This is a genomic window from Paenibacillus xylanilyticus (genome assembly GCF_013359935.1).
Lineage (GTDB): Bacteria > Bacillota > Bacilli > Paenibacillales > Paenibacillaceae > Paenibacillus > Paenibacillus xylanilyticus.
Genome location: NZ_JABMCB010000191.1, coordinates 1 through 57,671, shown reverse-complemented (window position 1 = coordinate 57,671; position 57,671 = coordinate 1). Strand labels below are relative to the sequence as shown.

The following is a 57,671-nucleotide window of genomic DNA, read 5'->3' as shown; positions in this document are numbered from 1 at the left end:
CCTGTCTGCAAGACTTGGCATCATGATGGTATTGAGCTCGATATCAAGCTTCCAATGCGGATTCAATGGCTCTTCACCCAGGATGAATACACCAATCTGCCTATCGAGACAGGTCTGAATGAATGAGATTAGCTCTTCGTCATTTAGGCGGCTATCGATATGATTCATTTCCACGTTGCGTACCTTGGAGAGCGGTATTTTATGCAAATGGCCAGCAGGTACCTGGGACAGATCCATTTGCAGCAATAGTCCACCACCCGAGTACATTTGATGAATATGTTTTACGAGAAATGATTTGCCTGAATCGGCATGGCCAAGCAGATAAATGGGTTCGTGATTTTCATATAGTGCCCGGATATTCTTCAGCGTCACCTGCATGGCAGGTGATTCTGCGACGATAGGTTCTATGGAAATATCGGTGTAAGCGGTTATGCCAAATTGTGCAAACTGGTAAGGTTGTCCCTTTTCGAGTGTGTATACTTTATAACCCTTAGTATTGAGCGTCGTTTCATAGGCTGTCACTGTCAGCTGGTAGTCGTCAACCATAAACATATTCTGGACTTGGGACTGATGAAATTCCAGATTGGTGTTAATTAGATGAATGTGATTATCGGTCAGTGGGTTCTGCTCGAAATCCGTCAGATTTTCGAATACAATCTCGTTTCGTTCATCTAAAATAAGCAAATTCGGATGCTCCTGCGTGACCAAATTGTTGAGAATAACGGATATTGCACGATTTTTGCTCAAATACCGATATACCAACTGGGCATCTTCCAACGCTCGCAGAATGGCTTCCTTGCCGGATTGGATCAGCAATCCCTCGAGTCCATAGGTTCTGGCAGTATTTACGGTGATAACATCCCCGACAATTTGACGGTATCCGGACGCTTTTAGCTCCAGCAGCAGTCTGGCCACATCTTCGGAACTGCGTATGGTATATACCTTGAGAGGCAAATCCATCAGATCAATAATCGATTGTGCACCCGATGTAATATTGGAAAAGCCTACGATGGCCGTTTTGCCGTTAAACTGGCTTGCCAATGTCAGGGATCGAATCATGTCATATCCCGACAGCTGCACATCAATAACGGGAATGGTGACAGCTTCCTTGATCAGCTGAGCAGTACCCCCGCGGCTAATGATAATATCCGCCCCGTTTTTTTCAGCTTGGGAGGCCAGTTCGGCGCCCTTCATCAGGTCACCTACCTCGTACTGGATGGTGAGTTGGGGAAATCGTGGAACGCATTCTTGTATAATGGTAGTCATGGATTCGTAAGGAGCGATAATATGAACTCGTGTACGCATAATTTTCCTGCCTTTTATAGAAATCTCATTCGGATGGTTCCCTTATTATAGCCAACTTACGTGGGATTGGCATCTTTGGCTCCGGGCAGCTTGAATATAAGTAGAGAGAAAAGATGGCCGAACGACTGATCTGCATTCAAGAGAGTGTGACAATTATCACGGAAGTCAGAATTCCACTTTTTCAAAATGAATACATAAGCATCAACGATGGAAAGGAAAGAAAGGAGCGTCATGCGATGGCAGCAATTCGTGAAACGGTAGAACCGGATCACATTATCCAATGCGTTGTCAGTGAGTTTCCGTGCAGGGTATTGTGGAGTGAGGGGCGTCCATGCCTGGAGTATCAGCGGGAAGAGGATCTGAAGGTAATCACAGCGTACGTTGAGGTAAACTTTGGTGTTGATTTGCTGGATGTATTCTTTACTGCAGTAGAGAGTCTTCCCGCCTGATCCGGATAGCGGCTAGCGTCAGAAAATGAAAATAGCGTGAGAGAAACCATCAGCGATGTCTGGTGGTTTTTCTTTTGGTTCGATATTTGTTGCAGGAAGATGATTAGGGTCATGATAAGGTAAAGGATTTTTGAATGGGAAATGCCTGTCCAATCCAGGGAAATGAAACCCCGTTCCCGGAATTCATGTATTATAGGGTATATGTAAACTTTTCGGAGGAGGAACGTGATATGGGAATCTTATCGAGGTTTAGGGACGTGATGAAGGCCAATATGAACAGCTTGCTGGCTCGGGCGGAAGATCCGGAGAAGACCGTGAACGAATACATGCGGAGTCTGAGCAGCGATCTGGGTCAGGTAAAGGCGGAGACGGCAGCGGTGCTGTCAGAGGAGAGCAGGGCGAAGAGGGCTTTGGAGGAATGCAGTGCCGAGATCAAGAAGCTGCAGCGGTATGCAGAGAAGTCGGCAGAGTCAGGTGATGAAGATAAGGCGCGAAGTTTTCTGGAGAAGAAAGTGAAGCAAGCGGAGAAATTGAACGAGTTACAGGCAGCCTACGACCGGGCCTCCGCAAAAGCCAAAATGATGAAGCATATGCACGAGAAATTGGTGGTGGATATGGGGCAATTGGAAGCTCGGCATACAGAGCTCAAGGGCAAAATGGCAGATGCGAGAGCCCAGCAGCTTGCTAATGAACGAAATGCCTCTGCCGGAAGTGCGAATGCAGCATTTCAGGCGATGGAAGACAAGACCAATCAGGCATTGAATGAAGCGGAAGCACTTGCTGAACTCCGGGCAGGGAAGCAGGAGGATGATCTGGATGAACTTATTGCCCAGCTCGAGAAAGAAATGAACGCTGATGCGGGTAATAATGAAAATGCGACGCCAAGTGCGGAGGAGGAACTCGCAGCAATCCAGGAGAAGCTGAAGAATAAATAGGATGTATACGATTATATTTCGTTAGACATTGAGGTGAGCAGATGCCAGTTATTGAATACAAATGTCCCAACTGCGGCAGTGGCATGGTTTTTGACAGTACGACAGGAGCATTATCCTGCCCGAGCTGTGGGCGGCAGGACAACATTGAGCAACTCCCAGACCCGCTCAAGAAACAGGTGTTCACGGAAAATGAAGTGAAGCAGTACCACTGCAACAGCTGCGGCGCGGATATCGTCACGGAACCGGAGACGAGTGCGACCACGTGCAGCTTTTGCGGAGCGGCGGTTGTACTGAGTAATCGACTGACAGGTGATCTGGCACCGGTTAGGGTGATTCCCTTTTCCATCAGTAAGGAACAGGCGATGCAGGCATTCAAAAAGTGGTGCCGAAACGGTCTGCTGACGCCAAGCGGATTCATGAGTGCAGATCGGATTCAGAATATCACCGGGATGTATGTGCCTTTCTGGTTATATGAATTACATAACAAAATTGAAGTTCATGGCCGTGGTACCAAGGTGAGAACCTACACTCAAGGTGACTACCATTATACGGAAACACAGCATTTTGATATTTACCGCAAAATCCGGCTCAACTATGTGAATCTGCCGATTGATGCTTCGGAGAAAATGAAGGATGAGCTGATGGATAAGCTGGAGCCGTTTCCCTATAACCAGCTGAAAGAGTTCAAGACTCCGTATCTTGCGGGATACATTGCCGAAAAATACAGTTATACGGATGAAGAATTATATCCGCGGGCCAAGGAGAAAACCCGATCTTATATTGATTCTTACATTGCTTCAACGGTATCCGGCTATAACAGTGTGAGCTACACGGACAAACAAATCGATACAACCTTAAAAAATGCAGACTATGTGCTGCTTCCAGTGTGGATGGTCTATTATGACTTTAATCGTTCCCAGTATACCTTTGCCATGAATGGTCAAACGGGAAAAGTGGTCGGCAAACCTCCCATTAGTAAAGCCAAAGTGGCCGGATGGTTCGCCGGCGTTTCCGCCGTTTCCTTGTTGTCCTTGAAACTGGTCTCCTGGATGATGGGAGGTGGGTTCCTGTGAGAAAGGCCAAATATCTGGCGATGGTAGCTACACTGGTAATGTTGGTGATCGGTCTGGCATTTCCCGTGTTTACCGTTCAGACAGCATCGGCAGCAGAGGACAAAAATCTCATCTATGATGAGGCCAATCTGCTGAGCGAGCAGGAAGAAAGCGAATTGAACGCACTGGCGAATGAATATGGTGACGAGAGGCAGACGGATTTTATTATCCTGACAACGAACAATACGGAAAATCAGGATGTAGAGCTGCTGACCGAGGATTTCTATGATGAACAGGCACTAGGGTATGATAAAGCCCACGGTAATGCCGTCATTTTGACAATGGATATGAATTTTCGGGAAGTGTACCTGGCTGGATTTTATAAAGCAGAGGATTATTTGGATAATGGGCGGCTGCAAGCTATCCGCAGCAGAATTACCCCTGATTTATCCAATGGTGACTATAAGCTAGCTTTCGAAAAATATATCAGGCTCTCTTACGAGTACATGGGGTACAAACCGGGTGTGAATCCTAATAATATTTTATTCAACGGTTGGTTTCAACTTGCTGTATCAGTCGCAATCGGCGGAATCGTAGTTGGTGTGATGGCCTACCGATCTGGAGGACGGGTCACCGTCAATCGGGCGACATATGAGGATTCCAGTAATTCCAGTGTACTTGATCGTCAGGACCGATATATCCGTACAACGGTCACCAAACAAAAAATTGAACGAAACAATAACAACGGCGGAGGCGGCGGTGGTGGAGGTACCACCCGAGGCGGCCATTCACATAGCGGAAGCAGAGGTTCGTTTTAGTATCTGAGCTTTCGGGGCAGGTCCAAATAGAAGGGATGGGAACGATTATGGGATTTTTCAAAAATCAATTCTCGAATGTGGTGGAATGGGAAGAATTCAGGGATGACATGATCTTCTGGAAGTGGAGCAACCGGGAGATCAAGAAGGGCAGTAAGCTGATTATCCGGTCGGGCCAGGACGCGATCTTCTTGAATAACGGCAAAGTGGAAGGGATTTTTGAGGAGGAGGGCTCATTTAATATCGATTCCGAGATCATCCCGTTTCTATCTACATTAAAAGGATTCAAATTCGGATTCAACAGCGGCATGCGAGTCGAGGTGCTGTTTGTGAATACAAAGGAATTTACCGTTCGGTGGGGCACGCAGAGTCCGGTATTGATCCCGACACCGCAGCTTCCAGGCGGAATGCCGATTCGGGCTAATGGTACGTTCAACTTCAAGGTAAGTGACTACGTCACGCTGATTGATAAAATTGCGGGCATCAAGCAGAGCTATCTGGTCGAGGATGTCAAAATCCGCATGACTTCCGTTCTGGACCAGCTGCTGATGAAGTGGATCAGCCGTGAGGGCAAGGACATGTTCAACCTGCAGGCAAACGCATCGGATATTGCAAAAGGTATTCAGGAAGACCTGGATATGCAGATGATGGACATCGGGATCGGCATTACCGGCTTCCAGGTGATGAGTTTCAATTATCCGCAGGAAATTCAGGATATGATTACGAAGACTGCTTCGCACGAGATGATCGGTAATCTGCAGAAATACCAGCAGGTCAGCATGACGGATGGCATTGCATCCGGTAAGGTCAAGGGCGGTGGTGCTGCTTCCGATATGGCAGGCATGATGATGGGCATGAACATGGCGAATGAAATGATGAAGAACATGAATTCCAATAACCAGAATCAAGGCCAGAGCCAAAACAATAACAGCAGCAGCAACTCAGGTCAAAACCAGGATCAACCATCCGCTTCCACGGGAGGATCTTCTTCAGAAGGTGCGAAGAAGCCGAACTTCTGTCCGAACTGTGGTGCTAAAAATGAAGGAGCCAACTTCTGTCCAAACTGCGGGCAAAAGCTTGGCTAATGTAACCCAATATAAGAAGGGCCTGCATGAGAGTGAGTAATCGTTAGCAGGCCCTTTTTCAATTTCAATTTAAGTTTGATAAAAGTCTTGACAATATTTCCGAAATCATTTATCTTTAATTTAAGACATTTAATTCAAAAGTAAACGACACCAAAGAAAAAATATCTGAATCCAAATTACAAGGAGCGAGATCAAGATGATGATTCCAACATTGACCAGAATAAACGAACTTTCCAGAAAAGCAAAAGAGGCAGAATTGACAGAGATGGAGAAAGCGGAACAAATTCGTCTGCGTCAGGAATATCTGCAAGTCTTTCGCGGTTCGATCAATGATATTCTGCTGAATGTCACCATCTATGATCCGAACGGCGATGACGTTACTCCGGATAAATTGAAACAGGAACAAGCGAGCCAAAATAACAGCTAAATTCAACCGGTCATATATCTTAATTTAAAGATAATACAAATTACGATAAATATTAACTGGCTTAAACCACCATATCCCATTCGAAAATCCAAGGAGGAATTTTTTATGACATTTCAAACTGCAGGTATTCACCATATTACGGCTTTTGCGGGAGATCCACAGGCCAATGTCGACTTTTACGCCGGGGTTCTGGGACTTCGTCTCGTGAAAAAAACAATCAACTTCGATGCACCAGACGTGTACCATCTGTACTTTGGAGATGAGAAAGGCAGCCCGGGAACCATTATTACCTTCTTCCCATCTGCCGGATCACCTCGGGGTAAAATTGGCGGCGGTCAAGTAGGCATCACCTCGTATGTCATTCCTCCTGGGACTATTGGCTTCTGGCAGGATCGGTTGGAACGGTATAACATTGAAGTAACCAAAACAAGTCGCTTTAACGAAGAACTTCTCCAATTCGAAGACAGTGAAGGTCTGCGGCTTGAGCTTGTTGAACGGGAAGAAGGAGCTGCCAGCACATGGGAGCATGAAGGAATTCCGGCAGACAAAGCCATCAAAGGCTTTGGTGGTGCAGTATTGTTCAGTGTGAATCCACAAAGAACGATGGATGCGCTGGAGAATATTTTGGGATTCGTCAGAGTGGATGAAAATGAGGAATATGCTCGCTTCCGCTCCAGCGGCGATATCGGTAATGTCGTGGATGTTCCGGTCACCCGGATCCCTCTGGGAGTAGGCGGCTCAGGCACAGTACACCACATTGCGTGGCGTGCCAAAGATTTTGAAGAGCATGAAGCATGGAGAGGTGCCGTATATCAATACGGATATCAACCAACTCCGGTCCGGGATCGTCAATACTTTAACGCCATCTACTTCAGAGAAGCGGGTGGAATCCTGTTTGAAATTGCGACAGATCCACCGGGATTTGCGAAAGACGAACCTGCGGATGCACTCGGACAAAAACTGATGCTGCCAGAATGGTTCGAGCAATATCGTGATCAAATTGAGAGCAACCTGCAGCCGATTGTGGTAAGAACGTTGGAACCTGCGACAGCTGCTAAATAATATAGACCCTAGCGGTCAGAACGATGTTCTGGCCGCGAATGGATTCAATGTAACATAAAGCACATTACGACTTGAACCCAAAGGAGCATCGAAGGATGATGGAGAAAAAGGTTACCTGGCTGGAGCTGTTCTACGATCTGCTCTTCGTAGCAGCCGTGTCCAAAGCAGGTCATGTCCTGCTGCATGCCGAGCATGGCGTCATTACGTTTGAATATCTGTTGAAATTTGTATTAATCTTCATCCCTGTTTGGTGGGCATGGGTTGGGCAGACCTTATTCATTAACCGATACGGTCAGGATATCCTCAGCCACCGCGTCTTCCTCATCCTTCAGCTTCTGTCGGTTCTCGTCATGACAGCAAGCCTCTCGACTCATTTTGACCAATATTACCTGTCATTCTTCGTGGGGTATATCGGATCGAGGGCTTTTACGGCAATTCAGTATCTTACAGTACATAAGTCCAAAAGTGCACATCAACAACAGGCTGCCCGGTATCTGGGTATCTGCTTTATTATCGGTATCCTGATCTCCACGGGTTCTCTGTTCTTTGATTCCTGGCTGCGTTATGTCGTGCTGTATGCGGGGATCGCAGTAGATATCGTGCTTCCGCTGATTGGTCGCAAAAATCTGGTGAAGGTACCGATCCACACACATCATCTGCTCGAACGCTTTGCGCTCTTTACACTCATCCTGCTGGGTGAGTCGGTGATCAGTATTATCGCTGTGCTTCAAGCGGATCATTGGGATCTGAGATCCATCCTGTTTGCCGCCTTTACTTCCATATTTGTCATTGCGATGTGGTGGCAGTATTTCGATAATGTCGAGAAAAAGGTTAGCAAAGAAATTCAGACCGCCGGGCAAGCGATCATCTATGGGCATCTGTTCATCTACATTTCGATGAGTATGATTGCAGCTTCGATTCAGCTGCTCTATCTGAATGAGCTCAACTATGTGTTCATGCTGGGGTTTGGTTTTGGATCTGTGCTATTATACTTCCTCTCGACCTCGCTCGTGTTCCATCGTTATCGGCATGCACATCAAAGGCTGCGTCCACGTCATCTGGTAGCTATGGTGGGGGTATTGGTTGCATTTGTTATAGTGGATCTGATCTACCAGGTTCCGAACTACGTCATCGTAGGGGAAGATATGTTATTTTTCCTTCTGTATGCGAAGCTGACGACTTAAGTAGCGGATTGAAAATACATTAAAAGTCACGGACGAATTACGTTCGTGGCTTTTTTGATTAACCATTTTTCTAAAATGCATGTCGACAATGTGAAAAAGCGGTTTCGTGAGTTATTTTCTTCTATAGAATCTGTTAATATGGGACTAGGTACAAGTGAATTTACCAAATCACTGAATATCTAATTTATAAGATGGGCTTGATGTAACAAATACATGAGAACGGAGAGGGCAGAAATAACCTGGAGAAGCGAAGCTAAAAGCTTTCTGGAGGAAAGCTGCATCGGAAGCATACACTTCGCCTTTATCACCGGATTTCTCCCTTAGAAAAGGGAGTCAGGAAATCTGGGGATAAGAGTGATCGGAAGGTTGTTCTGCAATCGAAGTGGCCTAATGTAGGTTGTTTTAGGTTCATTTTATACATAGCGATTCGTGGATATGGGGATGACAATCAGGAGGGAAATCATTGAGCACACATCAAATCGGAGTTCCATTGGAAGGGTTTGCAGAATTTAGCCGCACGGTTGCCGCAGAAGGCGCGGTGCTTTTGAAAAACGAAGGTCAGGTTCTTCCGCTTCGTGAAAACGAAAACGTTTCAGTTTTTGGCCGTATTCAAGTCAACTACTATCGTAGCGGCACAGGTTCAGGCGGAAGCGTACATGTAGCGTATACAACCAATCTGCTGGATGGACTGCGCAGCAAGAAGAATATCACCGTTAATGAAGAGCTGGCAGCTGTCTATGAAAAGTGGATTGAGGAAAATCCATTTGATGATGGCGGTAAAGTATGGGCTGCTGAACCGTGGAACCAAAAGGAAATGCCTCTGACAGATGAACTGGTTGCACAAGCCAGAAGCAACTCCAGCAAGGCTATTGTCGTGATTGGACGTACAGCAGGGGAAGATCAGGACAATGCCGATGCACCAGGCAGCTACCAGCTGACAGAAGATGAGAAAGCCATGCTGAAGCAGGTTACGGCGCATTTTGAACACACCATCGTAGTGCTGAATGTATCGAATATCATCGATATGAGCTGGCTGAACGAAACGTATGTACATCCGATTCAAGGCGTCATTTACTCCTGGCACGGTGGTATGGAAGGTGGTAATGCGATTGCCGATGTACTGGCGGGTGACGTTACACCTAGCGGTAAGCTGACGGATACGATTGCATATTCCATCGAAGATTATCCTTCGACAAGCAACTATGGCAATGAGTTCAAGAACCTGTATCAGGAAGATATTTATGTGGGTTATCGTTATTTCGAAACGTTTCGACCTGAAAAGGTGCAGTTTGAATTCGGTTACGGCCTGTCTTATACGACGTTTGCCATTCAACCGGAAGAAGCGAAATCGGTGTCCCGAGATGGCGAAACCGTGATTGAAGTTCGTGTAAATGTGACCAACTCGGGCACAACATATGCGGGCAAAGAGGTTGTGCAGGTGTATTATGAAGCTCCGCAAGGCAAACTGGGACAACCTGTGAAAGCGCTGGTGGCTTTCGGCAAAACGGGACTGCTTCAGCCTGGAGAATCAGAACGCCTCACTGTAAGCTTCCCAGTACAGGCCATGGCTTCCTACGATGATGCAGGTGTAACAGGTCATGCTTCCGCTTATGTTCTCGAAGAGGGCACCTATCGTCTGCATGTTGGAACCAGCGTCAAGCAAGCGCAGCACCTCCGCGTTGATGGCCAGGACGGGTACGTGATCGACGCCCTTCAGGTCGTAGAGCAGCTGCAAGAGGCGATGGCACCAACCGAAGATTTCACGCGGATGAAACCGGGTGTTCGCAAGGCAGATGGATCATACGAGCTGACTTACGTGGAAGTGCCGAAGCGTCAGGTCTCCATGGCTGATCGGATTGAGCAAAACCTGCCACAAACGCTGGAGCAAACGGGCAACCAAGGCTACAAACTGAGTGATGTCAAAAACGGCAAAGTCAGTCTGGAAGCCTTCATTGCCCAATTGAGCGATCAGGATCTGGCTGCGATTGTGCGAGGCGAAGGTATGAGCAGTCCGCTCGTTACTTCCGGTACAGCTTCTGCATTCGGTGGTGTCAGCGATAGCCTGTTTAACTATGGTATTCCTGTGGCCTGCACAGCAGATGGCCCGTCCGGTATTCGTATGGATAGCGGAGAGAAAGCCACGCAAGTATCAATCGGAACTCTGCTGGCGGCGACATGGAATACGGACCTGGTTGAAGAGCTGTACGTTATGGAAGGACAGGAATTGCTGAGAAATCAGGTAGATACCCTGCTCGGACCTGGACTCAATATCCGCCGGAGCCCGCTGAATGGTCGTAACTTCGAGTACTTCTCTGAAGATCCGCTGATCTCGGGTGTGTTTGCTGCAGCATGCACCAAAGGCATTATGAAGGGTGGATCCAATGCGACCCTGAAGCACTTTGCCTGCAACAATCAGGAGAAACACCGCAGCAAAGTCGATGCTGTAGTCTCGGAACGTGCACTGCGCGAAATTTACCTGAAAGGGTTCGAAATTGCGGTAAAACAAGGCGGCGCGAATTCCATCATGACCTCCTACAACCCAGTTAACGGGCACTGGGCTGCATCCAACTACGATCTGAACACGACCATTCTACGCGGAGAGTGGGGCTTCGACGGGATCGTTATGACAGACTGGTGGGCCATTATGAACGATGTGGTCGAAGGCGGAGAGGCTGACCGCAAATATACAAACTGGATGATCCGTGCCCAGAACGACCTGTACATGGTCGTGCCAAACTATGGCGCAGAGATCAACGGCTGGGATGACAATACGATTGAATCTCTCGCCAATGGAACACTGACACGCGGAGAGCTGCAGCGCTCGGCGATCAATATTTGCAAATTCATCATGAATGCACCAGTTTCCTCCAGAAAGCATGAAATTGTGGAGAACGTCGCTTCATTCCAGGCAAATGCATCCCTTTCTGCAGAAAAGGCCCAAGTTCTGGCTGAGAATGCACAAGTGAAGCCTATTGTAGGTGAGCCGGTTTACATGAAAGTAGACGAGGCAGGCCAATATCGGATTATCGTACAGATCATGTCCCCTGAGCCGGAACTGGCTCAAAGCGCATGTAATGTGCTCCTGAACGACCAGTTGATGACGACCATTCAAACGAATGGTACAGAGGGCAAATGGATCAGACAGAAGCTTGTAAAAGTAGAGCTGGAAGCAGGACTGTATGAGTTGAAGCTCGACTTCACCAAGCCGGGTCTGCAGATTGACTGGATTGAATTCAAACAGGTCTAGGACGGGCAGACAGACATTCAGTGAGGTGAATGTTGTCACTGGACAGGCTGACTGTTATGATGTTGTTAGGATATCCTGGAATTCTGAACAATCTGGTCAGGAGTGTTGCGAAGGATGAGAAGGTATAATTTTTGGAGTCCAATCCTGCTGATTGCGGTGGCGCTGATCGTAAGAAGCCTGGTAACCAACCTGGGCATGCTGTTCGGCATGTCGCAGGAAGCAGCGAGTAACATCGCCATGATTGCCATGGTGATTGCCGCACTTATTATGTTTAATCGAATGACGAAGGCTCGTCGCAAAAAATAAAAAAAGCTTGGATGCCCCGTTAGGACATCCGAGGCAAGAAGACACCCTCCCGGGTGTCTTTTTTTTGTATTGACGTTCTGAACCTAACGTTTTAGACTAAACCTAAATAATAATAACATTAATACAATAACAAAAATAACAGTAAGGAATCGGACTCAACGGGATATAAGTTAAATTTCACATTTACATGAGAACGTAGGGGACAGAAATAACCTGCCATTCCAAAGGAGGACTCCATTGATGAAGATCATTGCCGACAAACAATATATCTTTCAGGAAGGTCAGCCTTTTCAGAGCAGCCATGCTTCCACGGTTGCTGTTTTACCGGATGGAGCTGTGCTGGCTGCTTGGTTTGCAGGCCGGCATGAGAAGGCAAGTGATGTTGCGATATGGATGGCAAGGCAGGAACAAGGATCATGGTCTGCTCCGCGTAAAGTCGCAGATGAAGAGGGCATCGCTCATTGGAACCCGGTACTGTATGCGCAGGGTGGTTCACTAATGCTGTTTTACAAGGTAGGGCACGAAATAACGGATTGGCATACCCGCATCATTCGCTCCGGCGACGGCGGGCATACGTGGTCCGCTCCCAAGGAACTGGTGCCTGGAGATATCGGTGGTCGTGGGCCGGTTCGCAACAAGCCTATTCAACTGGAGGATGGAATGATTCTGGCTCCGGCATCCATTGAACGATTGGAACCAGAGGGCTCCGGCAAACAGATATGGGAGTCTTTTGTCGATATCTCAACCGATCGTGGGGAGACATGGACGAAGAGTGCTCATGTGCCGATGGACCTGTCCACCTATGTTGGAGCGGAGCACTGGTTTGCCAAGGGGCTGATTCAGCCCACCTTGTGGTCTTCCGGCGGGAAGTGTGTGCATATGTTTCTGCGCAGTACCGAGGGGGCTGTTTTTCGCAGTGATTCGGATGATGGTGGATGGACATGGTGTGAAGCTTACCGGACAGAGTTGCCCAACAATAATAGCGGAATTGATGCCACTTTGATGGGAAATGGCTTGCTTGCGCTTGTCTTCAATCCAGTCAGCGGGTATGCAACGGAGAGTCCTCGAACCCCGCTGGTGATCGCCTTTTCAGTGGATAATGGTCAGACTTGGGGCGATGAGTTTGTGCTGGAAAATAAACCGGGGGAATACTCGTATCCGGCGATCGTGGCCCAAGGGAAGGAACTGTATGTCACCTATACGTGGAAGAGAGAACGGATTGCGTTCTGGAAACTGACCGTTAACCCATAAGATGAATAAGGACCGCGAAGGCACTAATGATGCGCTTTGTCGGTCCTTTATGTCATGGGGCGTGGACGGAACTGATTCGGTGAGAGACCGGTACCACGCCGAAATTGTCTGGAAAAGTGGCTGACGGAATGATAACCGAGCTCATCCGCGATGTCCTCAATCGTTTTATTGGTACTGACAAGCAGTTGTTTCGCATGTTTAAGCTTCTTTTCCGTGACATACTGCCGAGGGGAAATGCCGTATATTTCTTTAAATATTTTGGTGCACTGGCTGCGGCTCAGATTCAGTTTTTCAGCCATTTGCGTGATGGAACCTTCGCTGGAGATCATGGTCTGCAGCTGCTCTTCGATTCGGTGTGCGGTATCCGCCTTATGCATGGTAGCTTCCGGTATGACATCCGGAATATGTTCTGCTTCCTCAGATTGCAGCAGGATTATTTCCTGAATAATCAGGAGAATGTAGGCTTGCAGAGCCATCTTTTGGACCGAGGTCAAGGTTAGTCTGATTGCAGAGTCTTTCTGGATCACGGCAGAATTCGAAGACAAACTGTGCTGCATCTCGAGTTCAATTCTTGTCACATAAGCAGGCAGTTCAGTGGAAGCTGCCTGGTTGTGGGGAATAAGCCGATATTCACGCTGGCTCAGCGTTTTTCGCATCCCAGAATCATCGATATCGAAGTGAATATTGAAAAAGGAGAAACACGAATGATCCATAGGTTCAATTTCGCCTGTAGATTCGTTGGTACAAGCACAAGCATTCTCCATCTGGTGTCTGGCGCCTGCCCGGATGAATAACCAATCTCCTGAACCCAGCAGAATTTCATCCGTCCCGATCTGCATTCTGCCCTCTCCGGATTGGCAATACAAGACTTCATATAAATGGTGATGGTGCTTCGGATAGACCCAACCGGGTGATTTCCTGCCAAAATGACATCCCGTAATCTGCAGTGTACTCGTCATATTTGGAAAAATCACATCCGTATCCATGGGATCACCGCCTCATTATTGTTGTCACAGATTATACCATCCGGTCAGTGTGCACAAAAGGTCAAAAAGCCGGACGTTTTGTGAATGGTGAGATGTCTTGAGGACTTATATATTGGAAGAAACGAAGGGAGCTGCCATATGAAAAGACAGCCCATATTGGAAGTGATTGCTATGGATGCGGCCGATGCCAGGGCAGCTGAGCAGGGTGGAGCAGATCGGATTGAGCTGGTCTCTGCCATGTCTGAAGGAGGACTTACCCCCAGCTTAGGTGTCATTGAGCAAGTGGTATCTCAAGTCTCCATTCCGGTGTATGTCATGATCCGTCCTCATAGCCGCTCGTTCCGCTATAGCGCTGAAGACATTGGCGCCATGGCCCGGGATGTGCGTGTAGCGAGAGAACTTGGAGCCTCTGGCATCGTGATCGGTGCCCTGACGGAAGAGGGGGAAGTCGATCTGCTATCCCTGCAAGCTTGTACAGTCGAAGCCCAGGGGCTGGGTGTTACATTTCATCGAGCCATCGATGCGAGCGCAAGCCTGACACGGGCGCTTAAGTCCATCAGCACAGTGGGCTCCGTTGAGCGCGTACTTACATCCGGAGGGAAAAAGTCAGCGCCTGAAGCCATGCCCGAATTAAAGCAGCTTCAGGAACTGGGGCAAGAGCTGAAAGTAACGGTTATGGCTGGCTCAGGGGTAACCATAGACCAGATTCCAACCTTGGTAAGGCAAACAGGTATCGCGGAAATACATATGGGATCAGGCTTGCGATATGAGGGAAGCTTCCAGTACTCCATTAATCCCCGATTGGTCGCAGAAGCCAAGCGGCAGTTGTTAATTGCAATTCAATCCAACGAATGACGGGAGTGTTACGCCATGAATCATGGACTGCAAACAGCTGATTGGATCAAGTCCGCAGCGCAGGTCACGCCATCCGAGCGCCAGCTGAAGTGGCAGGAGATGGAGTTTTATGCATTTATTCATTTTACGGTGAATACATTCACGGATCGTGAGTGGGGGACCGGCGAAGAAGATCCGGCCATCTTCAATCCTTCGGAGCTGAGCGCGGAGCAATGGGTGCAGGCATGCAAATCCGCTGGAATGAAAGGACTAATCTTAACTTGCAAGCATCATGACGGGTTTTGTTTATGGCCAAGCAAGGCCACGAAGCATACCGTCGCAGCCAGCCCGTGGAGAAATGGCACAGGTGATCTGGTAAAAGAAGTTGCCGAAGCCTGCCGTGAGAGCGGCTTGAAGTTCGGAATATATCTGTCTCCTTGGGATCGCCATGAAGTGTCCTATGGGGATTCGGAGAGGTATAACGAATTTTTCCTCCATCAGCTCCGAGAGCTGCTCACGAATTATGGCGACATCTTCTGTGTATGGTTTGACGGGGCATGCGGCGAAGGTCCGAATGGCAAAAGGCAGGTCTATGACTGGGAAGCTTACTATGCTCTCATTCGTGAGCTCCAGCCGGAAGCTGTGATTTCGGTATGTGGCCCCGATGTCCGCTGGTGTGGTAATGAGGCGGGGCATACGCGAGACTCGGAATGGAGTGTTGTGCCGGTACATATGCAGGATAATGAGAAGATCCAGGAGCAATCTCAGCAGGTGGATGATGGAGAATTTGCCCGAAGGATCAATACGCAGGACAGTGATTTGGGAAGCAGAGAGGTCATTCGTGACCAAGACGACCCGTTGATCTGGTATCCTGCCGAGGTCAATACATCAATCCGTCCGGGATGGTTCTATCATGCGAGTGAAGATAAGCAAGTCAAAACGCTGGAAGAGCTGCTCACCATCTATTACGGCGCAGTGGGGGGAAATGCCAGCTTTCTGCTCAACCTGCCGCCAGACACGCGTGGTCTCATTCACGAACATGATGTGAAACGGCTGCAGGAGTTGGGAGATGTCCTGCGCACCACATTTGAGGATAACCTGGCGTTGCAGGCGTTGGCTGAAGCATCAGAGACGATGGACGAACAACATGCAGTATCGGAAATGCTGACCGAACAACGAGATACCTACTGGTGTCCACATGAAGGAACAGAACAGGCGTGGATTGAGATTGATTTACAGGCGGAAAAGACGTTCGACCGGGTGGTGCTGATGGAGCATATCCAGACAGGCCAACGGATTGAGCGTTTTGCACTGGAAGTTTGTAGCGACGATGGCGCCTGGAATAAGGTCTACACGGGAACGGTAGTGGGATATAAGAGAATCTGTTGTTTTGCGAAGGTCACATCAAGAAAAATTCGGCTGACCATTCATGAATCACGATGGTATCCTACGTTGTCTGGACTCGGCATATATCTGAGCGAGCGGGGAGGGACGCAATATGGCGGTTCTGACGTATAGAGGGTCACAATTCATTTATGATAACGAGCCCATTCAAATTTATTCAGGAGCCATTCATTACTTCAGGGTGGTCCCTGAATATTGGGAAGATCGACTGCTGAAGTTGAAAGCCTGTGGTTTGAATACGGTGGAAACGTATGTACCGTGGAATTTCCATGAACCACAGCCGGGGCAGTATCGTTTTGAGGGTATGGCCGATCTGGAACGTTTTATTCAAATTGCAGGAGATGTGGGTCTATACGTGATTGTTCGCCCGAGTCCTTACATATGTGCCGAGTGGGAGTTCGGAGGATTGCCTTCCTGGCTGCTCGCGGATGATGAAATTCGCCTCCGATGTCATGATGCGAAGTTTCTGGCGAATGTGGATCGTTATTATGATGTGCTTTTGCCCAAATTGAAACCGCTCCTTAGCACCAATGGCGGGCCAATTATTGCGATGCAGATTGAAAACGAGTACGGCAGCTTCGGAAACGATGCTAATTATTTGAAATATTTGCGTGATGGCATGATGCGACGCGGCATGGATGTGCTGCTGTTCACCTCCGACGGACCGACAGACCCTATGCTGCAGGCCGGATCGGTACCGGGGCATCTGGCTACAGTCAATTTTGGATCAGGGACAAAGGGTGCCTTCGCCAAGCTGCGTGAATATCAGCCAGATGAACCTTTGATGTGCATGGAATACTGGAACGGCTGGTTCGACCACTGGGGAGAGTCGCATCATACCAGGGAAGCTGCAGATGCAGCTAGTGTGTTTGAAGAGATGCTTCGAGAAGGAGCTTCGGTCAACTTTTATATGTTTCATGGCGGAACGAACTTCGGATTTTATAACGGGGCGAACTGTCAGCAAAAGGATCAATATGAACCTACGATTACAAGTTACGACTACGACTCGCTGCTCAGTGAGTCTGGGGAGCCGACAGCAAAATTCCATGCCGTGCGTGAGCTCATTGCTCGGTATAGCGACAGTAGTATGGGAGAGCTTGTACTGCCTGAACCGAAGGGCACCATCGCCTATGGGCGAGTGGAGTTGACGGAACAGGCCGGACTGCTGAGACAGTTGGGCCGGTTATCCGTTCCGGTTCAACGGACCAATCCGGAACCGATGGAGAAGTTCGGTCAGGATTATGGCTTTATTTGTTATCAAACCCGGATATCCGGCCCGAGGGAGCGACAGGAGCTGGTGGTTCAGGAGGTGCGTGACCGTGCACTGGTGTTTGTTGATGGGCAATTTCAGGGCGTGCTGGAACGCGGAAATACAGCATTGTCGGTATCATTCGAAGTGCCTGCAGAGGGTGCGGAAATAATGATCCTTGTGGAAAATATGGGGCGAATCAATTATGGGCCGTACCTGAGGGATCCGAAGGGGATTACGGAGGGGGTGCGGCATGGCTTTCAATTTTTGTTCGATTGGACGATTCATTGTCTGCCGCTGACGGATCTGTCAGGCCTGCAATTCAGCAGCGCAACTTCTGAAGCACAGGGGCCAGCCTTTTATCGGGGGAGCTTTCGAGTCGATGAAACGCAGGATACCTTTCTGCGACTGGACAGCTGGACCAAGGGCGTTGTTTATGTAAACGGGTTCAATCTGGGGCGCTACTGGGATAAAGGACCGCAAAAAACGTTGTATGTACCCGCACCGCTCCTTCGCCAAGGTGAAAATGAAATTATTTTATTCGAGCTTCATAAGACGACCGATCAGGCAGTAACATTTGTGGATACACCGGATTTGGGCTAGGAAAAGGAAAATAGTATAGCAAACGATTATTGAGAATTGTCGTGTCTGCAGGAAAAAGGTATACGTTGGGTATGGACATCGACTACAGGAGAGGATGAGGAAAAATGAAAGTTGGACTCAGCACCTACAGTCTGCAACAAGCACTGGATCGCAAAGAGCTGACCGTGCCGGATGCCATTCGATTTATTGCCGATCAGGGCGGGGAACATGTGGAGATAGTACCGATGGGATTCAGTCTGGTCGACAATCCGGAGTTGATTGATGAAATTAAAAATACGGCAGAAGAAGTCGGAATCGACATTTCCAATTACGCCATCGGCGCAAACTTTGCTGTTCAGGAAAACGCCGAAGCGCTGGAACAAGAGATTCAGAATGTGATGCGACATGTGGATGTGGCTGCTGCGTTAGGAGTTAAGCTGATGCGTCATGATGTGGCGTTCCGCCCTGCAGAAGAAGGGACCTTAGCACAGTTTGAAACGGATCTGCCGGTTCTGGTGAAGGCCTGTCAGCGGATTGCCGATTATGCTGCAGGCTTTGGAATCACAACGAGTGTGGAGAACCATGGGTACTATGTGCAGTCCAGCGAGCGAATTCAACGTTTGCTGCATGAAACGGCACGGGAAAACTTCAAAACCACGCTGGATGTCGGCAACTTCCTCTGTGTGGATGAAGATCCGGTAAGTGCGGTGAAAAATAACATCCCCTACGCGTCAATCGTGCATGCCAAGGATTTCTACTGGAGATCTTCCTACCGCAATCCCGGCGAAGGCTGGTTCCAAACCTCGCACGGCAATTACCTGCGCGGTGCGATTGTGGGCCATGGTGATATCGACATGCCTGAGGTGTTCCGTGTGCTGAAACAATCCGGGTATGACGGATATATCTCCGTTGAATTTGAAGGCATGGAAAATTGCAAAACCGCCTCGCGTATTGCAATGGATAACGTCCGCCGCCTATGGGAAGAGGCATAGTGCTGAGTACTTGTTTTAAATGAAAGTATGAATTACACAGAGCAACGGAGAGGGCGGAAAAAACCTGAAGAAGCGAAGCGTTCGCCTTTATCCCAGGATTCCCACCTTTAAGAAAGTGGATTGAGGAATCCGGGGATAACAGCGATCGGAAGGTTGTTCTGCCAGCGTAGTGGTAGCGTGTCAATAATCATTTATTTATGGAGGGATCAGCACAATGTCCAAATTGAAAGTCGCCGTCATCGGTGCCGGATCAATATCCGATTGCCATTTGCAAGCCTATGCCAGCAATCCTGAAGTTGAAATATACGCCATATGCGACCTGAATGAAGCACGTGCCACAGAAGTGGCGAAGCAATATGATGCACCTCACGTATTTACCGACTACAAGGAACTGCTCGCACTGCCCGAGATCCATTCCGTCAGCATCTGCACATGGAATGACTCCCATGCGGAGATTAGCATTGCCGCACTGGATGCGGGTAAAAATGTGCTGTGTGAGAAGCCGCTTTGCCAAACGGTGGAGGATGCACTCGAAGTGGAGAAGGCCGTTCATCGCAGCGGCAAGCTGCTGCAGGTTGGTTTTGTGCGCCGCTATAGCAACAATGCGCAGATTCTGAAGAAGTTTATTGACGCGGGTGAGCTGGGTGAGATCTATTACGCCAAAGCGTCCAGCCTGCGTCGCCTCGGTAACCCGGGCGGCTGGTTCTCGGATATCAATCGTTCTGGCGGCGGCCCGCTGATCGATATTGGTGTACATGTCATCGATATTTGTTGGTATCTGATGGGCAGACCGAAGGTGAAATCCGTCTCTGCCAACGTGTCCAATCGCCTTGGAAATCGTGCCAATATCAAGAATCTGTCATTCTACAAGGCTGCAGACTATGACGCTGAACAGAACACCGTCGAGGATATGGCAAATGCCCTGATTCGTTTCGAGAATGGTGCAAGTCTGCTTGTGGATGTCAGCTTCACGCTTCATGCCAAAGCGGATGAAACCTCGGTCAAACTATATGGTGACAAAGGCGGTGCCGAATTGGAGCCGGAAATCTCGATCATTGGCGAGAAATTCAATACTATTTTGAACATGACCCCGCAGGTGGATTTCAAATCATTCCATTTCATGGGTTCGTTCCGCAATGAAATTAACCATTTTATCGACAGTACGCAGGGCCGTAAGGAAACGCTTAGCCCGGTAGAGGACGGCGTCGAAGTGATGAGAATGCTCTGCGCCATCTACGAGTCAGCACGCGAGGGACGCGAAATTTCACTGTGAAAGTGGCTCCGTGATCGGAAGAAGGGATCACACTCTAAGTAGCCAGGGTTCATCATGCCTGTACTTGTCGAACTAACGTTTATGCAAACCGAGAGTGCAGAACCGATCTGAAGAAACGGGAACGAAGTGACGAGACTTAACATGTCCTTATATGTTGAACTAAACCGTTACACGATAACGGAGAGGGCAGAACCAATCTGAGAAGCGAAGCGCTCGCCTTTATCCCCGGATTTTCCCTTTGGAAAAAGGGAGTCAAAAAAATCCGGGGATAACAGCGATCGGAAGATGGTTCTGACCGCGCAGTGGTCCAGTGTACAGCTATTTATTCAGCTTATGACATTTAATCCAAAGGAGATGAACGGGATGAGCGAAACCAAAGACGTGGTGCTGGAACAGGAAGAACAGATCGTCGAAGCCGGGGTACACAATTTTAGCAAAGAGGATGAATGGGTCAAGCCGGAAGATCCGCTGCTCCTAGAGCGGCTGGAGTGGTTCAAGGACCAGAAGCTGGGGCTGATGATGCACTGGGGTCCTTATTCCCAGCTTGGCCTCGTGGAGTCCTGGGCACTAAGTGATGAGGATGGCGATTGGTCGCGCGATGACATCGACTGGACGGATGACATGGAAGACTTCAAACGAGAGTATTTTGATTTGAACAAAACTTTCAATCCGATTCGCTTCCAGCCTGAGGAATGGGCACAGATGGCGGCAGATAACGGGTTCAAATATTTCCTGTTCACGACCAAGCACCATGACGGTTTCTGCATGTGGGACACCAAGACGACGGATTACCGGATCACGGGTAAGGACACGCCTTTTCATACCCATAAGTATGCGGACATCTGTCGAGCGTTATTTGATGCTTTTCGGGCCAAAGGACTCGGTATCTCAGCGTACTTCTCCAAAGCGGACTGGCATACCCCGTATTACTGGGCCCCGGGCATGGAACGTGGACGTCATATGTGGCGCGGGCCATCGTATGATCCCCATAAATACCCGTGGTTGTGGGAGAAATTCGTGGAGTTCACGCATGAACAGATCATGGAGCTGCTGACGAATTACGGACGGATCGAGTGTCTGTGGCTGGATGCCGGTTGGGTGCGTGAGGGTCGCCACGGCCAGGATATTCGGCTGGGAGAAGTCGTGGAGCGGGCGCGTCAGACCACACAGCCATGGCTCCTGTCAGCAGATCGCACGGTAGGTGGACCATATGAGAATATCGTCACTCCTGAGCAGACCATCCCGGAACATCCGATGAACATCCCTTGGGAGAGCTGTATCACAGTGGGCAATTCCTTTGCTTTCGGATTCGATGATCAGTATAAATCGGGAAGACAGCTGGCACATATTCTACTTGAGGTCGTGTCCAAGGGCGGTAACTTGGCGCTGAATGTAGGACCACAACCCGATGGACGTCTTCCGAAAGGGGCAATTCGAGGTATCAAGACACTCGGTGAATGGCTCGCTACCCACGGAGAGGGGATCTATGGAACCCGGATATGCGGACCGTACTTTACGAAGGATTGGGCCTTTACGCAGAAGGAAGATATCAACACGGTGTATGCCTTCCGTTTATACAGAAACGAGAATGAGGCAGTACAACCACAAATCATCATTCCCTATTTGGAAAAGGTAGAGCGAGTCGAACTCGTTGGCACCAACGACGTAATTTCGTATCAGCAGACAGAAAACGGACTTGTCGTGGATCTGCCACAGTCTACTGTTTCTGGAGAAACACCCATCACGCATACGTTCAGATTGGTAACAGGCAAATAGAACGTCATGTGAATTCCGGGGGAGAAATAGTGGCCTCCGGGATTTTTTAATTCAATCAAATGGGGGTGGAATTCCTGATAATAAGGGCACGTAAACGCTTGTGCCGCAAGGGTTTATAGAATATGGAGAGGTGGGAGAAAATTACGAATTGATAAAAAAACACGGTTCAATGTACTATCGAAATAAGAAAGCGTTACCTGACACTATTACTAACACAGGTAATGCCAGAACGTAGAATATAGCGAAAAAAAGGATGTTTAAGAGATGTAAATGTAATGTATTATTACACTTGAGGTGTAGAAGGAGTGACGCAAATGAGTCGAGCTACGGAAAGCATACCCGCCAAGCTGGAACTCCAGCAAAGGAATCATGTGGAGCCCAAAAGGCAGCATCCATTCATCAAAAGCCTCAAGAAGCATTGGGAGCTGTATCTGCTCGTGCTGCCCCCCGTATTGTATTTATTGATCTTCAAGTACATCCCGATGGTTGGCGTACAGATTGCCTTCAAGGATTTCAGTGTGGTCAAAGGAATCTGGGGAAGCCCGTGGGTTGGATTCAAACACTTTGAGGCGTTCTTCGAATCCCCCAACTTCTGGCTCCTGATCAAAAACACGATAGGCATCAGCTTCTACTCCTTAATCGCCGGGTTCCCTATCCCGATCCTGCTTGCGCTGGCGCTGAATGAGATCCGAACAGGTTACTTTAAGAAGACCGTGCAGATGGTCACCTACGCTCCGCATTTTATTTCCACGGTCGTGATGGTATCCATTATCATTTTGATGCTCTCCCCGCATGTGGGTGTGGTAGACAAGCTGTTTACACTGCTCGGCTTCCCGATGACCAACTTCATGGGCATTCCGGAATACTTCAAATCGATCTATGTCTGGTCGGGTGTGTGGCAGGGCATGGGGTATTCATCCATCATATATATCGCGGCCCTTGCAGGCGTGGATCCATCGCTTTACGAAGCGGCAAAGATGGACGGTGCTTCAAGGCTTCGGAAAATTTGGCACATCGACCTTCCAACGCTCGTCCCGGTCACCGTCATCATGCTGATTCTGAGTTTGGGCAGCATTATGGGCGTCGGCTTTGAAAAGATATACCTGATGCAGAATCCGCTTAACACAAGCGCTTCGGAGGTGATCTCCACGTATGTGTACAAGGTGGGTCTGATCGGAGCGAATTTCAGCTTCTCCTCGGCAGTCGGATTGTTCAACTCGATTATCAACCTGATTCTGCTGGTCATCGTCAACGGCATTTCCCGCAAAGTATCCCAGAACAGCTTGTGGTAAAGGAGGAGCTCATCCATGTTCAATCTGTTTAATCGTAACCGGATCAAGGATCCGCTCGGTGACCGCATCTTCATGACATTCAACTATATCTTTTTGTTCGCCATACTGCTAACGGTGTTTTACCCCCTCTTGTATATCATCAGTTCGTCGTTCAGCTCTTCACGAGCCGTTACATCCGGTCAGGTGTGGCTGTTTCCGGTAGATTTTAATATCAAGGCGTACATCTCCATTTTCAAAAGCCAGCAGCTCATGCTCGGTTTTTATAACACAATCATCTATACCGTTGTAGGGACATTCATCAATGTGGCGCTTACCGTCATGCTCGCCTACCCGCTGTCACGCAAGTCGTTCTACGGAAGAGGAGCCATTATCATTTTCATGATGATTACGATGTTCTTTGATGGAGGACTAATACCAACTTACCTCTTGATGAAGGACCTCCACCTGCTGGATACACGCTGGGCCATGTGGCTGCCAGGAGCGCTCGCGGTGTTCCAGGTCATCGTAGCGAGAACCTTCTTCCAGTCTTCCATCCCGGAAGAGCTCGGAGAGGCTGCAGAAATGGATGGATGCCGGGATATCCGGTATCTGATCAGCGTGGTTCTTCCGTTATCGAAGCCCATTTTGGCGGTCATGACGCTTATGTATGCCGTAGGGCACTGGAATGCATACTTTGACGCACTGATCTATCTGCGTTCCGAGAAGTTGTTCCCCCTGCAATATGTACTTCGCAATCTGCTCATCTTGAACGCGGCTGACCCGGCGATGCTTGCCAATACGAGCCAACAAATGCGGGATCAAGGGTTTGAGCAGGTACTGAAATATGCATTGATCGTTGTCGCAAGTATTCCGATTCTGATCATGTACCCGTTTGTACAGAAGCATTTTGTCAAAGGGGTCATGGTTGGTTCCCTCAAAGGATAATCCATAGGATGATGCCCGGCTAGCCTCTTGAAAGGAGGTGGAAGGAACACGCCGGCTTCCGGGATCGATTTTAAACGAGTGCAGTAAATGAGTTGTATGCCAGCCGTTTTGAACAAAAAGGAGGAGTCAGATTGAGAAAATCTTGGATTTCGATGTTGTTTCTGGTCTTTGCTTCGATGGCTTTGTTGTCCGCATGCGGTTCATCCGAAGAATCGGGCGCAGGTAGCGATGGTGGCGGCGAGAGCGGTGGCCCTGTAACGATGACCTTCTTTGCCCCGCAAGGCAAAGCGCCCATGGAAGAAAATGAGTTCACCAAATTTATCGAGGACAAGTTCGATGTTACCCTAAAATGGGATCTGGCCCCAACGGACGCATTACAGGACCGCAGACAATTGCTGCTGGCCAGTGGTGATTATCCCGAAGTGTTCCTTCACGGCAAGTTCACCACCTCAGATCTTCAGAACTATGGAAAACAAGGCGTGTTCCTTCCGCTGCAGGATCTGATTAAGGAATATGGCCCAAATCTGACCAAGGTCATGGAAGAGAAGCCATACTTCAAAGAAGCCATTACAGCTCCGGACGGCAACATCTATGCCCTGCCGATCTTCAATGAATGTTACCACTGTACGTATGCACAGAAATACTGGATCAACACGGAATGGCTCGATAATCTGGGGCTGAAAATGCCAACGACGACGGATGAACTCTACACCGTTCTGAAGGCGTTCAAAGAGCAGGACCCCAACGGCAACGGCAAAGCCGATGAGATTCCACTCACGGGTGCACCGAACAAGTACGTATGGAATGGCAACATTGATGCTTACCTGATGAACAGCTTTATATACAATGACAATGACAAATATCTGATCGTGAACGATAGCAAGGTTGATTTTGCAGCGAACAAGGAGGAGTGGAAGAAAGGACTGGAGTACATGCACAAGCTGTATGCGGAAGGTCTGATTGATCCGGCTTCCTTCACGCAGAACGATCAGGCGATTGGACAGCTGGGGAATAAGGAAGGCGACGAAGTGGTTGGCTCCATTACAACGGCGCTGGTCAGCTATCTTGTGAACACTTATGACAAAGAGATTACCCGTCACCAACACTGGGAGATCGTTCCTCCATTGAAAGGGCCGGACGGTGTGCAGACAACAGGCGCTACACAAAGCGTAGGCGAGTTTGAGTTTGCAATCACCAACAAAGCGACAGAGGCACAGCAGATTGCTGCCATCAAAATTGTGGATTACATGTTTAGTGAAGAGGGTGCACTGTACGCGGAGTACGGTCCAACAGAGGGCAAGGGGTGGAAAAAGGCTGATGCAGATGAGAAAAACATCAATGGTGAGCCTGCCAAATACAGCTACTACAACCTGCCTGAGCGTGACCCGAATGTTATCGTTAACGAAAGCTGGTCCCAAATCGGAGCGCATGACTTGTCCAATACGTTCCGCAATCTGTTCGCAGAAGGTCAGAACCCGCTAGAGGCAGAGGGTTACGGTACTCGTCTGGCTCAAGCGACCAATGTGTATGAACCTTATGCTCCAAAAGAAGTGTATCCGGCAAACGTATTTATCCGTCCGGAGGATACGGAATCGGCTGCACAACTCACCACCGCGATTAAGGATTATGTGCAGACCAATATGGCGCAGTTCATTATCGGCAGCAAGAGCATTGATAAGGAATGGGATTCATATGTCAAAGGCTTCGATGGTCTGGGGCTCAGCAATTATCTTGAGATCTACCAGCGTGCAATTGAGAAGGATCAATAATAGTTGATGGATGTATGATCGAGACTGTCCCGAAGTCACCCGTGACCGGGACAGTCTTATCCTTTGACAACCCCACTTCATCCGATATCATACGGATTATTTTTAGAAAAATAGCGACCAGAGCGAGTGGTTGTCGTCTTGCAGCATGTTGATAAACAGTGGTGGGGGGACCTCGGGGATGAATAACAATTGGTTTAGACGTTTGCTGCTTTCGTATCTGCCTGTTTTTTTTATCGTAACTACAATTTTATTCATTATCTTCTTCCAGATCTTCAACGAACAAAACCGCAAAGAGGCGCTAAAGGCCAATGAATTCCTGGCTTCACAGGTGACGCAGTATTTGGATAACTCACTGCGCTCCATTGACTTCAAGGTGCTGCGCGAGATTTTAACCAATTCCAATCTGAAAAATTATTACGCGGTAACCGGAAGCGATGATGTATATGCCGGAATCCAGGCCATCCAGGTTATTGACGAATTGAAAATAGAATATCCGCTGATCGATTCCATTTATATGGTCCGGTACAAGGATGACAAGGTGTTCAGCAACGGCAAGCCCGTGCCTATTGAAGAATTCCCGGATGCAGCATTTATCGAAGACAGCCGGGCTGCAGAGACGCAAAAATGGGTGGGGGGAAGATCCTTCAAAGCCTTTCCCACAGAGGAAGGGAAACAGGTGATTACACTGATCCGCGGGGTTGGCAATGGAAAAGGCCTGATCGTGGTGAATGTTGATCTGCAAACGCTGCAGAAGTCCATCATGCAGATGTATGATCCCGAATTCACTTTCGTCAACATATTCAATCGCTCGGGTGGCAATCTGTGGGACGGTGGCATGGCGGAAGAGCCCGCAGCAAAAGCCTCTTCCGGTGAAGTCTTCTCTGAATTTACATCCAGTTACAGCGGGTGGAAGGTGCAGACGGGGCTGAACAACGGCAAAGTCGTCAAATTTGCACTGAAGTTCTACAATATCTGGTTTGTATTCGCTGTGGCTGTTGTTTTGATTGGTGTGGCATGGGTGATCTATGTAACTCGCAGAAATTATAAGCCGATTCAGCAGATTGTCACGTTAATCGAAACCGTTGCCTCACAGAAACAGCCAGGCATAACTTATGCCAAGGAGAACGAGTTCCGTTTTATTCAGACGACGCTGGAACAGATGATTGACCAGACGAAGCAGTATCAGGAGGAGTACGAAGAGAATCTGATTCTGAAGAAAAAATACTTCTTTCAGGAGCTGCTGGAAGGGACGAAGGAATTCACTGGTGATGAGCTCGCAGCCGAGATGAACAAATTCAACCTTCCACGTTTGGATGACAGATGGACTGTAATGGTCGTGGAGATTGATCGCTATTCCCGCTTTATCGAAGAATACCATGTGCAGGACCAGTCTCTTCTGAAATTTGTATTATCCAGCATCCTGCAGGAGAGCGCCCGCAAGGAGAATACCGAGGTCTGGGCCGAGTGGATCTCGGACCATCGCCTGTATGCCATCCTATGGTTGCCGGAGACGCCGCAGCCGGAGGAGAGCGAGCGCAGACTGTTGTCCGGTTACCTGGAGCAGGTTGAGCAGTATTTGAACTTCACGGTGACCATTGGAATTGGGCGGGTAGCCGTCGATCTGCGCGGCCTCAGGGCTTCCTTCAAGGAAGCAATCCGTGCGCTGGATTACAAAGCGGTATTGGGTTTGAACCGAATCATTCCGTGTGGGGATGTACCAAGTTCAACCAATGACGTGTATGAGTTCCTGAGGACGATATCCCTGTTAGTGCAGGCGATGCGGCTGTCTGATGACGATTGGGAAAAGCATTTTGACAAGCTGTTTGAACAGATCCATGCTTCGGTGTTATCCCGTCAGGAAATCTTGAACACGATCCAGCTGCTGTTCCAACATGTGAACCGTGAATTTGCAGAGCTGCCGCGTGAGTACCACGAGCTGTGGGCCGAGGTCATGGGTCATCTGCTTCGCAATCTTGAAGATTGGGAGACAGCTGAAGATCTGCGGGAATTGTGCCGAGATGGGTTCCGAAAACTTGCCGAGCAGCTGCAGACGCTGCGTTGTACCAAGAAACACCGGACACATATTCTGGAGATTCGCAAGTATATCGAGGAGAATTATAACAATCCCGATCTGTCGCTGAATTATCTAAGTGATCTGTTCGATATTAACCCGAAATATTTAAGCAAGCTTTTCAAGGATGAGATTGGTGAGAAGTTTGTGGACCTGCTGATTAGCCAGCGAATTGAGAAGGCCAAGCAATTGATGCAGGAGACGGACAAGGCCATTCAGGAGATAAGTGAAGAAGTGGGATACACGAATTACAATTCATTCAACCGAGCCTTCAAGAACGTGGTGGGTGTAGCGCCGAGTGATTACCGAAAAGCCATTTGATTTCAATGTAACTGCAAACCAAGCCAAATGCATAAGGAGAATGTGCACATGGATTATAGAGATGCTTCGTTACCTGTCCCCGAACGGGTACAGAATTTACTTGAGCAGATGACTACCGAGGAGAAAATCGGTCAACTGATTCAGCCGATGGGCTGGAAAACGTACCGGAAAGAGTCAGATGGCACCGTACAGGTTACGGAGGAATTCAAAGAAAATATCGCGCAGGGTGGTGTTGGTTCTCTCTACGGTGTCCTTCGTGCTGATCCGTGGACCGAAGTTACGCTGGAGACGGGGTTAACCCCGAGACAAGGGGCCGCTGCCACCAATGAAATTCAGCGCTATGCAATTGAAAATTCGCGTCTGGGCATCCCGATTTTGTTTGGGGAGGAGTGCTCGCATGGCCATATGGCGATTGGGGCAACGGTATTTCCGGTTCCGCTGACCGTAGGGAGCACATGGAACACGGAATTGTACCGCAAGATGTGTGAAGCAATTGCTGTGGAGACCCGAAGCCAGGGCGGGGCAGCAACCTATTCACCCGTGCTGGATGTAGTGCGTGACCCGAGATGGGGACGGACCGAAGAATGTTTTGCGGAAGATCCATATCTGATTGGCGAACTGGCCGTGGAAGCAATCAGGGGATTACAGGGAGAGCGGCTTGATTCTGACCGGACAATTATCGCAACGCTGAAGCATTTTGCGGCTTATGGAAGTTCCGAAGGTGGACGCAATGCGGCTCCGGTACACATGGGCCTGCGGGAGCTGCATGAAGTGGATCTGCTACCTTTCAAAAAAGCGGTGGAAGCTGGGGCCTGCTCTGTCATGACGGCGTACAACGAAATTGATGGCGTGCCCTGCACGTCCAGTACGTATCTGTTGAATGATCTCTTGCGAGAACAATGGGGCTTCGAAGGTTTTGTTATTACCGACTTTGGTGCCATTCAGATGCTGGTCAACGGACACAACACAGCCGAGAACGGGGAGCAGGCTGTAGCTCAATCCCTTCAGGCAGGTGTGGACATGGAGATGTCCGGATTCATGTACCGTAAACATCTGGCGCAGGCACTGGAGCAAGGATTGATTCGTAATCAGGACCTGGACACGGCGGTATGGCGGATTCTGGAGATGAAGTTTAGATTGGGCCTGTTCGAGCAGCCTTTTGTTGATCCGGACTTCGCAGAGCGGGTGATTGGTTGTAAAGAGCATGTGGAGCTGGCCAGAAAGGCGGCCCAGGAAGGGATTGTTTTGCTCAAAAATGAGAAGGACATCCTTCCGCTAAGCAAGACGAATATGAAGATCGCTGTACTTGGCCCGAATGCAAATCATACGTATAACCAGCTGGGAGACTACACCTCTCCACAGCCGAGTGGACAGATCGTTACGGTGCTTGACGGCATACGCCGAAAGTTTGGTGCAGATGCGGACCACGTATTATATGCGCCTGGCTGCCGGATCAAAGGCGATTCCAGGGAGGGCTTTGCTCAAGCCCTCGCTTGTGCTGAACAGGCCGACGTGATTGTCATGGTCATGGGCGGATCGAGCGCACGCGACTTTGGAGAAGGCACGATTGACCTGCGGACAGGTGCATCGGTTGTTACGGATGATCCGTGGAATGATATGGAATGCGGAGAGGGCATCGATCGTTCATCGCTAGATCTCATGGGTGTCCAGCTGGAACTGGTCCAGGAGGTACATAAGCTGGGCAAACCCGTGGTTGTTGTGTACATTAACGGCCGGCCGATTGCAGAGCCATGGATCGATGAGCATGTCCATGCCATTTTGGAGGCTTGGTACCCGGGACAAGAAGGCGGCAATGCGGTCGCAGATATTTTGTTTGGGGATGTAAATCCATCCGGACGTCTGACGATCTCCATTCCCAAGCATGTGGGCCAGCTCCCTGTGGTTTACAATGCCAGACGTACCCGAGGCAAGAGATATCTGGAGACGGATCTGGAGCCGCAGTATCCGTTTGGCTTTGGGCTTAGCTATACCGAATTCGAATATGATCATGTAAGGGTTGTGCCAGAAGTCATCCAGCCGGAGGGAGAGGCTGTAGTCCAGGTGGAGGTCACAAATACCGGAACGGTCGCCGGAGCTGAAGTTGTGCAATTCTATATAACGGATGAGGCAGCTTCAGTCACCCGACCTGAAATATCACTTAAGGGTTTTCGCAAGATTCACCTGGAGCCTGGAGAGACCCAAACCGTCACATTTCCCGTGAATTCGGAACATTTGCAACTCATGAACTCCCGTCATCAGTGGGTGGTGGAGCCAGGCAAGTTTCGTTTGATGGTTGGTCGCAACTCCCGGGAATGGAGTGTATGCAGTTTACAAGTGCAGAGTGAGGTGGGGCAAGCATGATTCGCATTGGGCGTTTTATAAAGGATATGGCTGAGCAGCAATGGTTAGAGAAGGTGGAGCTGCCAGAATGGCAGATGCAGAAGGCCAAATATATACGGCCTGGAGAATACCGGATGGAGCAGGAAGAAGCCTCTGCCCAATCTGTAGATCCCCTTCACAGCACACACGGAACGACTTATTTTATGAGTAAGCTTCTTCAAATCCCGAGCGATTGGGAGGATCATGCGATTGGGTTGACCTTTGAAGCTGGTGGTGAAGGACTGCTAAAGGTGAACGGCAAGCCGTATCACGGACTGGATCGCAATCATTGGCTGGTGCCACTCCCCAAGAGCCGGGTCGGAGCATCACCGCTGCTGGAGATTGAACTGTATGACCCCATTCCGGAACCACATGACCCACTGAATCGCCAAGCAGTCATTCAGCCGCCGATCCGTGGGATACGTGCAGCCCTGGTACATATTAATCGTCCCTTGCAAAGCCTGATGTACAGCGTGACGGTGCTTGCGGAATCGCTAAAGGCACTGCCGGAGAAAGACTTGAAGCGTAATCGGCTGGTTCGTGCCATCCATCAGGTTATGGATGAGATGTACAACGAGCCTAAGCGTTGGGTTGAGGGAGCGTGGGTAAAGCGCTTCGAGCAGTCGCTTGCACATACCGTACAGGAACAGGATACGGAAGAACAGCGGGATGGTTTCATGCATCTGGTCGGACAGTCACATATTGATATTGCCTGGCTGTGGCCTGTACGCGAAACGGTGCGCAAGTCCAGCCGTACCTTCTCCACGATGTGTACCTTGATGGACGAATACCCGGGGTTTGTGTATTCACAGAGCCAGCCGCAGCTATATGCCTTCGTAAAGGAGCATTATCCGGATCTCTATGAACGGATCAAGGCTCGTATTGCCGAAGGTCGATGGGAGCTCGTCGGTGGCATGTGGGTAGAGCCTGATCTGAACATTCCGAGTGGTGAGTCTCTGGTGAGGCAAATTTTGTATGGACAGAATTTCTATCAGGAGGAGTTTGGCAAACGCTCAAGCATCGAGTGGCTGCCGGATACGTTCGGCTACTGTGCTTCCCTGCCACAGATGCTGCAGCTCGCCAATATTCCGTATTTCATGACCACCAAGCTCAATTGGAACGACACGAACGCGTTTCCGTACGACCTGTTCGACTGGGTAGGCATTGATGGCACCTCGGTGCTGGCGTATCTCAACCATGGGGTGAATGAACATACGCGGCCCAAGGATGTGGATGAACACTGGCAATCCTATAAACAGAAGGATCTTCATCCGGAGCAAATGCTGCTCTATGGACATGGAGATGGTGGGGGCGGGGTTACGCATGAGATGGTCGAGTTCGCGGAGCGGGCCCAGTTCATGGTTGGACAGCCGATCAGTACATTCAGTACAGCGCAGGCCTTTTTCGAAGGAATTTCAACCAACAATCCGACACTGCCGAAATGGCATGGCGACTTGTATCTGGAGCTGCATCGTGGAACGTATACGACTCATGCCCGAAATAAACGAAGCAATCGCAAGGCAGAGGTATTGTATCGGGACGCTGAGATTTGGGGGCAGTTTGCCGGGGCTCAGGCAGATTGGGTGAAGAGCACCCTGGATGAGGGTTGGAAGCTGATTATGCTTAACCAGTTTCATGATATTATCCCTGGTACGTCCATCCCGGAAGCATATGTCACGTCCACGGAAGAGTACACGAAGGTATTTGAACTGGGGACATCGGCTTTGGACAATACCCTCGGCCACCTTGCGGAGCGCATTGCAACAGAAGGATCAGACGGTATGCCGTATATCCTTTTCAACAGTCTGGGCTGGGAGCGCGAAGAAGTGGTGACCATTAGCGGTGGAGCTGAGCTAAGTGGTTTGGCGGCGTTTGATCAGCAGGGGAAGCGTCTGGATTGTGATCTGGTGCAAAAGGAAGACGTATGGACTCTGTCTGTCGTTATTCCATCCATTCCGGCTTTTGGTTACACCACGATATGGCTTCGTTCAGACACGAATGCTGTTCCGGCTGTGTTAATGGATGAGACTTTCCCTTCCGTATGGGAAACGGAATTCTACAGGGTTGAATTTAATGAACTGGGAGAGATCACAAGGTGGTATGACAAATCGGTGCAGCGGGATTGGCTGAAGCCGGGGGATAAGGCGAATGAGCTGCAATTTTTCCATGACAAACCAACGTACTGGGATGCCTGGGATATTGATCCCCGGTTCGAATCTCAGCTTGCAGGCAAGGTGCAGCTGATCTCGAGAGAGATCGTACAGCGAGGAGCGACCAAGGATGTACTGCGGTTTCACTGGAAGCTGAACGATTCGGACATCAGCCAGGATATCGTGTTTTACCGTCACCAGCGACGGGTCGATTTCCAGACGAAGGTCAATTGGAAGGAAAGTCATAAGCTGCTGAAAGTAGCCTTTCCGGTGGATCTGGTGTCTGCCAAAGCAACGTATGAAATCCCGTTTGGTTCGCTGGAGCGGCCGACACATAACAACACCAGCTGGGAACAGGCACAGTTTGAGGTCTGCGGGCATCGATGGGCAGATGTCTCCGAAGGGAATAGCGGCGTAAGCCTGCTGAATGATTGCAAGTATGGATACGACATCAAGGGTCAGACGATCCGGCTGTCCTTGCTGCGTGCTCCGAGGTGGCCGGACGAACATGCTGATCAGGGTGAGCATGAATTTACGTATTCATTATTGCCACATGAGGGAGATTGGCGGACCGCCGGGGTCGTTCGTCGGGCGATAGAGCTGAATCATCCGGTACAGACTGTTGCAGCAGGAAGACATGCGGGCGTATTACCTGCTGAACATGCCTGGATTGATTACCAGAGTGAGCATGTCATTTTGGATACGGTTAAGGCTTCAGAAGATGGTTCGGGAACGGTACTTCGTTTCTATGAATCGTCAGGAGGTCGGGAGACGGTTCGGGTTCAGTGGAGAGATCAGCATGTGAAGGCATCCATGATCAATCTGCTGGAGGACGAAATCGAACAACTGGCCTCTCAGGATGGAGCATTCGAACTGACGTTTAAACCATATGAGATTAAATCGGTGAAGCTTGTATCGGTAAATTGAGGATTAGACGGGTATAGCGATGACAACGTCGGACATACACGTAAGTAGAATACTGTAACAAAATTGCCTTTCGATGTGACGGCGATTCGTACTTTAGTTATGATGAGGTAGAGTCGCTTCTCTACCATTTGCGAGCATGTCTTGAAGAAGGGCTTGCAGTATCCTGTTTTGAAAAATTCGAGTTCAGCGGGAGGGCATGACATGACATTAACGAACAAGATCGGTGTAATCGTGGACAGCTTCGGAGTAGGTGTACGTGAAGGGCTGAATAAAGCCAAGGATGTGGGTGCAGAAGGGGTGCAGATCTACGCCGTCAAGGGAGAGATGGATCCTGAAAACTTGTCGCCTGCGGCACGCAAGGAGCTAAGAAGTTATATTGATTCTCTGGGTCTGGAAATTTCAGCATTGGTTGGCGATCTGGGTGGCCATGGATTTCAGGTGAAGGAAGATAATCTGTGGAAAGTGGAGAAGTCCAAACGAATCGTTGATCTGGCTCTTGATCTTGGCACCAATATCGTTACGACCCACATTGGAATTGTTCCACATGATCCTGCATCAGAAGTGTATGCAACACTGCATGCAGCTTGTGAAGAGCTGGGCCAGTATGCCAAAAGTGCTGGTGCATACTTTGCGATTGAGACAGGACCGGAGACGGCAGCCGACTTGAAGAGATTTCTGGATACCCTCTCGACGAATGGGGTTTCGGTCAATTTTGACCCGGCGAACATGGTGATGGTGACCGGCGATGATCCGGTCCAAGGGGCTCGTTTGCTGAAGGACTACATCGTGCATACCCATGTGAAGGATGGCGTGCGCCTGAGGGAAGTGGATCCAAGGGACGTATACGGTGCGGTGGGCTACGCGCCTATGGACCATGAGAAGATTGCCGACATGGTATCGTCGGGGACTTTTTTCCGCGAGGTGCCGCTTGGAGAGGGCAGTGTGGATTTTGACCGTTACTTTGCAGCCCTTCAGGAGATTGGTTACACAGGGTACCTGACGATTGAACGTGAAGTGGGCGACCAGCCTGAACAGGACATCCGCAAGGCAGTTGAATTCATCAAACAATACCGCTAGGGAGCTGAGAAGATGAAAGTGGGCCTGAGTACGTATAGCTTGTTGAACGATTTGAAGTCGGGAGAAATGACGGTTCTGGATGTGATCGACTGGATTGCGGCAAATGGTGGCGAGCATATGGAAATGGTCCCGTACGGCTACACGGTGGAGGATAACCATGAGCTTGCCGATGCGATCCGGGAGCGAGCGGCTTCCGCAGGCATTGAGCTGTCCAACTACTCGATGCCAGCCAACTTTGTACAGGAGACCGAGGAGGCGTTTGAAGAAGAGATGGCTCGGGTCAAAAGGCATATCGATGTGGTACACCGAATGGGTGTCAAACATATGCGTCATGACGTCACGGCATTTACTTTGCCAAAGGAAAACATGACCATTGCCTGGTTTGAGCAGCATCTGCCGCTCATGGTTCGAGGAAGCCAGATTATTGCCGATTATGCCGCGCAGTTTGGCATCACAACGACGATTGAGAATCACGGCTTCAGTGTTCAGGCGAGCGATCGTGTGCAGCGGGTGCTGCAGGCTGTGGACCGGCCCAATTTCAAAACCACACTGGATATCGGCAACTTCATGTGTGTGGATGAGAATCCGATAATTGGAGTCATGAAGAACCTGCCTTATGCCTCTCTGGTGCATTTTAAGGACTTCTACTTCCGCCCGTATGACGAACATCCGGGGGCAGGAGAGTGGTTTACCACGTCCAATGGTAATTTCCTGCGTGGAGCCATTGTTGGACATGGGGATATTCCGATTCGCAAAATTGTAAAACTGATTAAGGATTCCGGTTATGACGGAAACATCACGGTGGAATTTGAAGGCATGGAAGAATGCAAATCCGCATCCAAAATCGCCATGGACAACCTGCGCCGGTTTTGGGAAGAAGCATAAGCAATTATTCTATTTCAGTATCAGGGCCACTTTATATGGAAGTGGCTCTTTTGGCGCGTTTTTTTTGACAATATTGATGCAGTCCTCATTGCCGGGCATACTCTCGCAAAGCTAACATAAATTGGTTCTATGTAAGGATGAAGTTACGATCATCACAAGTATGGTATACTTAATCTATTCAGCCTGGGAAAGTACTGGCTATGGATGGGAGAGATCGCTGATCTATGCAGGTATTCGAGGACTGGAATCAGAAGGTGAAGAAAACATTTAATGCGACAAACCCGGCGGTTGTACTGACGGTTTCGGAGGCAGGCAGTTTGCTCGGTTTATCCAAGGATCAAATGAAACTGTACGTGGATAAGAACAAGTTAACCAAGGTGCCAATTATGCGAAGCGTACACAGGTATCTGTTGCTGAAAAGCGAGGTTGACGACATCGTCAAAACGAATAAATCCATATGATCCTGATATCAGCCATTTTACCGACATGTGTATCGGGAGAGTGGTTGTTTTTTTGTAATTTGATGCAGGCAGCCTGGTCTAGAACAGGGGATAAGATGTGAGAGGAATGGGTATTGCTTAAAAAAGGAAATACCTGCTTGTCAAAGGACAACCTGTCATATATACTCATGTCGCAAGCGGCATGAATGGTTTAAAAACATGAGCATAGGGAGATGAAAAACGCATGGCGATTAGTTTGAATGTGTATCTTGTAACGGATGGAAATGGACAAGAAGCAGTAGCGTTCTATAAAGAGGTATTTAACGCAGAAGTGTTGGCAGTTCAGACGTTTGGTGAAGGTCCATCCAATCCGGACCATCCGATTCCGCCAGAAGCCAAAGATCGCATCATGCATGCTTCCCTGCAAATTGGAGGCTCTGTGCTCATGCTGTCGGATACGTTCCCGGGCATGCCCCATGTCATTGGTAACAACATTAGTGTTACCGTGAATACGGATACTGCAGATGAAGCCAAACAAATCTTCAATAAACTGCAAGAAGGCGGAGAGGTGAAAATGCCGATCCAGGAGACGTTCTGGAGCCCAGCCTACGGCATGGTTACGGACAAGTACGGTGTTCAGTTCCAAATTAGCTGTACTCCCAGCCAAGCGTAGCCATTCGCCTTCGATTTACCCTTGAAAAAGCAAAAGACCTTCAGTGCCTGATATCATGCAAGCTGGAGGTCTTTTTGGGTTAGACTTGTTTCTGAATCTTGGACGGGTTGTTGATTTTATAGGGAACAGGATTTCGAGTCAGCTTCTTTTTAATCATTTTTGCTTCAAATGTAAGTACATCGCCAACTTCAAGCTCCTGCTTTTTCATCGTGGCACTGTGACTGGACCAGGCTTCGCCAATCTCAACGCGCTCAGGCTCGGTAATCGCTACTTCTTCATAGATGATAACTTCATCGTCATTATCAGAGAAGTGGTTGGGAACCGTTGTAAATTCCTTCACGACCGCAGTCATTTTTACTTTACCTTCAGGAAGGTCAATCTTGACGGATTTGGCTTTGCTGGCCGTCTTCGCCTTCGGTTTGGCTTCACTGCTTGTCCCGCCTTGAGGTCCTACATATTCTTCCACCAGCCCATCCGGATCTCCCTTCAGGCCGGTATGGCTTCCTTCTTCATCAATATCCATGTCATTCAGATCGGATGGAATATCGTTTGATTCAGACACTGGATCTGCGACCGAAACAGCTTCAGGGCGAGGCGTCACTTCTGTTTTGGATGCGGCAGAAGGTTCATTTCCCTTCTCAGCTCCTGCTCCCGTCACGGATCTTATGTTATAGCTTGATGCCTGCATCTCTTTCAGATAAGAGGGGTGAATGCAGTGTTTCTGTTCATTATCCAGTTGAATGACTGCTGCCATGTGATCGACAAAGCCAATGATGGTGCAGGGTACGTTGAGTCCGTTTCCTTTATAGTAGAAGGTTTTGAGCTTGGTTGCTTTTCCTGAAAGCAGGCCCCACTCCTGGCATTTTTCAATGAGCTCTTCATCGTTCTCGAAGGGGGTGTAATGCTGCGGTTCAATCATAAAAGCGTATGTCATATCGAAATTTCCGCCTTTCCAATCGGTTCTCCATTCATCGTTTCCAAATTACAATCAGTGTATCACAAATATATACCCGAGGATGCATATTATAAAAGCGCCCTCGCGGGCGCCTGTGATATAATTTGTTAAAGATAACGGGTGGGAGTCGCGGCGCAGCCTTCTGTCCAGAAAGGATGATCTGAATGGAGAAAAAAGTGAATCACCAGGCCCTTTGGCTTGGAGTGGGCGTTGCGCTTGGGGTCAGCATTGGTACGGCTACGAATCAGATTGCACTTGGCATTGCTTTTGGCGTGGCTCTCGGAGTTGTGATCGGTTCGGTGGTTAGCAAACGGACAAATGCTGGTATGGAAGATCTGCTAAGCGAACATGTCAGCGAACTCCGCAAACCAGACGACTGGGAAGAGGCGCTTCAACGTTCGGAAGATCATCCGGTGCTAATCCTGAAGCACAGCACGACTTGCCCAATCAGTGCAAGGGCATACAGAGAGTTTATGGCGTTTGTGGGCTCGAATGCGTCAGACCCCAAACAGCAGATGGACTATCATATTGTCAAAGTCATTGAAAATCGTCCGCTTTCCCGACGCATTGCGGAGGAGACAGAGGTTCACCACGAGTCACCCCAGGTATTGCTTCTGGACCAGGGGCAGGTGATGAAACATACATCTCATGGCAAAATCACGAAAAAGAGATTGCTGCAATGGACGCAGCATCCCTTTGGTTAAAGATCATACCACCCGATAGACCCGTTTTCTTCAGCCCATGGCGAAGGAGCGGGTCTATTTTTACGCTTTTTTTACACCCTGGCAGGGATTTCTTTACCCCCTTTTTACAGCGTTCCGGTATAAGATTTTACACGTAGCAGGTTGGGAGAACGGTAGAGAGAGGGAGGAATGGTAACGGTGAACGATGCTGCGATGATCGGATTGGTTGTGTTGCTGTTCGTGGTGTTCTGGGGTTTCGTTAAATTCTGTGAGAGAGCCTAGGGCCTGGGGCCGGAGAGGGGAAGATGCATGTGACCGTCATTGGAGTGATTGTGCTGGCACTCGTGATCTATCTGGGCTACGTGCTGGTGAAACCGGAGAAATTCTGATTCATTCGGATCGTGATTAGGGAGGAACTATGGATATGGGTAGCGGTTTATTACAAGTGGCAGTCACACTGCTGATTATTATACTGCTGGTAAAACCGGTGGGGAGTTATCTGGTGAACGTATTCGGCGGTCAGCGAACCGGATTAGACCGGATTTTTGGCGGACCTGAGCGAGTGCTGTATCGATTGATGGGGGTACGGGAGAATGAGTCGATGGGCTGGAAAAAGTACCTGTCGGCCGTGCTCATATCCAACTTCGTGATGCTGATTTTAATGTTTCTGGTGCTGCGGCTGCAGCAATTTTTGCCGCTCAACCCGGATGGCATCAGCAACATGCCTGCGGCGCAGGCGTTTAACACGGCTGTATCCTTTATGACCAACACCAACTGGCAGTCGTATACGGGCGAGAGTGCCCTCTCGTATCTGTCACAGATGCTGGCTGTGACGTTCCCGATGTTTACATCGGCTGCAACGGGATTTGCAGTGGCTATTGCGTTCATACGCGGATTGATAGGTCGTAGAGATGAACTGGGAAACTTTTATGTCGATCTGGTACGGTCGATAACGAGAATCTTTTTGCCGCTAAGCTTTATTGTGGCGTTATTTCTGGTCTTTCAGGGTGTACCGCAGACCCTGGCAGGGGCAGTGAATGCAACCACGCTGGAAGGTGCAGAGCAGACGATCAGCCGCGGACTTGTTGCTTCGCTGGAGTCGATCAAACACATCGGCACGAATGGCGGCGGCTGGTTCGGAACCAATGCGGCACATCCTTTTGAAAACCCAACCGCGCTGGCGAATCTGGTTCACATTGTCTGCATGATGCTGCTGCCCACTGCGCTGGTGTATGCCTTCGGACTGATGGTGAACAACCGGAAGCAGGGATGGGCGCTGTTTGCGGCGATGAGCTTTCTGTTTCTGGTGATGCTTACAACCGTTTTTATTTCGGAATATCGCGGGGTGCCCGCACTGGATGCTGTCGGTGTTCAAGGCAACATGGAGGGAAAAGAGGTCAGGTTCGGGATATCCGAATCGGCGTTATTCACGGCAGTGACCACAGCTGCGACAACGGGATCGGTCAACAATATGCATGAGTCGCTCACTCCGCTCGGCGGAATGGTGGCACTGGCTGAAATGATGCTCAACAACGTCTTTGGCGGCAAAGGGGTAGGTTTGCTCAACGGATTGCTCTACGTCATTCTGGCTGTGTTTATTTCTGGACTGATGGTCGGACGGACACCTGAGTTTTTGGGCAAAAAAATCGAGGGGAAAGAAGTGAAGCTTGCATCGATTGCGCTGCTGATCCATCCCCTGATTATTCTGGCCCCCACTGCGCTGGCGCTCATGCGACCGGAAGCTGTGGCCTCGATCTCGAATTCAGGCATGCATGGCCTGACCGAGGTGCTCTATGCTTTTGCATCGGGGGCTGCCAATAACGGGTCTGCCTTTGCCGGACTGAATGCCAATACGGACTTTTACAATATCGCCATTGGTGTGGTGATGCTCCTGGGAAGGTACATTTCCATGATTGCCATGCTCGCGATTGCAGGCTCACTGGCGACCAAACGAATAGTTCCTGTAACAACGGGTACACTTCGTACGCACACACCCCTTTTTGCTGGAATACTGGTGATGATGATTGTTGTAGTCGGAGCGCTTACCTTTTTTCCATCACTGGCGCTTGGACCGATCGCTGAACATTTCGCGATGATCCGGTAATGGACGGCGTATGGAGAGGTTACGGAGAGTATAGAAAGGACGTCAAGCATGGAGGTGCACGAAGATAATGGCAGCGATAGAGCGAAAGAAGGAACATAGGGTGGAAGGAATAGATCAAGAAACGTTTAAACCAACTGGCAAGGGTGTGGGGAAGGACAGTGGTCCCCAACATCATCGTCAACCCAAGAGGACAATAAGCGGGGATATCGTGCGTCAGGCGTCTCTGGACGCCTTCAAGAAGCTTAATCCGGTCGTCATGATCAAAAATCCCGTCATGTTTATCGTGGAAATCGGTACGTTCATCACATTGCTGTTATGTATCAATCCAGATCTTTTTGTTGCATCGGAAGCCGGTCGGGGATACAACATTGCGGTGTTTCTCATTTTGTTGTTTACCTTGCTATTTGCGAATTTTGCCGAGGCGCTGGCTGAAGGACGAGGCAGAGCCCAGGCAGATACGCTGCGCAAGACGAAATCAGATACGACTGCAAAATTGGTGCAGAAGGATGGAACAACCAAGCAAGTATCCGGGGCCCAATTGAAAAAAGGAGATATCGTCCGTGTGGAAGCGGGAGAACTGATTCCCACGGACGGTGAGATTATCGAAGGGTTGGCCTCCATCGATGAATCGGCCATCACAGGTGAGTCTGCTCCCGTCATTAAGGAAGCTGGCGGTGATTTCTCTTCCGTTACGGGAGGCACGCGGGTAACTTCCGATTACATCGTCATCCGTGTGCAGACCGATCCGGGAGAATCGTTTCTGGACCGAATGATTTCTCTGGTCGAGGGTGCACAGCGCCAGAAAACACCGAATGAAATTGCGCTGACCACCCTGCTGGCCGTGTTGACCCTGATCTTCCTGATCGTCATCCTGACGATGGTGCCGATGGCAAATTACCTCGGAATACAGCTTGATCTGGCTACACTGATTGCGCTGCTGGTTTGCCTGATTCCGACAACGATTGGCGGATTGCTGTCTGCCATTGGGATTGCGGGGATGGACCGAGTCACCCAGTTCAACGTACTCGCCATGTCAGGGAAAGCGGTGGAAGCAGCAGGGGATATTGATACATTAATTCTCGACAAAACCGGAACGATTACGTACGGGAACCGCATGGCATCCGAGTTTGTCCCCGTTCAGGGTGTAACTGTGCAGGAGATGACCCGGGCGGCGCTGCAGGCTTCGGTACGAGACGAGACACCGGAAGGGCGCTCCGTGGTGGAGCTTGCTGGCAAGCAGGGTGAGAGCTGGATGGAGCAGGAGTATGCAGGTGCGGAAAATGTGGAGTTTACAGCCGAGACTCGGATGTCCGGTCTCAACCTCGGCAGCGGAACGCAGATTCGGAAGGGTGCAGTGGATGCCATCAAGCGCCATATTGTCTCACGTAGTGGGCGAATTCCCGCCGATCTGGATGACATCGCTAATCGCATTGCCAAGGCTGGGGGCACACCGCTTGCCGTTGCGATCGATGACCGGATTTACGGTGTAATCTATCTGAAGGATACGGTGAAGCCCGGACTGAAGGAAAAATTCGCTGAGATGCGATCCATGGGCATCAAAACGATCATGTGTACAGGTGACAACCCACTTACGGCGGCTACGATTGCCCTGGAAGCGGGCGTGGATGACTTTATTGCTGAAGCGAAGCCGGAAGACAAGATTACTGCGATCAAAAAAGAGCAGCAGGCGGGCAAGCTCGTCGCCATGACCGGCGACGGTACCAATGATGCGCCTGCCCTGGCGCAGGCCGATGTGGGCCTTGCGATGAATTCGGGTACCATGGCGGCCAAGGAAGCGGCCAACATGATTGACCTGGACTCCGACCCGACCAAGCTGCTGTCGGTTGTCTCCATTGGGAAGCAGCTGCTGATTACACGCGGCGCGCTGACAACCTTTTCGATATCGAACGATATTGCAAAATACTTTGCCATTATCCCGGCCATGTTTATTGTGGCCATGCCGCAGCTCCAGGCGTTGAATATTATGAATCTGGCGTCACCGCAATCGGCCATTCTGTCGGCACTTATTTTTAACGCAATCATTATTCCGCTGCTGATTCCAATTGCCATGAAGGGTGTGAAGTACCGAGCCATGTCAGCCGAGCGGCTGCTCGGACGTAATGTGTTGATCTATGGCGTGGGTGGCGTGATTGTGCCGTTTATCGGGATCAAGCTGATTGACCTGATCCTTTCGGGGCTTCATCTGGTGTGATACTAACCCATACAAATTGGAATTCCCTTTTACACGATAACGGAGAGGGCAGAAAAAACCTGGAGAAGCGAAGCGTTCGCCTTTATCCCCATATTTTCACCTTGGGAATTGTGATCAAAAAATCTGGGGGTAACAGCGATCGGAAGGTTGTTCTGACCGCGCAGTGCGCTAGTGTAAGAAATTGATTCAAATTTACCAATAACAAATTCAGGATGTGACTGATATGAAAACAATACTGCCTGCCATCCGCTTATCCATCCTCCTTATGCTGATCTGCGGCGTGGTGTATCCGCTGGTGACGACTGCTGCGGCACAGCTGCTCTTTCCCACCGAGGCTGGAGGCAGCCTGATTACGCAAAATGGGAAAGTCATCGGTTCATCGCTGCTGGCACAGGAAGTGAAATCGCCGGCCATGTTCCAGCCCCGGGCATCGAGCGCAGGTTATGATCCAACGACATCGGCAGGCTCCAATCGGGCCGTCGCTTCGGAGGAGTATATTGGCGAGATAACAGAGAAGGCAGCCCAGCTCAGACAGGAAAATCCGGCATTGCAGCAAATTCCTGCGGACCTGGTGACCGGATCAGGATCAGGTCTTGATCCGGACCTTTCGCCAGAAGCAGCCAAGGCGCAGATTCCGCGGATTAGTCAGGCGACTGGCCTTAGTGAGCAGCAGCTCTCAAAACTCGTGGAAGCTCATATTCAGGGACGCCAACTCGGCATATTCGGTGAGCCGCGTGTGAACGTGACTGCGCTGAATCTGGCGCTGGCAGCAGAGCTGAAATAATTGCGGGAACGGCCCTGACCTTAAGGCGATAAACGATGAATTTATAGTGGAGCATAGCCACAGGGTCAGAGCCCTATCCCTAATCAAAATGCAGAGATGTATATGTGAATCACTGTCGTTCAGCTATACTTGGCCTTCTTCCAGGTTTCGGAGGGGGCTTTCTCCATTTTTGATCCAAGGCGTGGGAAGGGGGAATAAGCGGATGGGTGACGGCTTCAAGCGCAAATCGCCGGAGGACATTCTGAAGATGATTACGAAGCTGCAGCAGGGTACGCTCACCATCTACATCGGTCCGGTCAGCGGCTCTGGTAAGACATATCATATGTTAAGAGAAGGAAACACGCTGCGCCAGCAAGGCATCGATGTGGTCATCTGCGCTGTGTCGACCATGCAGAGACCCGAGACTGTGGAACAGCTTGGTGAGCTGGAGCGAATTCCGAGTATCCATTGGCACCGGCAGAGAGATGGCATGGAGATGAAGGATTTGAATCTGGAGGCTCTGCTGGAGCGCAACCCGGAAGTGGTGCTCGTCGACGGACTGGCGCATAGAAACCGGGAAGGGGCTTTTCACGCGACCAGGCTGGAGGATATTCAGTATTTGCTGCAGCACAATATCAGCGTGATCACCACGGTCAATGTCTACGAGCTGGAGGGTTATACCCAACTGGCCCGGAAACTCACAGGCGTTGCAGCTGAGCATACGGTTCCTGCGGGTACCCTTGAATTGGCCGATGAAGTGAAGCTGATCGATGTCACACCGGAAACGGTGTTGGCCCGGCTTGCTGAAGGACATCTGAAAGGTCACGAGGGAGAAGCAGTGTTTAGGCAAGGTAATCTGGGCATTTTGCGGGAACTGGCACTAAAACTGGTTGCCGAAGGGGTCAATGAATCGCTGCGTGAACACCGGGAAGAGATGGGGATCACCATGACAATAGGCATCATGGAACGGGTTCTGGTATCGACCCAATATCACTGGAACGGATCCATCTACATTCGGCGGGGACAACAGATTGCCAAGAGACTGAATGGGGATTTATGCGTGGTGACTTTTCGCGACAGGAAGCAGGTGCTAACCAAGGAGGCTGCTGTTTTTCGCCGTAACATGATCAAGCTGGTGGAGAAGTTCGGAGGAGCATTCGAGGAATTGTCTATGACACACCGCCGCACGATTCCATCGACCCTGGCACGTTATGCAGCTCAGCACCAGATTACCCGTATTGTAATGGGGCACTCGCGGCATACCCGCTGGCAGGAGCTATGGCAAGGTTCAGTCATCAATTCGCTCCTGCACAGATTGCAGGGAGTCGACCTGTTCCTGCTGGCAGATCGGACCGAGCTGGATGGTGAACGGGTGCTCCCGGCAAAATTGCCGTATACCCGGAGCACAACCTATCGCAGATTAAGCGAACAGGAAATGAAAAAACAGATCGGCCAAATTCGGCGCGGCCAATTCAAGGTGTACATCGGCGCAGCCCCCGGTGTAGGCAAAACCTATATGATGCTGCGGGAAGGGAATGATCTGCTCCGCAAAGGCATTGATGTCCGGATCGGCTTGCTGGAGACGCACAATCGGGCCGGGACGATGGAACAGATTGGGCAGCTTTCCGTTATACCACGCATGAGTCGGATCTATCAGGGAGTAGCTCTGGAGGAGATGGATACGCAGGCTATTCTTCATCTATGTCCGGAAGTGGTGCTGGTGGATGAACTGGCACATACCAATGTGCCCGGAAGTATACACCAAAAGCGCTACGAAGATGTGCTGCAGCTGCTAGATGCAGGCATCTCGGTAATTACGACGGTCAACGTGCAGCATCTCGAAAGCCTGAATGATGCAGTGGAGCATATTACGGGCATTCGGGTCCGGGAAACGGTGCCGGATCAGATTCTGCAGATGGCGGATGAGGTACAGTTGATCGATGTCGCTCCACGGGCCTTGCGGCAGCGCATGCGGGAGGGTAAAATCTATGCAGCAGCCAAGGTGGAGCAGGCCCTTGCGAACTTCTTTCGCATCGGTAATCTGATTGCATTGCGGGAGCTTGCCCTACGTGAACTGGCCGACGATGTGGATGAGCGGTTGGAAGCGCAGGAACGCAAAAGTGCACTCCGGGGTCCTTGGCGGAGACAAGAAGTAGTTTTTGTCTGTGTAAGCAGTGACAAACAAGCGGAGCGGCTAATTCGTCGCGGATTCCGCACCGCCTATCGGTTGAAGGCCGTTTGGCATGTACATCATGTCCATGTAGGCAGGGCCATGAGTGATGAAGCAAAGTGTCAGCTGGAAGTACTGAAACAGTTAACTGAGAGGCTGGGCGGCCAATTTCATATTCATCACAGTCGGAGACTGAGCGAAGTGCCGGTCATTTTGACAAGCAAGGCAGCGGAAGCGAAGGCAACGCAGCTGGTGGTTGGTCAAGCGAAAAGGCTCTGGTGGCTGAATGGCTATAGGGGTGCCGGGTCGGTGGTCCACAGGCTTGTCCAATTGTCCAGACATATGGATGTATTGATAGTTGCAGATTATAATTATGATCCTAGCGGGATGTGAAAAGTACGGTGTCTGAACGAACCAAGGTGGAAGAAGGATTAACCCGTGTGCACCGGGTTCCCAAATATATATGGGTCACGATTGGAATTACCTTGTTAACCCCTCTGCTTCATGTCATTGGCATGAGTAATGATCTGGTTAACGTATCGCTTATTTACCTGTTTCCCATTTTGGTGAGTGCGGTCTTCTGGGGGCTGGGACCGGCAATCTACGCAGCAAGTCTGAGTGTTCTGATGTTTGACTTCTTTTTTGTGCCTCCGAATCTCAGTTTTACCGTTGCGGATCTGCGATATATTTTTTCTTTTGGGGTGTATTTGGCAGTAGCCGTGTTAACCGCGACACTTTCCAGCCGTTTGCGGCAGCAGCTGGAGATGGTAAGGCAGCGCGAAGCCACAACGAATTCATTGTATGCGCTAAGCCGCCAGATGACGGCCGTTACCGATCTGGACACCCTGCTGAACCATATTGCAAACCAGGTATCGCACACACTTGGTACCGAGGCTGCGGTATATTTGCCGGACGCTCATGGTGAACTGACAATAACGACATCCGCTGAGGATCATGTTACCGCTAGCTGGGGTGAAGAGGAGTCGGAAATCGCGATTGCCAAATGGGTGTATAGAACTGGTGAAACCGCCGGAAGAGGATCTTCCAGCCTGCGGGAATCGTCCGGTCTATACGTACCCTTGCGTACGGAAAACCAGATTCACGGCGTGCTTGCAGTCCGTATGGAAACCGGTGATGTCCAGGAACAGCGGGAACAACTGCAATTGCTGGAGGCTTGTGGAGGACTGGCTGCCAGTGCGATTGCTCGTGTAAAACTCGCGGAGGAAGCGAGGCTTGCACAGCTAACGGCTGAATCAGAGCGGATTCGCACAGCCTTGCTGGACTCCGTGTCTCACGAACTGCGAACACCCTTAACTGCAATAATCGGGTCCGCTACAGGATTGATCGAAAATGACGCCATTTTTACCCCCGAGGATCGGAAAGAGTTGACGGGCAACATCCGGGATGGTGCCATGCGCATGAACCGGCTGGTGACCAATCTGCTGGGCATGGTGAAACTGGAGAGCGGCATGCTGCAGCTGCGAAGGAAATGGTGTGACGTGGGAGACATGATCAGTGTGGTATTGGTGCAGGTTCGGGAATTCAGCAAGCACCGCACCATTCGTGTGGATTTGCCTGAACAACCGTCATTTATATGTGGTGATGAAATTTTACTGGAACAAGTACTGGTCAATGTCGTCAGCAATGCCATTAAATACTCTCCTGATTATAGCGAGATTGTAATTACCGTTACGGTAGATGAGAACAATGCCAAGCTGACCATCGTGGTGGCCGATGCAGGTATTGGTATCCCTGATATAGACAGGGAGCGGATATTTGAAAAGTTTTACCGGTCGGAATCCTCCCGGCATGTTACGGGCACAGGGCTGGGACTGGCCATATGCAAAGGAATTGTCGAAGTCCACGGAGGAACGATTGGAACAGAGCCCAATCCAGGAGGCGGAACAAGAGTAAGCATCTGTTTACCGATGGAAGTGCCAGATGCATTATTTCCCTATATGGAACAAGGAGAGGTTGAGTAACATGACGTCACCGCAAGGCGCACGCATACTGGTTATAGATGATGAACCACAGATCCGCAAACTGTTGAAGGTGACTCTGCAGGCACATCAATTCGAAATTCACGAATGTGGAGATGGGGAAGAGGCTGTCATTCAGGCCAGTATCGTTCATCCGGATCTGATCGTTCTTGATCTGGGTCTGCCTGGAATGTCGGGAATGGATGTGCTGCATCGTGTCCGCGAATGGTCCCAGGTGCCCATTATTGTACTGACCGCGAAGGAACGCGAGGAAGACAAAATTGCTGCGCTTGACGGCGGAGCCGATGATTATGTAACCAAGCCGTTTGGCATGGGAGAACTGGTTGCCCGAATTCGGGTTGCACTCCGCCACGTGGCCAGAACAACGGATGAACCTGTACTGCGTTTCGGGTCCCTCACCATGGATCTGGCACAAAGGCAGGTGGAGCTGGACGGTTTGCCGATCAAATTAACACCAACGGAATACGACATGCTCAAGGTTCTTGCTTCCAACGCCGGAAAAATCATTACCCAACGCCAGCTGCTGCAGCAGGTGTGGGGCGGGCATCATCACGAATCGGATAGTCATTATCTGCGGGTCTATGTGGGTCATCTGCGCAAAAAATTAAAGGAGGATCCTACGCAGCCGCGGTTTATCCAGACCGAGCCAGGGATTGGCTATCGCTTTTTGCTTCAGGATTAGACAAAAAAGTAATAAGGTGCATTCAATAAAAGCGCCGGAGCCTCCTGGGATTACAGAGGACTTCGGCGCTTTCCTGATCATCAAGACTTCTTAGGCACTAGGATGTGTATTTCGGTAACCAGTCGCCATGGGCCTCGATCAGTTCATCACACATGGCGACGATATCATCGATGGATAGTTCGGCGGCGGTATGTGGATCCAGCATGGCTGCATGATAGATATGTTCCTTTTTGCCTGTCATGGCTGCTTCAATGGTCAGCAGTTGGGTGTTAATATTGGTACGGTTCAATGCCGCCAGCTGCGGAGGCAGGTCGCCGATATAGGTTGGGCTAATCCCGGATCCGTCGACGAGACATGGAACCTCAACACAGGCCTCACGAGGCAGGTTGGTGATCAGTCCGGTATTCATTACATTTCCGCCGATTTTGTACGGACGGTCCGTTTCCATCGCTTCCATGATGTGCGAAGCGTACTCACGGCTGCGGGTATGTTCAATATTTTCACTGGCAAACAGCTTCTCGCGCATTTCCTTCCATCCTTCAATCTGGTTCACGCAGCGGCGCGGATACTCATCCAGCGGGATGTTGAAGCGTTCGATCAATTCCGGATAATTACGTTTGATAAAATAAGGGTGGTACTCGGCATTATGCTCGGAAGACTCCGTTACGTAGTATCCAAAACGATTCATCAGCTCGAAACGCACCATATCATGATGCTGTTCCTTCTGCTTCTCTCTCGCGAGGCGTTTAATCTCCGGATACAGGTCCTGGCCATCCTTAGTCACTTCCAGCAGCCAAGCCATATGGTTGATTCCTGCAACTTTTGCGACTACGCCTGTCTGATCCATCCCCAACGCCTCGAACAGATGGGGCACACATACCTGCACGCTATGGCACAGACCTACCGTTTTAATTCCTCCATGCACGTTCATGACATTGGTCAGTACGGCCATGGGATTGGTGTAGTTCAGGAACCAGGCGTCAGGGCACACTTCCTGCATGTCCCGGGCAAAATCGAGCATGACTGGAATGGTACGCAAATTGCGGAAGATTCCGCCAATGCCGAGTGTATCGGCAATCGTCTGACGCAGACCGTATTTTTTCGGAATTTCAAAGTCCGTGATCGTGCACGGATTATATCCGCCCACTTGAATCGCGTTAATGACATATTTGGCACCGCGCAGCGCTTCTTTGCGGTCCGTATATTTTTTTACAGCACAACGGCTTCCGAGAGAACGACCCATACTGGTCAGCAGTCGCTCCGAATCATTCAACCGCTCGGCATCGATATCATACAAGGCCAATTCAAAATCCTGCAGTGCTTCGGTCATCATGACATCACCCAATACATTTTTGACAAAAACGGTGCTGCCCGCACCGAGAAACGTAATTTTGTTCATCTCAAGTCCAGCCTCCCTGAATAATGGTGTACCCCAACTATAGGCCGATTCGGTATGTATAACTATGGTTCAACCTCTCTCAAACATGGCATAATCCCATTTTTAGTATCGCTTTCAGCTGATATTTCCCTGGTTCACCTGTTATAATTTAAAATGAGAAAAAAGGATACGGGTGAAGGGAAGGAGTGGAAGGATGACACCGATTGAGTTTAATGTGCTGCCCATGGACTGGACGCAGATGGAGCTGGTGCTGTTGTTTTTCGGCTGGCAAGCCTGCGATCCTTCTCATTATTGGGGTCCAGGGGTGCGAGATTCCTATGTGGTTCATTACATTCATGAGGGATGGGGAACGGTTCATATGGAGGATAAGGAATACCGGCTGACCCAGGGTCAGGGCTTCGTCATTCTCCCGGATACCATTATCCATTATGAGGCCGATGCGAAGGAGCCATGGACGTACTCCTGGTTCGGGTTTAAGGGCGTCCATGCCAAGACATTCATGCAGCGGGCAAAACTGAGTCCGGCACATCCTGTATTTGATGCCAGAGATCCTGAGGTAATAGATGGTTTGTATGCAGACATGACTCAGGCCTCATCACGCAATGGCGGAGATGTATTTAGCCAGAGTCTGTTATACCGGTTAATTGCCGAACTGATATCCTCCTCACCTGAAGAAGAGAAGACGCGGCGTCCCCTGTCCACCAAGGATGAATACATCAGGCAAGCCGTCCAGTTCATGGAGAACAGGTACAGCCAAAAGACTTCGATCCTTGATATTGCGCAGTCCGTGCGTTTGGATCGTACATATCTGTCCGGTCTTTTTAAGGAGAAGTACGGGAAGTCGCTGCAGGCATTCTTTCTCGAATACCGGATGAATCGTGCGGCAGAGCTGCTGCAAAGTTCAACGTTATCCGTAAGCGAGGTTGCCCATTCGGTGGGCTACACGGATCCGCTGTTATTTTCCAAGATGTTCAAACGAGTGACAGGAGTATCCCCCAAAGGGTCAAGAGAACGAGGTTAGAAGGCAGGGTTGTTTCATATTTGAATAATAAAAGTTTTGATCATTATCTGTGAGCCAGCTATACTGGTACAGAATGCAATTCAATTGAATATGTGGAACTAGGTGCTTTGCCCTCGGGTAGAAGCTTAATAGGGAAGACCGGTGTAATACCGGCGCGGTCCCGCCACTGTAACAGAGGAGTCAAGCAGCGATATGCCACTGGTTTAGGCCGGGAAGGTGCTGCAAGGACGAGGATTCTGGAGCCAGGAGACCTGCCTAGTTTAACAACACAGTAGTACCCTACGGGAGATAGGAAGGTGTTTAGAGAGCATGATTTTTCTGAAAATCTGTTTATTTAAGACGTCCTTATCCGGTAATACGGAGAGAGACGTCTTTTTTGATATGCAAGGACAAGTCACTGTGTATTGATGGAGATTGGGGAGAGGGCGTCAGACATGTGAGTAGATACATTGTTAAAAGATTCATTCAACTGGCAGCCGTGTTATTCGGCATTACGTTTTTGACGTTTCTGCTGACCTACCTGTCTCCGGGGGACCCGGCAAGGCTCATGCTCATGTCCACGGGGGTCACTCCGTCTGACGAATTGGTTCAGCAGGTACGCGTTCAGCTTGGGTTGGACCAGCCGTTTTTGATCCGCTATGGAACCTGGTTAGGACATGTGTTTACCGGGGATTTCGGAATGTCCTACAAATACGACAGACCCGTTCTCGACATCCTGTTGTCCAGGCTTCCGGCTACACTTCGGCTAACAGGAAGTGCCCTGCTTCTGGTCATTCTCATTTCATTTCCGCTGGGTATCATGTCTGCAGTCTACAGAAACAAAGTGCTGGATTACGTCATTCGCCTGTTTTCATTTGCCGGATTGTCCATGCCCAGCTTCTGGCTGGGGATGCTGCTCATGTTGGTGTTTGGCGTACAGTTGAAGCTGCTGCCCGTCATGGGAAGTTCGGGATGGAACAGCTTGATTCTGCCGGCATGCACACTGGCTTTGCCTCTGATCGCCCAGTATGTCAGGCAGATCCGTACGGTGATTCTGGAAGAGATGTCCCAGAGCTATGTAACGGGGGCAAGAGCCAGGGGTGTGAAGGAGAGAGTGATCATGATACATCATATTTTACCTAATATATTGCTGCCCATCGTTACGCTCATGGGTATGTCCACAGGCGCACTGCTCGGAGGGGCAGCCATTGTCGAAAGTTTATTTGTGTGGCCCGGGGTAGGGCAGATGGCGGTCGATGCCATATTTACAAGGGACTATCCCCTGATTCAGGGTTACGTCATCTGGATGGCGACGATCTACGTATTGCTGAATCTGATCGTTGATCTGTGGACACACCTGCATGACCCAAGGATTCGACTGGACGTGGATATATAGATGAGAAAATTCAGGCTTGTTTGGACACAGCACCGCTGGTTTGGGTTCCTGTTCTCATTGACCATCCTCTGGGTTATTCTCGCGATGGTTGCGCCGCTGCTTGCCCCGCATGATCCACTGGCAACGAACTTTGCCAAGGTGCTGCAGCCAGCCAGCGCCGAATACCCGCTTGGAACCGATCAGCTTGGACGCTGCGTGTTATCCCGTCTCCTATACGGGGCGCGCACTTCGCTTCTGCTTACATTCATGATGATCGGTATTGTATTTGTACTCGGCGTGGCGATTGGTGTGATTGCGGGTTTCGCTCGTGGTCTGATCGACACGATTCTGATGCGGCTGTCCGATACGCTGATGGCCTTTCCGGGATTAATCTTCGCCATTGCGGTGGTAGGGATGCTGGGACCAGGATTATTTAATACGGTTATCGCTCTTGCGGTTGTCTGGTGGGCGAAGTATGCACGACTGGCAAGAAGTCTGGTGATCTCACTTCGGCAAAAGGAATATGTCGCTGCTGCGGCATTTAGTGGTGCGAGACAGATTCAGATCATCACAAAAACAATCCTGCCCAACATGCTGTCTCCCCTCATTGTCATGGCAATGATGGATGTGGGCGGCATGATGCTGTCCATCTCGGGCCTGTCGTTTCTGGGATTGGGTGCCCAGCCACCTGAACCGGAGTGGGGGGCGATGCTGAATGAAGGCAGAAGATATCTGCAGACGGCCCCATGGCTGTTGATTTATCCGGGACTGGCGATATTCTGGACAGTTATCATTTTTAATTTGTTGGGAGACAGTCTGAGAGATGTGATGGATCCCAAGAAAAAGGCAGCTTAACAGGAGGAACGGAAATGAATTCGAGATATGGAAAAACGCTATCGCTTACCGTACTGTCATTATTGGTTCTATGTATTATCGCAGCTTGTGGCCAAACTACAACAAGTACTTCCACCTCATCATCTTCTGGCGAAAAGGCGGCTGAGGCGGACAAAGGCAGTGCGGTTACACCGACTCATCTAAATGTAGCCCTGTTCTGGCTCGGCAGCAATCTGGATCCGGCAGAAGAGTGGAATGGCTGGACCCTTACACGGGCAGCCATTGGAGAGACGCTGATTCAGTTCGATGAGAATATGAAGCTGGTACCGAAAATTGCGGATACCTGGGATCGTATCGATGATACGACATGGCACTTTCATATCCGGGACGGTGTAACGTTCCATAATGGCAACAAGGTCACCGCAGATGCGGTCAAAAAGTCCATTGAACGTTCCATCGAGTTAAACGAGAGAGGACAGTCGACCTTGCCGATAGCTTCCATGTCGGCTAAAGGTCAGGATCTGACCATTTCAACAACAGAGCCTTACGCATCCCTGCTCGGCAATATTGCTGAGCCCTTGTTTGTAATTGTAGATACGAGTGCAGATACGTCCAAATTCAAGAGTGAGCCTATCGCCACCGGGCCATTCATGGTAACGGGCTATACCCCGGATCAGGAGATTCAGGTGAAAAAGTATGACGGATACTGGGACGGCGCAGCCGATGTGGATACCATTACGTTAAAATATATCAAGGATGACAGCACACGTGCACTCGCTCTGCAATCGGGCGAGATCGACGTAGCCAGCAACGTGGGACGAAGCAGTTTGGCATTGTTCCAGGACAAGAGTCAGTACACCATTGATGAGATTCCAAGCCTGCGTACCCAGTTTGTATGGTTCAACACGAAAAACCCGCTGCTGAGTGAGCCGGAAGTACGCCGTGCAATTTCCTATGGCATTGACCGCGAGATGTATGCAAATACACTGGTAGGTGGTCAGGCGGCAAAAGGACCGTTCACCTCCGCACTGCCTTTCGGCTATAATCAGATCAAAGGATATGACTATGAACCCGAGACAGCCAAACAGCTGTTGGATGAGGCGGGTTTCAAGGATACAGACGGAGACGGTATTCGGGAAAAAGATGGACAACAGATGACGCTCCAGTTGATCCTCAACTCGGCTTACGAATCGGATTCCATCGTGGCTGCCGCGATGCAGTCCCAGCTCAAGGAGATTGGTGTCAACCTGGAGATGACCTCCTATGAGGATCTGACCGATCATCAAAAAAGCGGACACTACGATCTGGCCTTGACCAGCATCAATACGGGGATTACCGGAGATCCCCAGTATATTCTCGACTTTTATTTCAAAACAGGGTCAGAGTGGAACATTGGTGGCTACAGCAATGCGAATCTCGACGCGTTGATTCAAAAGCTGCATTCCGAATTTGATGTGGAAAAAAGATACGAACTGGCTGCAGAAGCGCAGCAGATGATCTTGGATGATGCAGCATATATGTTTATTACCTATACCCCGATTAACATTGTAAGCAAAAGTGCGGTGCAGGGTGCGACGATGTATCCGATCGACTTCTATCTCCTGGATCGAAATATCCAGGTTGGGCAATAATGAGCGTCTTACTGGGTGTAGATCGCCTTTCAGTCACGTATAAGAGCGGCACACCCGCGCTGCAAAATGTATCGTTTGCCATGAATGCCGGGGAGATTGTCGGAATTGTTGGCGAAAGCGGAAGCGGCAAATCGACGCTGCTTCGAGCTCTGCTCGGCATGCTGTCAGACGGTGGCCAATATGCGGGGGGAGACATTGTTTTTCAGGGGAAGTCCATATTTAGCCATTCACAAGGAGACTGGAGCCATATACGTGGCAAGCGGATGGCGATGGTTTTTCAGGATAGCGGTGCTTATCTGAATCCAATCCGCAAAGTAGGGAGTCAGTATATTGAGGCGATCCGTACACACTTTAATATATCGAAGAAGGCTGCCCATGCGATGGCGGTGGACATGCTCTCACAGATGGGACTGGATGAACCCGATCGGATGATGAACATGTATCCCGGCCAGCTTAGTGGGGGGATGAAGCAGCGAACGGCGATTGCCATGGCGGTAACGATGGAACCAGAATTGCTGCTCGCTGATGAACCGACAAGTGCACTGGATGTAACCACACAGGTTGAAGTGATGAAACGTCTGACCGATCTTCGGGCCCGTCAAGGAACAGGAATGATCATCGTGACGCACAATATTGCTGTTGCAGCTCATATGGCAGACCACATTGGTGTGATGCAGCACGGGGCATTGGTCGAGTTTGGACAAACGTCAAAAATCATTACCGATCCTCGTCATGAGTATACCCGAAGACTGCTCGATGCCGTGCCCGAATTGGAGGGGAATGCTAATGGGAAATGAGAGGATGCCCATTCTGGAATTGAGGGATTTGTGTAAAACCTATGAATCAAAGGGGCAGACGGTCAATACTGCACTGCAATCCGTCCATTTGAAGCTGTATCCGGGAGAATGTCTTGGAATTGTAGGCGAGAGTGGTAGTGGCAAGAGCACACTGGCCAAATGCGTGACCCATCTGGAAAGAGCAACCTCCGGACAAATCATCTATCGTCAGCAGGATATTACCTCAATTAAGGGAGAGACTTTAAGACTGCAGCGCAAACAGATCCAAATGGTTTTTCAGGAACCTTCGGCGATCTTCAATCCCCGCATGAAGATTGGAGCATTTATCCTCGAACCGTTATTGAATTATAAGCTGATCAAACGCAGGCACGCTGAGCAGGAGGTTCACCGCTTGCTGGAGCTGGTGGGGCTGCCTGCTGCTGCTGCGGACAAGCTCCCACATGAACTCAGTGGCGGAGAGCAGCAGAGAGTGGTTATTGCTCGTGCGATTGGGGTTCAGCCGGATATCATCCTATTTGATGAAGCCACCTCTGCACTTGACGTTTCCATTCAGCAGCAAATTCTGAACCTGTTGGTGCAGTTGCGCCAGGAGACAGGCATCTCAATTATTTTCATATCGCATGATCTGGCCGTGGTACAGCAGGTTAGTGATCGGACTGCCGTCATGTATAAGGGCAAAGTGGTTGAGGTGCTGGAAAGTGCTCAGCTGGCCCATGCAGCCAATCATCCGTACACACGTAACCTGATGGCTTCGGTGTTGTCGGTGAGGGAGATCAAGGATAAGATGCGGGAGTATGCGCTTCAGGGGATCACTGGCTGACTCGACGTTGGCATATTGAGGTGTTTTAAAGAGGCAAGCGAACAAAAAGGATTATTCCGGGTCATGGTAGTGACGCTCGGAGTAATCCTTTTGCTGTATAAAGACGTTATAAGAATGGATGATTCAATGGTTGCCGCGAATCACACGGCATCTTACGCATGTAGGTGCATCCAGATCCAATATTAAGGTGTTGCTGCCCATGCGATGAGTTTAATGCGGTACTTGGGATTGGAAATCGTTTCGACTCGACCGATTGGCGTGATAGAACACGACATCTCCGTCTTGAATGGGCCAGGTGCTGCCTTCATGATCAACCGGACTGCGCTGAAAACCCTCCATCTGCCATTGATTCATCAGAGGAGCGTGAATGTATTGCAGGTGGGGCGCGTCTGTATCGCCATTCCGCAGACTTTCGATATTGAAGTTGACCACGATATAACCATTTCTCAGGAACACGGGGGACTTTTCGTCCAACTGGTTTTGTCTTGCGACTGGCTCCAGATCCGTGCCCTTCGGCACCGCATATACATCGGCAGGCAGGCTGTATTCCCCATACCAACGCTGGATGGCTGCATTGGCCCGGTCCATATTTACGCCCTGAGGAATGTCGGTTTTGGGTCCGATCAATGTACGAATGGAGGAGGGCAGGATCATCCAATCATAGCGACCCACCCACGTTTTCTGGTGAGAGGTCTGATCGACGAGACGAACCATGTACTCTGCCAGTGTGCTCTGGCTCTGCTCCTCTTCTGTCAATTCATAGGTGTATTGATAACGGGCAGTATCACCCAGCTCTGTACCAGGGACGTTTCGTAAACGGGCGTTCAGAACAACAAATCGTTTCTCCAGATCCTGCGCAGATCCGATACGAATAAACCTTTCCTGTCCCCTGTGGTAATACAGGTCCACTTCCTGGCGGGAGGTACCGTCTTCACTCACAAAATGAAAAGTCGGCGTAATCCGTACACCATCCTGCTTGCCAAATAGGTATAGGTAAGGCTTTGACTACGTCGCTACCTTTTCCCCACCTCCACACCGTGCATGCGACTTTCACCGCACACGGCGTTCCATCTTGATAATAGTTTAATCGATCATTCCCAAGTTACTCAATTTACGGTATTGGT

The 57,671-nt window shown here is 49.8% G+C and carries 45 protein-coding genes, 1 pseudogene and 1 riboswitch (1 of these 47 running past the window's edge); of the genes and pseudogenes, 41 read left to right on the top strand and 5 right to left on the bottom strand.

The genetic code is table 11. The annotated features are described in order from the left end of the window. Positions 1-1,305: the 5' portion of a sigma-54-dependent Fis family transcriptional regulator gene (locus HP552_RS19795; RefSeq protein ID WP_175397137.1), read on the bottom strand. Its footprint begins 378 nt before the window's first position; 1,305 of the gene's 1,683 nt are visible here — the first part of the coding sequence; its start codon is at positions 1,303-1,305; its stop codon lies off the left edge, out of view. 236 nt (positions 1,306-1,541) lie between these two features. On the opposite strand from HP552_RS19795, the gene HP552_RS19790 reads away from it, so the two are divergent. From HP552_RS19790 to HP552_RS19740, 11 genes are all read left to right on the top strand, one after another. Further along, positions 1,542-1,754: a hypothetical protein gene (locus tag HP552_RS19790; protein ID WP_175397136.1), complete on the top strand. Its 213-nt coding sequence runs from the start codon at positions 1,542-1,544 to the stop codon at positions 1,752-1,754. Between the two features lie 230 nt (positions 1,755-1,984). Then, the gene (locus HP552_RS19785) at positions 1,985-2,689 is read left to right on the top strand and encodes a PspA/IM30 family protein (RefSeq protein ID WP_175397135.1); all 705 of its coding nucleotides are present in this window, start codon (positions 1,985-1,987) and stop codon (positions 2,687-2,689) included. A gap of 41 nt (positions 2,690-2,730) precedes the next feature. Then, positions 2,731-3,762: a TFIIB-type zinc ribbon-containing protein gene (locus HP552_RS19780; RefSeq protein ID WP_175397134.1), complete on the top strand. Its 1,032-nt coding sequence runs from the start codon at positions 2,731-2,733 to the stop codon at positions 3,760-3,762. A gap of 38 nt (positions 3,763-3,800) precedes the next feature. Next, positions 3,801-4,559: a TPM domain-containing protein gene (locus tag HP552_RS19775; RefSeq protein ID WP_246310978.1), complete on the top strand. Its 759-nt coding sequence runs from the start codon at positions 3,801-3,803 to the stop codon at positions 4,557-4,559. Between the two features lie 47 nt (positions 4,560-4,606). Beyond that, complete coding sequence (locus tag HP552_RS19770) at positions 4,607-5,641, top strand: SPFH domain-containing protein (protein WP_175397133.1); 1,035 nt, start codon at positions 4,607-4,609, stop codon at positions 5,639-5,641. A 199-nt stretch (positions 5,642-5,840) separates the two neighbouring features. Next, a complete protein-coding gene (locus HP552_RS19765; protein WP_175397153.1) occupies positions 5,841-6,068 on the top strand; it encodes a DUF896 domain-containing protein in 228 nt (75 codons plus the stop codon). Between the two features lie 105 nt (positions 6,069-6,173). After that, entirely contained in the window at positions 6,174-7,130 is a 957-nt protein-coding gene (locus HP552_RS19760; RefSeq protein WP_175397132.1) for a ring-cleaving dioxygenase, read from the top strand. A 95-nt stretch (positions 7,131-7,225) separates the two neighbouring features. Further along, the gene (locus HP552_RS19755) at positions 7,226-8,314 is read left to right on the top strand and encodes a low temperature requirement protein A (protein ID WP_175397131.1); all 1,089 of its coding nucleotides are present in this window, start codon (positions 7,226-7,228) and stop codon (positions 8,312-8,314) included. 463 nt (positions 8,315-8,777) lie between these two features. After that, complete coding sequence (locus tag HP552_RS19750) at positions 8,778-11,561, top strand: glycoside hydrolase family 3 C-terminal domain-containing protein (protein ID WP_175397130.1); 2,784 nt, start codon at positions 8,778-8,780, stop codon at positions 11,559-11,561. A 114-nt stretch (positions 11,562-11,675) separates the two neighbouring features. After that, a complete protein-coding gene (locus tag HP552_RS19745; RefSeq protein WP_175397129.1) occupies positions 11,676-11,867 on the top strand; it encodes a hypothetical protein in 192 nt (63 codons plus the stop codon). Positions 11,868-12,107: 240 nt separating this feature from the next. Continuing rightward, positions 12,108-13,118: a sialidase family protein gene (locus HP552_RS19740; protein ID WP_175397128.1), complete on the top strand. Its 1,011-nt coding sequence runs from the start codon at positions 12,108-12,110 to the stop codon at positions 13,116-13,118. A 47-nt stretch (positions 13,119-13,165) separates the two neighbouring features. On the opposite strand, the gene HP552_RS19735 is transcribed toward HP552_RS19740, so the two are convergent. Beyond that, a complete protein-coding gene (locus tag HP552_RS19735; RefSeq protein WP_175397127.1) occupies positions 13,166-14,104 on the bottom strand; it encodes a helix-turn-helix domain-containing protein in 939 nt (312 codons plus the stop codon). Positions 14,105-14,242: 138 nt separating this feature from the next. Here HP552_RS19735 and HP552_RS19730 point away from each other — a divergent pair, with 138 nt between their 5' ends. The 16 genes from HP552_RS19730 to HP552_RS19655 all read left to right on the top strand — a co-directional run bounded on the left by HP552_RS19730 (position 14,243) and on the right by HP552_RS19655 (position 37,122). Beyond that, complete coding sequence (locus HP552_RS19730) at positions 14,243-14,959, top strand: copper homeostasis protein CutC (RefSeq protein WP_175397126.1); 717 nt, start codon at positions 14,243-14,245, stop codon at positions 14,957-14,959. A gap of 15 nt (positions 14,960-14,974) precedes the next feature. Further along, positions 14,975-16,456, top strand: a complete 1,482-nt coding sequence (locus tag HP552_RS19725) for an alpha-L-fucosidase (protein ID WP_175397125.1) — start codon at positions 14,975-14,977, stop codon at positions 16,454-16,456. Further along, positions 16,437-18,194 carry a glycoside hydrolase family 35 protein gene (locus HP552_RS19720; protein ID WP_175397124.1) on the top strand — a complete coding sequence of 586 codons (1,758 nt, stop codon included), beginning with the start codon at positions 16,437-16,439 and terminating at the stop codon, positions 18,192-18,194. Before HP552_RS19725 ends, HP552_RS19720 begins: the two co-directional genes overlap by 20 nt. 104 nt (positions 18,195-18,298) lie before the next feature. Beyond that, positions 18,299-19,165 carry a sugar phosphate isomerase/epimerase family protein gene (locus tag HP552_RS19715; protein ID WP_175397123.1) on the top strand — a complete coding sequence of 289 codons (867 nt, stop codon included), beginning with the start codon at positions 18,299-18,301 and terminating at the stop codon, positions 19,163-19,165. Between the two features lie 214 nt (positions 19,166-19,379). Continuing rightward, positions 19,380-20,438 (top strand): Gfo/Idh/MocA family protein, encoded by a 1,059-nt coding sequence (locus tag HP552_RS19710; RefSeq protein WP_175397122.1) that lies wholly within the window; start codon positions 19,380-19,382, stop codon positions 20,436-20,438. Between the two features lie 363 nt (positions 20,439-20,801). Next, a complete protein-coding gene (locus HP552_RS19705; protein ID WP_175397121.1) occupies positions 20,802-22,214 on the top strand; it encodes an alpha-L-fucosidase in 1,413 nt (470 codons plus the stop codon). Positions 22,215-22,528: 314 nt separating this feature from the next. Next, positions 22,529-23,506, top strand: a complete 978-nt coding sequence (locus HP552_RS19700) for an ABC transporter permease (RefSeq protein WP_175397120.1) — start codon at positions 22,529-22,531, stop codon at positions 23,504-23,506. Between the two features lie 15 nt (positions 23,507-23,521). Next, positions 23,522-24,430, top strand: coding sequence for a carbohydrate ABC transporter permease (locus tag HP552_RS19695; protein ID WP_153976530.1), 909 nt, complete (start codon positions 23,522-23,524; stop codon positions 24,428-24,430). Positions 24,431-24,561: 131 nt separating this feature from the next. Then, the gene (locus HP552_RS19690) at positions 24,562-26,199 is read left to right on the top strand and encodes a type 2 periplasmic-binding domain-containing protein (protein WP_175397119.1); all 1,638 of its coding nucleotides are present in this window, start codon (positions 24,562-24,564) and stop codon (positions 26,197-26,199) included. A 178-nt stretch (positions 26,200-26,377) separates the two neighbouring features. Further along, positions 26,378-28,591: a helix-turn-helix domain-containing protein gene (locus tag HP552_RS19685; RefSeq protein WP_175397118.1), complete on the top strand. Its 2,214-nt coding sequence runs from the start codon at positions 26,378-26,380 to the stop codon at positions 28,589-28,591. 48 nt (positions 28,592-28,639) lie between these two features. Then, on the top strand, positions 28,640-30,952 hold the full coding sequence (locus tag HP552_RS19680; protein WP_175397117.1) for a glycoside hydrolase family 3 N-terminal domain-containing protein: 2,313 nt from the start codon (positions 28,640-28,642) through the stop codon (positions 30,950-30,952). Next, positions 30,949-34,047 carry an alpha-mannosidase gene (locus HP552_RS19675; RefSeq protein ID WP_175397116.1) on the top strand — a complete coding sequence of 1,033 codons (3,099 nt, stop codon included), beginning with the start codon at positions 30,949-30,951 and terminating at the stop codon, positions 34,045-34,047. Before HP552_RS19680 ends, HP552_RS19675 begins: the two co-directional genes overlap by 4 nt. Before the next feature lie 201 nt (positions 34,048-34,248). Continuing rightward, a complete protein-coding gene (locus tag HP552_RS19670) occupies positions 34,249-35,124 on the top strand; it encodes a sugar phosphate isomerase/epimerase family protein (protein WP_175397115.1) in 876 nt (291 codons plus the stop codon). Positions 35,125-35,136: 12 nt separating this feature from the next. Continuing rightward, on the top strand, positions 35,137-36,009 hold the full coding sequence (locus HP552_RS19665) for a sugar phosphate isomerase/epimerase family protein (protein WP_175397114.1): 873 nt from the start codon (positions 35,137-35,139) through the stop codon (positions 36,007-36,009). 224 nt (positions 36,010-36,233) lie between these two features. Next, positions 36,234-36,470 carry a helix-turn-helix domain-containing protein gene (locus tag HP552_RS19660; protein WP_175397113.1) on the top strand — a complete coding sequence of 79 codons (237 nt, stop codon included), beginning with the start codon at positions 36,234-36,236 and terminating at the stop codon, positions 36,468-36,470. 223 nt (positions 36,471-36,693) lie between these two features. Continuing rightward, complete coding sequence (locus tag HP552_RS19655) at positions 36,694-37,122, top strand: VOC family protein (RefSeq protein WP_175397112.1); 429 nt, start codon at positions 36,694-36,696, stop codon at positions 37,120-37,122. 79 nt (positions 37,123-37,201) lie between these two features. Here HP552_RS19655 and HP552_RS19650 read toward each other — a convergent pair whose 3' ends face one another. Beyond that, complete coding sequence (locus HP552_RS19650; protein ID WP_175397111.1) at positions 37,202-38,056, bottom strand: hypothetical protein; 855 nt, start codon at positions 38,054-38,056, stop codon at positions 37,202-37,204. A 185-nt stretch (positions 38,057-38,241) separates the two neighbouring features. On the opposite strand from HP552_RS19650, the gene ytxJ reads away from it, so the two are divergent. The 8 genes from ytxJ (at position 38,242) to HP552_RS19610 (ending at position 48,691) form a co-directional block, all read left to right on the top strand. Beyond that, complete coding sequence (ytxJ, locus tag HP552_RS19645; protein ID WP_246310975.1) at positions 38,242-38,781, top strand: bacillithiol system redox-active protein YtxJ; 540 nt, start codon at positions 38,242-38,244, stop codon at positions 38,779-38,781. A 284-nt stretch (positions 38,782-39,065) separates the two neighbouring features. Further along, the gene (locus tag HP552_RS35805; protein ID WP_175397151.1) at positions 39,066-39,149 is read left to right on the top strand and encodes a potassium-transporting ATPase subunit F; all 84 of its coding nucleotides are present in this window, start codon (positions 39,066-39,068) and stop codon (positions 39,147-39,149) included. A gap of 35 nt (positions 39,150-39,184) precedes the next feature. Beyond that, the gene (gene kdpA, locus HP552_RS19635) at positions 39,185-40,864 is read left to right on the top strand and encodes a potassium-transporting ATPase subunit KdpA (RefSeq protein ID WP_175397110.1); all 1,680 of its coding nucleotides are present in this window, start codon (positions 39,185-39,187) and stop codon (positions 40,862-40,864) included. Positions 40,865-40,931: 67 nt separating this feature from the next. After that, a complete protein-coding gene (kdpB, locus tag HP552_RS19630) occupies positions 40,932-43,076 on the top strand; it encodes a potassium-transporting ATPase subunit KdpB (protein WP_175397109.1) in 2,145 nt (714 codons plus the stop codon). A gap of 223 nt (positions 43,077-43,299) precedes the next feature. Next, positions 43,300-43,860 (top strand): potassium-transporting ATPase subunit KdpC, encoded by a 561-nt coding sequence (gene kdpC, locus HP552_RS19625; protein ID WP_175397108.1) that lies wholly within the window; start codon positions 43,300-43,302, stop codon positions 43,858-43,860. A gap of 202 nt (positions 43,861-44,062) precedes the next feature. Further along, positions 44,063-46,402 carry a histidine kinase gene (locus HP552_RS19620; RefSeq protein ID WP_175397107.1) on the top strand — a complete coding sequence of 780 codons (2,340 nt, stop codon included), beginning with the start codon at positions 44,063-44,065 and terminating at the stop codon, positions 46,400-46,402. Positions 46,403-46,410: 8 nt separating this feature from the next. After that, entirely contained in the window at positions 46,411-47,991 is a 1,581-nt protein-coding gene (locus tag HP552_RS19615) for an ATP-binding protein (protein ID WP_312884319.1), read from the top strand. A 1-nt stretch (position 47,992) separates the two neighbouring features. Beyond that, positions 47,993-48,691 (top strand): response regulator, encoded by a 699-nt coding sequence (locus tag HP552_RS19610; RefSeq protein ID WP_175397106.1) that lies wholly within the window; start codon positions 47,993-47,995, stop codon positions 48,689-48,691. A 97-nt stretch (positions 48,692-48,788) separates the two neighbouring features. Here the strand turns inward: HP552_RS19610 and HP552_RS19605 are convergent, their stop codons facing one another. Continuing rightward, positions 48,789-50,090, bottom strand: a complete 1,302-nt coding sequence (locus HP552_RS19605) for an alpha-glucosidase/alpha-galactosidase (protein WP_175397105.1) — start codon at positions 50,088-50,090, stop codon at positions 48,789-48,791. Positions 50,091-50,283: 193 nt separating this feature from the next. Between HP552_RS19605 and HP552_RS19600 the strand changes: the two genes are divergently transcribed. The 6 genes from HP552_RS19600 (at position 50,284) to HP552_RS19575 (ending at position 56,547) form a co-directional block, all read left to right on the top strand. Continuing rightward, positions 50,284-51,111 (top strand): AraC family transcriptional regulator, encoded by an 828-nt coding sequence (locus HP552_RS19600; protein WP_175397104.1) that lies wholly within the window; start codon positions 50,284-50,286, stop codon positions 51,109-51,111. A gap of 83 nt (positions 51,112-51,194) precedes the next feature. Continuing rightward, positions 51,195-51,384, top strand: a riboswitch (cobalamin riboswitch). A gap of 163 nt (positions 51,385-51,547) precedes the next feature. Then, on the top strand, positions 51,548-52,486 hold the full coding sequence (gene nikB / locus HP552_RS19595) for a nickel ABC transporter permease (RefSeq protein WP_175397103.1): 939 nt from the start codon (positions 51,548-51,550) through the stop codon (positions 52,484-52,486). Beyond that, positions 52,487-53,320: a nickel transporter permease gene (gene nikC / locus HP552_RS19590; protein WP_175397102.1), complete on the top strand. Its 834-nt coding sequence runs from the start codon at positions 52,487-52,489 to the stop codon at positions 53,318-53,320. Positions 53,321-53,334: 14 nt separating this feature from the next. Further along, the gene (locus HP552_RS19585) at positions 53,335-54,930 is read left to right on the top strand and encodes an ABC transporter substrate-binding protein (protein WP_175397101.1); all 1,596 of its coding nucleotides are present in this window, start codon (positions 53,335-53,337) and stop codon (positions 54,928-54,930) included. After that, positions 54,930-55,727, top strand: a complete 798-nt coding sequence (locus tag HP552_RS19580) for an ABC transporter ATP-binding protein (protein ID WP_175397100.1) — start codon at positions 54,930-54,932, stop codon at positions 55,725-55,727. Before HP552_RS19585 ends, HP552_RS19580 begins: the two co-directional genes overlap by 1 nt. Further along, the gene (locus HP552_RS19575) at positions 55,717-56,547 is read left to right on the top strand and encodes an ABC transporter ATP-binding protein (RefSeq protein WP_175397099.1); all 831 of its coding nucleotides are present in this window, start codon (positions 55,717-55,719) and stop codon (positions 56,545-56,547) included. The genes HP552_RS19580 and HP552_RS19575 overlap by 11 nt, the downstream gene beginning before the upstream one ends. Before the next feature lie 210 nt (positions 56,548-56,757). Here the strand turns inward: HP552_RS19575 and HP552_RS19570 are convergent. After that, positions 56,758-57,534: pseudogene (locus HP552_RS19570) on the bottom strand (DUF5704 domain-containing protein); the annotation flags it as partial. Positions 57,535-57,671: the final 137 nt, after the last annotated feature.

Coding starts and splice junctions, on each gene's coding strand:
- HP552_RS19790 (WP_175397136.1), top strand. CDS start 1,542: ATGGCAGCAATTCGTGAAACGGTAGAACCGGATCACATTATCCAATGC.
- HP552_RS19785 (WP_175397135.1), top strand. CDS start 1,985: ATGGGAATCTTATCGAGGTTTAGGGACGTGATGAAGGCCAATATGAAC.
- HP552_RS19780 (WP_175397134.1), top strand. CDS start 2,731: ATGCCAGTTATTGAATACAAATGTCCCAACTGCGGCAGTGGCATGGTT.
- HP552_RS19775 (WP_246310978.1), top strand. CDS start 3,801: ATGTTGGTGATCGGTCTGGCATTTCCCGTGTTTACCGTTCAGACAGCA.
- HP552_RS19770 (WP_175397133.1), top strand. CDS start 4,607: ATGGGATTTTTCAAAAATCAATTCTCGAATGTGGTGGAATGGGAAGAA.
- HP552_RS19765 (WP_175397153.1), top strand. CDS start 5,841: ATGATTCCAACATTGACCAGAATAAACGAACTTTCCAGAAAAGCAAAA.
- HP552_RS19760 (WP_175397132.1), top strand. CDS start 6,174: ATGACATTTCAAACTGCAGGTATTCACCATATTACGGCTTTTGCGGGA.
- HP552_RS19755 (WP_175397131.1), top strand. CDS start 7,226: ATGATGGAGAAAAAGGTTACCTGGCTGGAGCTGTTCTACGATCTGCTC.
- HP552_RS19745 (WP_175397129.1), top strand. CDS start 11,676: ATGAGAAGGTATAATTTTTGGAGTCCAATCCTGCTGATTGCGGTGGCG.
- HP552_RS19740 (WP_175397128.1), top strand. CDS start 12,108: ATGAAGATCATTGCCGACAAACAATATATCTTTCAGGAAGGTCAGCCT.
- HP552_RS19735 (WP_175397127.1), bottom strand. CDS start 14,104: ATGGATACGGATGTGATTTTTCCAAATATGACGAGTACACTGCAGATT.
- HP552_RS19730 (WP_175397126.1), top strand. CDS start 14,243: ATGAAAAGACAGCCCATATTGGAAGTGATTGCTATGGATGCGGCCGAT.
- HP552_RS19725 (WP_175397125.1), top strand. CDS start 14,975: ATGAATCATGGACTGCAAACAGCTGATTGGATCAAGTCCGCAGCGCAG.
- HP552_RS19720 (WP_175397124.1), top strand. CDS start 16,437: ATGGCGGTTCTGACGTATAGAGGGTCACAATTCATTTATGATAACGAG.
- HP552_RS19715 (WP_175397123.1), top strand. CDS start 18,299: ATGAAAGTTGGACTCAGCACCTACAGTCTGCAACAAGCACTGGATCGC.
- HP552_RS19710 (WP_175397122.1), top strand. CDS start 19,380: ATGTCCAAATTGAAAGTCGCCGTCATCGGTGCCGGATCAATATCCGAT.
- HP552_RS19705 (WP_175397121.1), top strand. CDS start 20,802: ATGAGCGAAACCAAAGACGTGGTGCTGGAACAGGAAGAACAGATCGTC.
- HP552_RS19700 (WP_175397120.1), top strand. CDS start 22,529: ATGAGTCGAGCTACGGAAAGCATACCCGCCAAGCTGGAACTCCAGCAA.
- HP552_RS19695 (WP_153976530.1), top strand. CDS start 23,522: ATGTTCAATCTGTTTAATCGTAACCGGATCAAGGATCCGCTCGGTGAC.
- HP552_RS19685 (WP_175397118.1), top strand. CDS start 26,378: ATGAATAACAATTGGTTTAGACGTTTGCTGCTTTCGTATCTGCCTGTT.
- HP552_RS19680 (WP_175397117.1), top strand. CDS start 28,640: ATGGATTATAGAGATGCTTCGTTACCTGTCCCCGAACGGGTACAGAAT.
- HP552_RS19675 (WP_175397116.1), top strand. CDS start 30,949: ATGATTCGCATTGGGCGTTTTATAAAGGATATGGCTGAGCAGCAATGG.
- HP552_RS19670 (WP_175397115.1), top strand. CDS start 34,249: ATGACATTAACGAACAAGATCGGTGTAATCGTGGACAGCTTCGGAGTA.
- HP552_RS19665 (WP_175397114.1), top strand. CDS start 35,137: ATGAAAGTGGGCCTGAGTACGTATAGCTTGTTGAACGATTTGAAGTCG.
- HP552_RS19660 (WP_175397113.1), top strand. CDS start 36,234: ATGCAGGTATTCGAGGACTGGAATCAGAAGGTGAAGAAAACATTTAAT.
- HP552_RS19655 (WP_175397112.1), top strand. CDS start 36,694: ATGGCGATTAGTTTGAATGTGTATCTTGTAACGGATGGAAATGGACAA.
- HP552_RS19650 (WP_175397111.1), bottom strand. CDS start 38,056: ATGACATACGCTTTTATGATTGAACCGCAGCATTACACCCCCTTCGAG.
- ytxJ (WP_246310975.1), top strand. CDS start 38,242: ATGGAGAAAAAAGTGAATCACCAGGCCCTTTGGCTTGGAGTGGGCGTT.
- HP552_RS35805 (WP_175397151.1), top strand. CDS start 39,066: ATGCATGTGACCGTCATTGGAGTGATTGTGCTGGCACTCGTGATCTAT.
- kdpA (WP_175397110.1), top strand. CDS start 39,185: ATGGGTAGCGGTTTATTACAAGTGGCAGTCACACTGCTGATTATTATA.
- kdpB (WP_175397109.1), top strand. CDS start 40,932: ATGGCAGCGATAGAGCGAAAGAAGGAACATAGGGTGGAAGGAATAGAT.
- kdpC (WP_175397108.1), top strand. CDS start 43,300: ATGAAAACAATACTGCCTGCCATCCGCTTATCCATCCTCCTTATGCTG.
- HP552_RS19620 (WP_175397107.1), top strand. CDS start 44,063: ATGGGTGACGGCTTCAAGCGCAAATCGCCGGAGGACATTCTGAAGATG.
- HP552_RS19610 (WP_175397106.1), top strand. CDS start 47,993: ATGACGTCACCGCAAGGCGCACGCATACTGGTTATAGATGATGAACCA.
- HP552_RS19605 (WP_175397105.1), bottom strand. CDS start 50,090: ATGAACAAAATTACGTTTCTCGGTGCGGGCAGCACCGTTTTTGTCAAA.
- HP552_RS19600 (WP_175397104.1), top strand. CDS start 50,284: ATGACACCGATTGAGTTTAATGTGCTGCCCATGGACTGGACGCAGATG.
- nikC (WP_175397102.1), top strand. CDS start 52,487: ATGAGAAAATTCAGGCTTGTTTGGACACAGCACCGCTGGTTTGGGTTC.
- HP552_RS19585 (WP_175397101.1), top strand. CDS start 53,335: ATGAATTCGAGATATGGAAAAACGCTATCGCTTACCGTACTGTCATTA.
- HP552_RS19580 (WP_175397100.1), top strand. CDS start 54,930: ATGAGCGTCTTACTGGGTGTAGATCGCCTTTCAGTCACGTATAAGAGC.
- HP552_RS19575 (WP_175397099.1), top strand. CDS start 55,717: ATGGGAAATGAGAGGATGCCCATTCTGGAATTGAGGGATTTGTGTAAA.